This window comes from Streptomyces sp. NPDC091649 (genome assembly GCF_044756785.1).
Taxonomy (GTDB): Bacteria; Actinomycetota; Actinomycetes; order Streptomycetales; family Streptomycetaceae; genus Streptomyces.
Window position 1 is genome coordinate 160588 of record NZ_JBIVTR010000003.1, and the last position, 57392, is coordinate 217979.

47 protein-coding genes and 2 pseudogenes (1 of these 49 running past the window's edge) are annotated in these 57392 nt (G+C 72.1%); 35 read left to right on the forward strand and 14 right to left on the reverse strand.

Going from position 1 to position 57392, the window contains the following annotated elements:
• Positions 1-441: 441 nt before the first annotated feature.
• From ACIQMU_RS08195 to ACIQMU_RS08265, 15 genes are all read left to right on the forward strand, one after another.
• A complete protein-coding gene (locus ACIQMU_RS08195; RefSeq protein ID WP_352238865.1) occupies positions 442-1929 on the forward strand; it encodes a DUF6801 domain-containing protein in 1488 nt (495 codons plus the stop codon).
• A gap of 572 nt (positions 1930-2501) precedes the next feature.
• Positions 2502-3488, forward strand: a complete 987-nt coding sequence (locus ACIQMU_RS08200) for an ATP-binding cassette domain-containing protein (RefSeq protein WP_352238864.1) — start codon at positions 2502-2504, stop codon at positions 3486-3488.
• Complete coding sequence (locus ACIQMU_RS08205) at positions 3485-4348, forward strand: MlaE family ABC transporter permease (RefSeq protein WP_402688476.1); 864 nt, start codon at positions 3485-3487, stop codon at positions 4346-4348. Before ACIQMU_RS08200 ends, ACIQMU_RS08205 begins: the two co-directional genes overlap by 4 nt.
• A gap of 3 nt (positions 4349-4351) precedes the next feature.
• Positions 4352-5155 carry an ABC transporter permease gene (locus ACIQMU_RS08210; RefSeq protein WP_352238862.1) on the forward strand — a complete coding sequence of 268 codons (804 nt, stop codon included), beginning with the start codon at positions 4352-4354 and terminating at the stop codon, positions 5153-5155.
• Positions 5155-6444 carry an MCE family protein gene (locus ACIQMU_RS08215; RefSeq protein WP_402688477.1) on the forward strand — a complete coding sequence of 430 codons (1290 nt, stop codon included), beginning with the start codon at positions 5155-5157 and terminating at the stop codon, positions 6442-6444. The genes ACIQMU_RS08210 and ACIQMU_RS08215 overlap by 1 nt, the downstream gene beginning before the upstream one ends.
• Positions 6441-7472 (forward strand): MCE family protein, encoded by a 1032-nt coding sequence (locus ACIQMU_RS08220; RefSeq protein ID WP_402688478.1) that lies wholly within the window; start codon positions 6441-6443, stop codon positions 7470-7472. The genes ACIQMU_RS08215 and ACIQMU_RS08220 overlap by 4 nt, the downstream gene beginning before the upstream one ends.
• Positions 7469-8488 carry an MCE family protein gene (locus ACIQMU_RS08225; protein ID WP_352238859.1) on the forward strand — a complete coding sequence of 340 codons (1020 nt, stop codon included), beginning with the start codon at positions 7469-7471 and terminating at the stop codon, positions 8486-8488. Before ACIQMU_RS08220 ends, ACIQMU_RS08225 begins: the two co-directional genes overlap by 4 nt.
• A 1-nt stretch (position 8489) precedes the next feature.
• Positions 8490-9683, forward strand: a complete 1194-nt coding sequence (locus ACIQMU_RS08230) for an MCE family protein (RefSeq protein WP_402688479.1) — start codon at positions 8490-8492, stop codon at positions 9681-9683.
• Complete coding sequence (locus ACIQMU_RS08235; protein WP_402688480.1) at positions 9680-10900, forward strand: MCE family protein; 1221 nt, start codon at positions 9680-9682, stop codon at positions 10898-10900. Before ACIQMU_RS08230 ends, ACIQMU_RS08235 begins: the two co-directional genes overlap by 4 nt.
• Positions 10897-12132 carry an MlaD family protein gene (locus tag ACIQMU_RS08240; RefSeq protein WP_352238856.1) on the forward strand — a complete coding sequence of 412 codons (1236 nt, stop codon included), beginning with the start codon at positions 10897-10899 and terminating at the stop codon, positions 12130-12132. The genes ACIQMU_RS08235 and ACIQMU_RS08240 overlap by 4 nt, the downstream gene beginning before the upstream one ends.
• A complete protein-coding gene (locus ACIQMU_RS08245) occupies positions 12129-12650 on the forward strand; it encodes a hypothetical protein (RefSeq protein WP_352238855.1) in 522 nt (173 codons plus the stop codon). Before ACIQMU_RS08240 ends, ACIQMU_RS08245 begins: the two co-directional genes overlap by 4 nt.
• A 23-nt stretch (positions 12651-12673) precedes the next feature.
• Positions 12674-13387, forward strand: a complete 714-nt coding sequence (locus ACIQMU_RS08250; RefSeq protein ID WP_402688481.1) for a hypothetical protein — start codon at positions 12674-12676, stop codon at positions 13385-13387.
• Positions 13388-13581: 194 nt separating this feature from the next.
• Positions 13582-14079, forward strand: coding sequence for a hypothetical protein (locus ACIQMU_RS08255; protein ID WP_402688582.1), 498 nt, complete (start codon positions 13582-13584; stop codon positions 14077-14079).
• A gap of 56 nt (positions 14080-14135) precedes the next feature.
• Positions 14136-14960, forward strand: coding sequence for a hypothetical protein (locus ACIQMU_RS08260; RefSeq protein WP_402688482.1), 825 nt, complete (start codon positions 14136-14138; stop codon positions 14958-14960).
• A 65-nt stretch (positions 14961-15025) separates the two neighbouring features.
• Positions 15026-16420: a lytic murein transglycosylase gene (locus ACIQMU_RS08265; RefSeq protein WP_402688483.1), complete on the forward strand. Its 1395-nt coding sequence runs from the start codon at positions 15026-15028 to the stop codon at positions 16418-16420.
• Here ACIQMU_RS08265 and ACIQMU_RS08270 read toward each other — a convergent pair.
• On the reverse strand, positions 16409-17470 hold the full coding sequence (locus ACIQMU_RS08270) for an ATP-dependent DNA ligase (protein WP_352238852.1): 1062 nt from the start codon (positions 17468-17470) through the stop codon (positions 16409-16411). The genes ACIQMU_RS08265 and ACIQMU_RS08270 overlap by 12 nt on opposite strands.
• A gap of 76 nt (positions 17471-17546) precedes the next feature.
• On the opposite strand from ACIQMU_RS08270, the gene ligD reads away from it, so the two are divergent.
• The gene (gene ligD / locus ACIQMU_RS08275) at positions 17547-18572 is read left to right on the forward strand and encodes a non-homologous end-joining DNA ligase (protein ID WP_352238851.1); all 1026 of its coding nucleotides are present in this window, start codon (positions 17547-17549) and stop codon (positions 18570-18572) included.
• Positions 18569-19636, forward strand: a complete 1068-nt coding sequence (locus ACIQMU_RS08280; protein ID WP_402688484.1) for an ABC transporter permease — start codon at positions 18569-18571, stop codon at positions 19634-19636. The genes ligD and ACIQMU_RS08280 overlap by 4 nt, the downstream gene beginning before the upstream one ends.
• A gap of 18 nt (positions 19637-19654) precedes the next feature.
• Here ACIQMU_RS08280 and ACIQMU_RS08285 read toward each other — a convergent pair whose 3' ends face one another.
• A complete protein-coding gene (locus ACIQMU_RS08285; RefSeq protein ID WP_402688485.1) occupies positions 19655-21892 on the reverse strand; it encodes an OmpL47-type beta-barrel domain-containing protein in 2238 nt (745 codons plus the stop codon).
• The gene (locus ACIQMU_RS08290; RefSeq protein ID WP_402688486.1) at positions 21889-24393 is read right to left on the reverse strand and encodes a ThuA domain-containing protein; all 2505 of its coding nucleotides are present in this window, start codon (positions 24391-24393) and stop codon (positions 21889-21891) included. The genes ACIQMU_RS08285 and ACIQMU_RS08290 overlap by 4 nt, the downstream gene beginning before the upstream one ends.
• Positions 24394-24751: 358 nt before the next feature.
• On the opposite strand from ACIQMU_RS08290, the gene ACIQMU_RS08295 reads away from it, so the two are divergent.
• The 3 genes from ACIQMU_RS08295 (at position 24752) to ACIQMU_RS08305 (ending at position 27366) form a co-directional block, all read left to right on the forward strand.
• A complete protein-coding gene (locus ACIQMU_RS08295) occupies positions 24752-25822 on the forward strand; it encodes a multicopper oxidase domain-containing protein (protein WP_352238848.1) in 1071 nt (356 codons plus the stop codon).
• Between the two features lie 435 nt (positions 25823-26257).
• Entirely contained in the window at positions 26258-27052 is a 795-nt protein-coding gene (locus tag ACIQMU_RS08300) for a VOC family protein (protein ID WP_402688487.1), read from the forward strand.
• 59 nt (positions 27053-27111) lie between these two features.
• A complete protein-coding gene (locus ACIQMU_RS08305; protein WP_352238846.1) occupies positions 27112-27366 on the forward strand; it encodes a WhiB family transcriptional regulator in 255 nt (84 codons plus the stop codon).
• A 187-nt stretch (positions 27367-27553) separates the two neighbouring features.
• Here the strand turns inward: ACIQMU_RS08305 and ACIQMU_RS08310 are convergent, their stop codons facing one another.
• Both ACIQMU_RS08310 and ACIQMU_RS08315 read right to left on the reverse strand, forming a co-directional pair.
• Entirely contained in the window at positions 27554-28528 is a 975-nt protein-coding gene (locus tag ACIQMU_RS08310; protein ID WP_352238845.1) for an acyl-ACP desaturase, read from the reverse strand.
• Between the two features lie 178 nt (positions 28529-28706).
• A complete protein-coding gene (locus tag ACIQMU_RS08315; protein ID WP_402688488.1) occupies positions 28707-31034 on the reverse strand; it encodes an ATP-binding cassette domain-containing protein in 2328 nt (775 codons plus the stop codon).
• Between the two features lie 259 nt (positions 31035-31293).
• Here ACIQMU_RS08315 and ACIQMU_RS08320 point away from each other — a divergent pair, with 259 nt between their 5' ends.
• Together ACIQMU_RS08320 and ACIQMU_RS08325 are read left to right on the forward strand one after the other, a co-directional pair.
• The gene (locus ACIQMU_RS08320) at positions 31294-32370 is read left to right on the forward strand and encodes a polyprenyl synthetase family protein (RefSeq protein WP_402688489.1); all 1077 of its coding nucleotides are present in this window, start codon (positions 31294-31296) and stop codon (positions 32368-32370) included.
• Positions 32371-32555: 185 nt separating this feature from the next.
• Positions 32556-33629, forward strand: a complete 1074-nt coding sequence (locus ACIQMU_RS08325; RefSeq protein ID WP_352238842.1) for a polyprenyl synthetase family protein — start codon at positions 32556-32558, stop codon at positions 33627-33629.
• A 118-nt stretch (positions 33630-33747) separates the two neighbouring features.
• Here the strand turns inward: ACIQMU_RS08325 and ACIQMU_RS08330 are convergent, their stop codons facing one another.
• Both ACIQMU_RS08330 and ACIQMU_RS08335 read right to left on the reverse strand, forming a co-directional pair.
• Entirely contained in the window at positions 33748-34479 is a 732-nt protein-coding gene (locus ACIQMU_RS08330; protein WP_402688490.1) for a hypothetical protein, read from the reverse strand.
• Between the two features lie 147 nt (positions 34480-34626).
• Positions 34627-35046: an SsgA family sporulation/cell division regulator gene (locus tag ACIQMU_RS08335; protein ID WP_352238840.1), complete on the reverse strand. Its 420-nt coding sequence runs from the start codon at positions 35044-35046 to the stop codon at positions 34627-34629.
• A gap of 206 nt (positions 35047-35252) precedes the next feature.
• Between ACIQMU_RS08335 and ACIQMU_RS08340 the strand changes: the two genes are divergently transcribed.
• Complete coding sequence (locus ACIQMU_RS08340; protein WP_402688491.1) at positions 35253-36440, forward strand: WD40/YVTN/BNR-like repeat-containing protein; 1188 nt, start codon at positions 35253-35255, stop codon at positions 36438-36440.
• A 38-nt stretch (positions 36441-36478) separates the two neighbouring features.
• Here ACIQMU_RS08340 and ACIQMU_RS08345 read toward each other — a convergent pair whose 3' ends face one another.
• Positions 36479-37348 carry an alpha/beta hydrolase gene (locus ACIQMU_RS08345; RefSeq protein ID WP_352238838.1) on the reverse strand — a complete coding sequence of 290 codons (870 nt, stop codon included), beginning with the start codon at positions 37346-37348 and terminating at the stop codon, positions 36479-36481.
• 56 nt (positions 37349-37404) lie between these two features.
• Positions 37405-37701 (reverse strand): YciI family protein, encoded by a 297-nt coding sequence (locus tag ACIQMU_RS08350; protein ID WP_352238837.1) that lies wholly within the window; start codon positions 37699-37701, stop codon positions 37405-37407.
• Positions 37702-37785: 84 nt separating this feature from the next.
• On the opposite strand from ACIQMU_RS08350, the gene ACIQMU_RS08355 reads away from it, so the two are divergent.
• From ACIQMU_RS08355 to mmpA, 3 genes are all read left to right on the forward strand, one after another.
• Positions 37786-38478 (forward strand): endonuclease V, encoded by a 693-nt coding sequence (locus tag ACIQMU_RS08355; protein WP_352238836.1) that lies wholly within the window; start codon positions 37786-37788, stop codon positions 38476-38478.
• Positions 38479-38551: 73 nt separating this feature from the next.
• Complete coding sequence (locus ACIQMU_RS08360) at positions 38552-38989, forward strand: glutaredoxin domain-containing protein (protein WP_352238835.1); 438 nt, start codon at positions 38552-38554, stop codon at positions 38987-38989.
• Between the two features lie 81 nt (positions 38990-39070).
• Entirely contained in the window at positions 39071-39214 is a 144-nt protein-coding gene (mmpA, locus tag ACIQMU_RS08365; RefSeq protein ID WP_352238834.1) for a morphogenic membrane protein MmpA, read from the forward strand.
• Positions 39215-39269: 55 nt separating this feature from the next.
• Here the strand turns inward: mmpA and ACIQMU_RS08370 are convergent, their stop codons facing one another.
• Entirely contained in the window at positions 39270-40460 is a 1191-nt protein-coding gene (locus ACIQMU_RS08370) for a saccharopine dehydrogenase NADP-binding domain-containing protein (protein WP_352238833.1), read from the reverse strand.
• Between the two features lie 207 nt (positions 40461-40667).
• Between ACIQMU_RS08370 and ACIQMU_RS08375 the strand changes: the two genes are divergently transcribed.
• Genes ACIQMU_RS08375 through ACIQMU_RS08390 form a run of 4 tightly spaced genes read left to right on the forward strand, consistent with a single transcriptional unit; the run spans position 40668 to position 46437 of the window.
• Positions 40668-41813 carry a CaiB/BaiF CoA transferase family protein gene (locus ACIQMU_RS08375; RefSeq protein ID WP_402688492.1) on the forward strand — a complete coding sequence of 382 codons (1146 nt, stop codon included), beginning with the start codon at positions 40668-40670 and terminating at the stop codon, positions 41811-41813.
• An 8-nt stretch (positions 41814-41821) separates the two neighbouring features.
• A complete protein-coding gene (locus tag ACIQMU_RS08380) occupies positions 41822-42964 on the forward strand; it encodes an acyl-CoA dehydrogenase family protein (protein ID WP_352238831.1) in 1143 nt (380 codons plus the stop codon).
• 43 nt (positions 42965-43007) lie between these two features.
• Entirely contained in the window at positions 43008-44222 is a 1215-nt protein-coding gene (locus ACIQMU_RS08385; RefSeq protein ID WP_352238830.1) for an acetyl-CoA C-acetyltransferase, read from the forward strand.
• A 43-nt stretch (positions 44223-44265) separates the two neighbouring features.
• Positions 44266-46437, forward strand: a complete 2172-nt coding sequence (locus ACIQMU_RS08390) for a 3-hydroxyacyl-CoA dehydrogenase NAD-binding domain-containing protein (protein ID WP_352238829.1) — start codon at positions 44266-44268, stop codon at positions 46435-46437.
• A 24-nt stretch (positions 46438-46461) separates the two neighbouring features.
• Here ACIQMU_RS08390 and ACIQMU_RS08395 read toward each other — a convergent pair whose 3' ends face one another.
• The gene (locus tag ACIQMU_RS08395; RefSeq protein ID WP_352238828.1) at positions 46462-47193 is read right to left on the reverse strand and encodes a MerR family transcriptional regulator; all 732 of its coding nucleotides are present in this window, start codon (positions 47191-47193) and stop codon (positions 46462-46464) included.
• A 130-nt stretch (positions 47194-47323) separates the two neighbouring features.
• Here ACIQMU_RS08395 and ACIQMU_RS08400 point away from each other — a divergent pair.
• From ACIQMU_RS08400 to ACIQMU_RS08415, 4 genes and pseudogenes are all read left to right on the forward strand, one after another.
• A pseudogene (locus tag ACIQMU_RS08400) lies at positions 47324-47590 on the forward strand (Appr-1-p processing protein); the annotation flags it as partial.
• Positions 47591-47709: 119 nt separating this feature from the next.
• On the forward strand, positions 47710-48672 hold the full coding sequence (locus ACIQMU_RS08405) for an oxygenase MpaB family protein (protein ID WP_402688493.1): 963 nt from the start codon (positions 47710-47712) through the stop codon (positions 48670-48672).
• A 265-nt stretch (positions 48673-48937) separates the two neighbouring features.
• Positions 48938-50323: a M14 family zinc carboxypeptidase gene (locus ACIQMU_RS08410; protein ID WP_402688494.1), complete on the forward strand. Its 1386-nt coding sequence runs from the start codon at positions 48938-48940 to the stop codon at positions 50321-50323.
• Between the two features lie 73 nt (positions 50324-50396).
• The gene (locus ACIQMU_RS08415; protein WP_352238825.1) at positions 50397-52163 is read left to right on the forward strand and encodes a BCCT family transporter; all 1767 of its coding nucleotides are present in this window, start codon (positions 50397-50399) and stop codon (positions 52161-52163) included.
• Between the two features lie 254 nt (positions 52164-52417).
• Here the strand turns inward: ACIQMU_RS08415 and ACIQMU_RS08420 are convergent, their stop codons facing one another.
• Positions 52418-53359, reverse strand: coding sequence for an FAD-dependent oxidoreductase (locus tag ACIQMU_RS08420; protein WP_402688495.1), 942 nt, complete (start codon positions 53357-53359; stop codon positions 52418-52420).
• Between the two features lie 171 nt (positions 53360-53530).
• Positions 53531-53662 (reverse strand): annotated as a pseudogene (locus ACIQMU_RS08425) (alpha/beta hydrolase); the annotation flags it as partial.
• 163 nt (positions 53663-53825) lie between these two features.
• Between ACIQMU_RS08425 and ACIQMU_RS08430 the strand changes: the two are divergent.
• The gene (locus ACIQMU_RS08430; protein WP_352238824.1) at positions 53826-55463 is read left to right on the forward strand and encodes an ABC-F family ATP-binding cassette domain-containing protein; all 1638 of its coding nucleotides are present in this window, start codon (positions 53826-53828) and stop codon (positions 55461-55463) included.
• A 54-nt stretch (positions 55464-55517) separates the two neighbouring features.
• Here ACIQMU_RS08430 and ACIQMU_RS08435 read toward each other — a convergent pair whose 3' ends face one another.
• Positions 55518-57392, reverse strand: partial view of a Tex family protein gene (locus ACIQMU_RS08435; RefSeq protein ID WP_352238823.1) — the 3' portion only. The gene runs 564 nt beyond the window's last position; 1875 of the gene's 2439 nt are visible here — the last part of the coding sequence; the start codon falls outside the window, past its right edge; its stop codon occupies positions 55518-55520.

The following is a 57392-nucleotide window of genomic DNA, read 5'->3' on the forward strand; positions in this document are numbered from 1 at the left end:
CGCGTCGTGCCCGGCCGTGCGTACCCGACGGCCGGGCACGACGACGAGCGGAACGCTCCCGGGCTCCGGCCGAAGCCCGGGGGCGGCCACGCGCGGCCCCGACCCGGCCGCCGCCGTGCGGGCCCCTTTCGCGCACCCGACGACAAGCGGACGGCCGCCGGTTGTCACCGTCTGCCAAAGACCGGGCGCCGGTGATCCGTTCGGCGACGGGACCCTTCCCAGGCGTCGTCGGCGTGCGTACCGTACCCGTCGGTAGGGGGTGTGCCCTCCCTCCCGGCCGACGTACGGCCGAGCCCGGCGCGAGCGCGGCCGGGGCACCGCCCGGCGTACGGCCGCAGCACGCCCGACGTCCGTGCGCGGCTCGCGCGGGACCACCGCCGAGAAGCGGACCCAAGGTCCGCAGCCACCCATCCTCCAGGGGCGCCGGAAGGACACATCCGTATGACCGTCGATGCACGCGCCGCGGCGAGACGACCGATCCACTGGGCCGTGGGCGGGGCGCTCGTCGTCGCCACCGCACTCGTCCCCAGCGCCGAATCGGCCGCCGCGGAACAGACCTCACAGGTCGCCCTGCGCTACGCCTGCCCGTTCCCCTCCGGCCCCGAGGACGTGGACGTCGCCGTCTCGGCGGTGCTCCCCACCTCGGCCCGTACGGGAGAGGAGGTCCGCCCCGGCCAGGTCTCCGTCGAGGTGAAGCTGCAACCCACGGCGCTCGCCCGGTTCGCCGGCCTGGACGCCGCCACCCTGTCGGCCCTCGCGCGGCTCACCGTCCGCAACACCGTCGGCGACCGGTCCGCCGACGCCTCCTGGCAGGACCTGACCGCACCCGCCGTCGCGCTGCCCGACGAGGGCGACCTGACCCTGACCGCGACCGGGGAGGTGCCGACGGTCTCCTTCGGCAGCCCCGGACGCGCCACCCTGGCCCCCGCCGCGCTCGCCCTCTCGCTGACCTCGCTCACCGAGGCCGGCGAGGCGACCACGCCCCCCGGGCTCGACATCGCCTGCGAACCCGTTCCCGGACAGGAGACGGAACTGGCCGCGATCACCGTCCGCGGCGACACGGACCCCACCGCTCCCGCGCCCCGGCCGGGAGAAAGCGAGCCCGCACCGGCGCCGGCCCCCACCCGTCCGGCCGAGGGACTGCCGCCCACCGCGCGGGAGAAGATCGACGCCCTCGCCGGCGAACGGCGCGAAGCCCTCGACGACGCCCCGGGCAGCTGCCCGATCGAGATCCCGCCCGAGTGGGTGATGACCACCGCCGAAACCTACGCGGCCGGCTACGCCAATGCCGCCAAGCTGGACGGTGCGGCGGCGCTGGGGCCGGCGTTCATGAAGGTGGTGCTGAACAAGCGCTACATCAACGACTCCTGCGCCTCGACCGTCGACGTCACCTCGGAGGTGAACTTCGAACACGAGGGGCGACGGCAACTCCCCCCGACGAAGGCCACGTTCCTCAGCTTCGGGTTCATGCCGACGACCGCCACCATGACGCTGGAGCAGGTGGGCCCGCCGGCCGCGATCCACACCCACACGGTCACCAACACTCCGACGTACCCGGAGGAGACGACCGTCAGGGCCCAGCTCGTCATGCGGCTCTCCGACGTCGAGGTGAACGGGGTCCCGCTGGACGTGGGGCCCGACTGCCGCACGGAGCGGCCCTTCGAGCAGGTGCTGAGGGGCTACGGCCAGAGCTATCCGCCGGCCGGCTACCTCGTGGCGTTCGGCGGAACCCTGACCGGATACGCCCACATCCCGCCGTTCGAGGGATGCGGTGTGGGCGAGGACCTCGACCCGGTCTTCACCTCGGCCATCTCCAGTCCGGGCGAGAAGGCCGACAACTACACCAAGATGACCCAGGCGCCGCTGTGCGTGGCCACGAACCCGGAAGGGCCGGACTGCCCGCCGAGGGTGCCCGACCCCGAGCGGTGAGTCCCCGCGGCCACGGGCCGTCCCGCGACACGTGACCAGCCCCAGAGCCCTCTCGGTCCCCCGGGACCGAAAGGGCTCTTTTCCTGCCTGCCGGAACGGGCCACCGGCGGCGCGCCTCCTCATCATTCGACAGGTTTGGGAAGCGGATTACTCATCAGCTGATAATCCCCCGCAGCACGTGAATTCTCGCCGAGGAAAATCTGTACCCAGTATTGCGAAGTCAGGTTACCGGCCCGTAGCGTCCCAGACGTGCCGATCGAAAACGGCTGCGCACCAGCTCGCCGGGCACGCTCGGTCCGGGTGCGCTCCGCTCCGGCCCCGGGTCGCCCCGGGCCGACGTACGGATGCTTGCGCAGATTTCGACAAGGACGGGAACCGGCCTTGTCACCGAATGACAACTGATCCGATCTCGGTTTCTCGTTCGCCGATCTCCGCTGTTCAACGGCTTGCCCCGCGGTTTCGGCGGACATAACGTGCGCCCCCTGGTGCATGTGTGACGAGCCGCCATCGCCTTTCTCAGAGCCGGAGCGCCTAACGATGAACACGTTCACCGCCACATCGAGGGAGGGTCGATGGGAATCGAGGTAGTCGTCGAGGGCCTGACGAAGTCCTTCGGCAAGCAGAACATCTGGCAGGACGTCAGCCTCACCCTGCCCGCCGGTGAAGTGAGCGTCATGCTCGGCCCTTCCGGCACCGGAAAGACCGTCTTCCTGAAATCCATCATCGGACTCCTGAAGCCCGAGCAGGGGCGCGTCCTCATCAACGGCGTCGACATGGTGAACAGCTCCGAGCGCGACATCATGGAGACCCGGAAGCTCTTCGGCCTCATGTTCCAGGACGGGGCCCTCTTCGGCTCGATGTCGCTCTTCGACAACATCGCCTTCCCGTTGCGCGAGCACACCCGCAAGAAGGAATCCGAGATCCGCCGCATCGTCATGGAGCGCATCGACATCGTCGGGCTCCTCGGCGCCGAGGGAAAACTGCCGGGCGAGATATCCGGCGGTATGCGCAAGCGGGCCGGCCTCGCCCGGGCCCTGGTCCTGGACCCGCAGATCATCCTCTGCGACGAGCCGGACTCCGGGCTCGACCCGGTCCGCACCGCCTACCTCTCGCAGCTCCTCATCGACCTGAACGCACAGATCGACGCGACGATGCTCATCGTCACCCACAACCTCGACATCGCGGCGACCGTCCCCGACAACATGGGCATGCTGTTCTGCCGCAACCTCGTCACCTTCGGCCCGCGCGAGGTACTGCTCACCAGCGACACCCCGGTCGTCTCCCAGTTCCTCGCCGGACGCCGCGAAGGGCCCATCGGCATGTCCGAGGAGAAGGACGCCGCCACCCTCGCCGCCGAGCAGCGGGACGACACCGCCCCGTGGTTCACCGGACCCCGCACCGTCGTCCCCCAGTTGGAGCCCTCGCCCGGGATGCCCGTGCGCCAGGGCGCGCTGCGTCGCCGGGAGCGGGTCATGTCGATGATGGGGCAGTTGCCGGAGGCCGCCCGCACGGCGATCCTCACCAGCTACGCCCCGGCCGCGGGGGGTGCGCGCGCGTGACCGCTCCGATGCCGGTGCGGCCGCCCGAGCCGCCCGAACCGCCCGGGAAGGCCGGCCCCGAGGCCCCTGCCGCGCCCGAGCAGCGCCGGCCCTCCCGGCTGCTGGCCCCGCTCCGCGAGACCGGGCAACTCTTCGCCCTCGCCGTCGCGGTCGCCCGGGCCGTCTTCCGCCGCCCCTTCCAGGTGCGCGAGTTCATCGAGCAGTTCTGGTTCGTCGCGAGCGTCACGATCCTGCCCGCCGCCCTCGTCTCCATCCCGTTCGGCGCGGTCATCGCCCTCCAGGTCGGCTCCCTCACCCAGCAGCTCGGCGCCCAGTCCTTCACCGGCGGCGCCAGCGTGCTGGCCGTGATCCAGCAGGCGAGCCCGCTCATCGTGGCGCTGCTGATCTCCGGGGCCGCCGGATCCGCGATCTGCGCCGACCTGGGATCGCGCAAGATCCGCGAGGAACTCGACGCGATGGAGGTCATGGGCGTCTCACCCATCCAGCGCCTCGTCGTGCCCCGGGTGCTCGCCACCATGCTCGTCGCCGTCCTGCTCAACGGCCTGATCTCCGTGGTCGGCACGCTCGGCGGCTACTTCTTCAACGTGATCATGCAGGACGGCACCCCGGGCGCGTACCTCGCCAGCTTCTCCGCCCTCGCCCAGCTGCCGGACCTCTACATCAGCGAGTTCAAGGCCCTGATCTTCGGCTTCATCGCGGGCATCGTCGCCGCCTACCGAGGGCTCAACCCGCGCGGCGGCCCCAAGGGCGTCGGCGACGCGGTCAACCAGTCCGTCGTCATCACCTTCATGCTGCTGTTCTTCGTGAACATGGTCCTCACGGCGATCTATCTGCAGATCGTCCCCGCGAAGGGGAGCTGACCGATGGCGATGCTCAGCTGGCTCGACCGATCGGGCGACCAACTCACCTTCTACGTCAAGGCACTCGTCTGGATACCGCGCACCCTGCGCCGCTATCTGCGTGAGGTGCAGCGGCTGCTGGCCGAAGTCACCTTCGGCAGCGGCGGCCTCGGCGTCATCGGCGGCACCATCGGCGTGATGATCGCCATGACCCTCTTCACCGGCACCGTCGTCGGGCTCCAGGGTTACGCGGCCCTCAACCAGATCGGCACCTCGGCCTTCACCGGGTTCATCTCCGCCTACTTCAACACCCGGGAGATCGCCCCCCTGGTCGCCGGACTGGCCCTCTCGGCCACCGTCGGCGCGGGCTTCACCGCCCAGCTCGGCGCGATGCGGATCAACGAGGAGGTCGACGCCCTGGAGGCGATGGGCGTCCGGTCCATGCCCTACCTCGTCACCACCCGGATCATCGCCGGAGTCGTCGCGATCATCCCGCTGTACGCGATCGGGCTGCTCTCCTCGTACGTCGCCTCCCGCTACATCACCATCCTGTTCAACGGACAGTCGGCCGGGACGTACGACCACTACTTCAACCTCTTCCTCTCCCCGCAGGACGTGCTGCTGTCGGTGCTCAAGGTGCTGATCTTCAGCGTGCTGGTCATCCTCGCCCACTGCTACTACGGCTTCCATGCCACCGGCGGACCGGCCGGCGTGGGCGTGGCGGTCGGCCGGTCGGTGCGCAACGCCATCGTCATCATCAGCGTCACCGACTTCTTCCTCTCGCTCGCCATCTGGGGCGCCACGACGACGGTGAAGGTGGCAGGCTGATGGGCAGATCCAGTACACGCACGGTCCGCCGGAGACTGGCCGGAGTCGCCTTCCTCCTGGTGCCCGCCGTCCTGGTGTGGGTGTCGGTATCCGTGTACGAGAAGGACTTCACCGACGACGCCACCGTCACCGTCCGCACCGGCTCGGTCGGCAACGAGATGCACGACAACGCCGATGTGAAGCTGCGCGGCGTCGTCATCGGCCAGGTCCGCTCCATCGCCACCGACGGCGACGGCGCCAGCCTCACCCTGGCCATCGACCGGGACAAGCTCGAACAGGTCCCCGCCGACGTCACCGCGCAGATGCTCCCCACCACACTCTTCGGCGCACGGTTCGTCGCACTCGTCCCACCGCGCATCCCGACGGGCTCGACCCTGCGGGCCGGGGCGGTCATCCCGCAGGACCGCTCCAGCAACGCCATCGAGCTGGAACAGGTCCTGGACAACGTCCTGCCGCTGCTGACCGCCGTGAAGCCCGAGAAGCTCTCCGCCACCTTGAACGCGGTGTCCCAGGCCCTGGAGGGGCGGGGGGAACGCCTCGGCGAGACGCTGACCACCCTCGACGGCCACCTGAAGAAGTTCAACCCCCAACTCCCCACCCTCAACGCCGACATCAAGGAACTCGTCAAGGTGAGCACGCTGTACGCGGACGCCGCCCCGGACGTCCTCGACGCTCTGACCGACGCCACGGTCACCAGCTCCACCCTCGCCGACCAGGAGGCGCGGCTCGCCGGGCTCTACGGCGCCACCACGGCCGCCGCGCAGGACACGACCTCCTTCCTCCGGGAGAACAAGGACAACCTCATCCGGCTCTCCGCCGCCGGCCGGCCCTCCCTCGAACTCCTCGCCGAATACGCCGAGTCGTTCCCCTGCACCCTGCGCACCATGGCCGGCTTCGTTCCGGCCATGGACAAGGCCCTCGGCAAGGGCACCGACGAACCGGGGCTGCACGTGTCGATCAAGGCCGTCCCCTCCAAGGGCAAGTACGTCCCCGGGAAGGACACGCCGGTGTACGGGGCCGGCGGCGGACCGCACTGCTACTCGGTGCCGTACGTCGGCAAGCACGCCCCGACCGCCGACACCCGCCGGGCCGCCGACGTCACCGCACCCCCGGCAGACCGGGGCGACGACGCGGACACCGCGCTCGGACTGCCCAACTCCCCTCAGGAATCCCGGCTCGTCAACGAACTGGTCGCACCCTCGCTGAAGGTCCGGCCCGGGTCCCTGCCCGACTGGAGCAGCGTGCTCATCGGCCCGGCCTTCCGCGGTGCGGAGGTGAAGCTCAAGTGAAACGCCGCTCGCTCGCTGGACCGATCGCCAAGTCCCTCGTCTTCATCGTCGTGACCGTGCTGGCCACCACCGTCCTCGGGCTCTCCATCGCCAACACGGGCGTCGGGGACACCACCGCCTACAAGGCGCGGTTCACCGACGCCACCGGGCTCATCCCCGGCGACAGCGTCCGGATAGCCGGGGTGAAGGTCGGCCAGGTCGAGTCCGTGAAGGTCGCCGACCGACGGGTCGCCGAGGTCGCCTTCGCCGTACGCAAGGGGCGCGCCCTCCCCGCCTCGGTGACGGCGTCCATCAAATACCTCAACATGGTCGGCCAGCGGTACGTCGACCTCGACCGGGGCCCGGGACCCGTCGGCCGGGCCTTCGCGCCGGGCGACACCATCCCGCTCTCCCGCACCACCCCGGCGCTCGACCTCACCCAGCTCTTCAACGGCTTCCAGCCCCTCTTCGAAGGGCTGTCCCCGCCCGACGTCAACCAACTCGCCGGCTCCATCGTCCAGGTCCTCCAGGGCGAGGGCGGCACCGTCGACAGCATCCTGCGGCACGTCGGCTCGCTCACCACCACCGTCGCCGCGAAGGACAAGGTGATCGGCGAGGTGATCAAGAACCTCAACACCGTCCTGAAGACGGTCAACGACCGGGAGGCGGGCTTCGACGACCTCGTGGTCACCCTCCAGAAGCTGGTCACCGGCTTCTCCGGCGACCGCAAGCCGCTCGGCGAGGCCGTCACGGCGATGGGCGCGCTCACCACCGTCACCGCCGACCTCTTCCAGGACGGCCGGAAGCCGCTCAAGGACGACATCCGCCAACTCGGTCGACTCAGTGGTCAGTTGGAGAAGGACACGCCTCAGATCGAGAACTTCCTCCAGAAGACCCCGGCCAAGATGGCGGCCATCAGCCGGCTGACGTCCTACGGATCGTGGCTCAACCTCTACCTCTGCGAAGCGAAGGTCAGCGGCGTCACCCACGACGACGGCAGCAAGCCGCCGGGCGGTATCGCGATCACCCAACCGAGGTGCCTGGCATGAGAATCACCCCCATCCGGGAACGCAACCCGGTCGCCGTCGCCATCGCCGGGCTCCTCGTCCTGGCCCTGGTCGGCCTCGCCGGCTGGCGCGCCGACTCACTGCCCTTCGTCCAGGGAGGCACCTCCTACAGCGCTGACTTCACCGAGTCCGCCGGCCTCGCCGACGGGGACGAGGTCCGGATCGCCGGAGTGAAGGTCGGCGAGGTCACCGGCGTCTCCCTCGACGGAGCGAAGGTCCGGGTCGACTTCCGGGTGAAGGACGCCTGGATCGGCGACTCCTCCACCGTGGGCATCGCCATCAAGACCCTCCTCGGCGAGAAGTACCTCGCCGTCGACCCGCTGGGCGACGCCCCGCAGGACCCCGGCTCCCGTATCACCGCGAGCCGCACCACGTCCCCGTACGACGTCACCCAGGCGTTCAACGGACTCGGGGAGACCATCGGGGAGATCGACACCGAACAGCTCGCGAAGAGCTTCGAGACGATCTCCGCCACCTTCAAGGACTCCCCGCCCCACGTCCGCAGCGCCGCGGACGGGCTCTCCGCCCTCTCCCGTACGGTCTCCGAACGCGACGCCCAGCTCGCCACCCTGCTCCGCAGCAGCAAACAGCTCACCGAGACCCTCGCCGGGAAGAAGAGCAGCTTCGAAACCCTCCTGGAGGACGGAAACCTGCTCCTCGGCGAGATCCAGGCCCGCCGCGACTCCATCCACCTGCTGCTCACCGGCACCCGGAAGCTGGGCACCCAGCTCACCGGACTCGTCGAGGACAACGACAAGCAGCTCGGGCCGACCCTCCAGTCCCTCGGCCGGGTCACCGCCGTGCTCGTGAAGAACCGCAAGAGCCTGGACAAGGTCCTCGCCATGACCGGCTCCTACAGCCGGCTCGTCGGCAACACCCTGGGCAGCGGGCGCTGGTTCGACAACTACGTCTGCGGCGTCGTGCCCAAGAGCTACCTCCCCGCCGGCACACCCCCGGCGACCGGATGCATGCCACCGCGGCAGGAAGGGGGCCGCTGACATGAGACGCACCCGCATCACCGGCATCGCCGCCGGACTCGCCCTCGTCGCCGTCGCGGCCGCCACCGGAGTGAGCGCCCTGGAGGAGGACGGGAAGACCACCGTCACCGCCTACTTCGAGCGCGCCACCGGTGTCTACGCCGGATCCGACCTGCGGATCCTCGGCGTCAAGGTCGGCACCGTCGACTCCGTCGAGCCCCGCGGCAAGGAGGTGAAGGTCGTCCTGCGCCTGGACCGGGGCATCGACGTCCCCAAGGACGCACACGCCGTGGTCGTCGCCCCCAGCCTGGTCGCCGACCGCTACGTCCAGCTCGCCCCGGCCTACGCCGGCGGCCCCCGGCTCGCCGACGACGCGGTCCTGCCCGCGGCCCGCAACGCCACCCCCGTCGAGGTCGACGAGCTGTACGCCTCCATCACCGAACTCTCCACCGCGCTGGGTCCGAACGGAGCCAACTCCGACGGGGCGCTCGCCCGGCTCCTGGACACCGGGGCGAAGAACCTCGACGGCAACGGAAAGGCCATCGGAGACTCCATCGAGCAGTTCGGCAAGGCCACCAAGACCCTCGACAAGAGCAGCGGCGACCTGTTCGACACCCTGGCCCACCTCCAGACTTTCACCACCATGCTCAAGAAGAACGACGGCAACGTCCGCAGTGCCGAACAGCAGCTGAACACGGTCACCTCCTTCCTCGCCGACGACAAGAAGAACCTCAGCGCGGCCCTCAAGGAACTCGGCACCGCCCTCGGCCAGGTCAAGGCGTTCATCGCCAAGAACCGCGGCGCGCTCAAGAAGAACGTCGAGGCCCTGGTGCCCGTCACCCAGGCGCTCGTCGACCAGCGGGCCTCGCTCGCCGAGGCGATGGACACCCTGCCGCTCGCCGCGGGCAACGTCCTCAACGCCTACGACCCGGCCAACCGCACCCTCAACGGGCGGACCAACCTCAACGAACTGTCCATGGGCGGACCGCTCGTCGACCCCGGGGCGGCCTCCGCCGCCGGCCGGCTCACCGGCCTCGCCCCCGTCGACGCGACCCGCCGCAAGGACCTTCCCGTCCTGCCGCTGCCGGAGGTCGGAACGGTCTACGGCACACCCGGGAAGCAGTCGGGCAAGCAATCCGGAGACGGGTCCGGAGACGGGTCCGGAGACGGGTCCGGAGACCGGGAAGCGGCCACGAAGAAGGGGGCGGAACGATGAACGGCGACGACCGGCGCAGACCCGTCGTACGGGCCGCCGTCGGAGGTGTGGCCCTGCTCGCCACCGGAGCGCTGATCGCCCTGGTCGCGGTCCGCGCCGACGTTCCCTCCTTCACCGGCATCGAACAGATCCCCCTGCCGGGCGGAGCGGATCTCGGCGACCGCCCGTACGAGGTGACCGCCGAGTTCGGCGACGTCCTCAGCCTCGCCCCGCAGTCCTCGGTCAAGGTCAACGACGTGTCCGTGGGGCGCGTCACGAAGATCGCCCTCGCCCCGGACGGCTGGCGGGCCCGGGTCACCATGCGGGTCAACGGGGAGATCCAACTCCCCGCGAACGCCTACGCCCGACTGGAACAGTCCAGCCTGCTCGGCGAGAAGTTCATTCAGCTCGCCCCGCCCCCGAAGGGCACCGCACGAGGATCGCTCGCCGCCGGCGGCCGCATACCGCACTCCCGCACCAACCGGAACCCGGAGGTCGAAGAGGTCTTCGGCGCCCTGTCCATGCTCCTCAACGGGGGTGGCGTCAACCAGCTCAAGACCATCACCACCGAACTCAACAAGGCGCTCTCCGGGCAGGAACCGCAGATCCGCTCCATGCTCAACCGGGTCGACACGCTCGTGACCAACCTGGACGAGAACAAGGGCGACATCACCAAGGCCCTGGACGGCGTCAACCGGCTCGCGGCCACCCTGGCCACCCGCAAACAGGACGTCGGCACGGTCCTGACCGGGCTCAGCCCCGGACTGAAGGTCCTGGAGAAGCAGCGCGGCTCCCTGCTGACCATGCTGCGTTCCCTGGACACGCTCTCCACCGTGGCCGTCGACACGATCAACCGGAGCAAAGCCGACATGATCGCCGACCTCAAGGCGCTCGCCCCGACCCTCAGGGCGCTCGCCGACTCGGGCCAGGACCTCCCCGACTCGCTGCAGGTGCTGCTCACCTACCCCTTCACGGACGAGGTCCTGCGCGGTGTCAAGGGCGACTACCTCAACGTCTACCTGGACGTGACGGCCGTGCCCGGTACGCAGATCATCCCGGCCCTCACGCCGGACGCCCCCGGAATCCCGCTGCCGCCGGCCGAGGGCGAGGGGGCGGCAGCCAGGGCGCTGCCGCTGCCGCTGCCCGCCGTGTCGGGCACACCGAAGACCGCCGCGCCCGGGGCGCCGAAGCCGGCCGTGTCCGGGACACCGAAGCCCGCGAAGGAGGCGACGCCGTGATCACCCTCGCCATCCGGCTGAAGAACCTCGCCTTCCTCGTCATCGCCGTCCTCGTCCTCGGCTACCTGGGCGTGCGGTACGCCGATCTCGGCCATTACGTGGGACTGCGCAGCTACTACACCGTCACGGTGCAACTCCCGCAGACGGGCGGCCTGTACACCCACTCCAACGTCACCTACCGGGGTGTCTCCGTGGGTCGTGTCGGCCCCATCGACCTGACCGACGAAGGCGTCGAGGCCCAGCTGCGGATCGAGAAGGACGCCCCGCCGATCCCGGACAGCCTCACCGCCGTCGTGGCGAACCTCTCCGCGGTCGGCGAGCAGTACGTCGATCTGCGGCCCACCCGTGCGGACGGGCCCTACCTGGGCAACGGCTCCGTCATCGACGAGGCCGACACCACCATCCCGGCACCCCCCACCGACGTCCTCACCAGCGTCGACAGCCTGGCGAGCTCGGTGGACCTGGAGAGCCTGCGGACCGTGGTCGAGGAGTTCGGCGCCGCCTTCGAAGGGCGCGGCGACGACCTCCAGGTCCTGCTGGACACCGGGGGCGACTTCGTCGAGGCAGCCGACAAGGCCCTGCCGGTCACCACCCGGCTGATGGCCGACGGCGAGCGAGTCCTGCGCACCCAGGCCGAACAGGGGCAGGCGCTCAAGGGCTTCGCCTCCGGAGCCAAGGAACTGGCCGCCGAACTCAAGGGTTCCGACGCCGACCTGCGCCGCCTCATCGCGACCACTCCGGACGCCGCCACCCAGATCAGCGGACTGCTGCGCGATGTCGATCCCGCCTTCGGCGTCGTCGTCGCCAACCTCCTCACCACTTCGGAGGTCGCCGTGACCCGTCAGCGCGGTCTGGAGGAACTCCTCGTGAAGCTGCCCGCCGTCGCCGCCGCCGGAGCGAGCGCGGTCGACGAGGACGGCGCCCGGTTCGGGATGTCCGTCACCTTCTTCGAACCGCTGCCCTGCACCGCGGGTTACGGAGGCACGGTCTACCGCAACGGCCTCGACACCTCGGACGGGCCCGCCGTGAACACGGCCGCCCGCTGTACGTCCGCGCCCGGCACCGGCGTCAACGTCCGGGGCAGCGCCAACGCCCCCAAGGGCGGCCCGGTGCCGAAACCGGCCGTACCGGGATCGATGAAGCTGCCCGGGGCCGTGGGCGGCGATGCGACGACCGCTCGGCCGCCGGCCGAGGGCATGGCCGGGCTGCTCGGCCTGGGAGGCGGCTCATGACTCCCCGCACCCGACGCCCGGTGGGCTGGGCCGTGCTGCTCGTCGCCGCCCTGGTCTGCGGCCTGGGGGCCTGGTCGTACGGGCAGGCGCGCGGCGACCGCTCCCTGTCGTACGCGAAGGCGCGCGACACGGCGCTGGCCGAGGGCAAACGCCATCTGGCGACGCTGAACAGCCTGGACGGCGAGAACGCGAAGCGGGTGGAAGCGGGCCTGCGGGCCTGGCTGGACTCCTCCACGGGGCCGCTGCACGACGAACTGAAGCGGACCCGGAACGCGGACGCGAAGTCGCTGACGGCCGCGGGAGACACGGCACGCGGCAAGGTCACGTCGGCCGCGCTGACCGCATTGGACGAGCGCACGGGCACGGCGGAGCTGATCGCCACCGTGGACGTCGAGGTCACCCCGCGCACCGGTGCGGCCGGCACCCAGCGCAAGCGGTTCGGGGCGACCCTCGCCCGTACGGCCGACGGCTGGAAGGTCAAGGCGCTCACGGCGATCGGGACGGGCGGCGGCCGATGAGACCACGGGGAGGGGCGACGACCGTGAACAGCACGACGACGGACACGCCGTACACGACGACGGACACGCCGGACACGAAGGCGGCGGACGCGCCCCTCGGCACGGACGCGGGCCCCGGCCCGGAGGAGGGCCGCCCCGACCCCGCCCCTGGAAACCAGGACACGGCGGGGGACGTGGCGGACGCGGAGGACACGGCGACGGCGGAGGGGGGCCCGGAGGGCGCCGTGGAGGTTTCGCGGCGCCGCTGGCCCCGCGTTCTCGGCGCACTCCTGGCGGTCGCGATGATCGCCACGGGGGGCGCCCTGTACGTCGAGGGCCGCCACCTGCGTGACACCCCGGCCACCACGAACCTCGCGCTCACCGACGCGGAGGCGACCACCCGCGTCACCGGCGACGTCAGCAGCGCGCTCGGGAAGATCTTCTCGTACGGTCCCGGAGCCACCGCCGTCACCAGGGCGGCGGCGAAGGACGTCCTGGCCGGCAAGGCGCTCCAGCAGTACGCGGCACTGTTCGGCCAGGTCGAACGGCAGTCCGCCGACCAGAAGCTGACGCTCACCACCGAGGTCGTCCGGGCCGGGGTGACCCGGCTGACCGGCAGCAGCGCCCACCTCCTGGTCTTCCTCGACCAGGTCTACGAACGGCGGGGCCGCACCCCGACCACCGCCTCCGCTCAGCTCACGGTGACCGCCGAACTGCGTGACGGGCGCTGGTGGATCGTCGAGATCGGCACCACATGACGGCGGGCCGGAGGCGATGGCGCACCGGTCCGGTTGGGCAGGCAGGGGAGAGGCAGCACATGGCACGGCAGTGGACGGCACGCCAGGGCAGGGCACAAGAGAGCACGGCCGGCGAGGGCACGGCACAAGAGGGCACGGCACACGAGGGCACGGCGCGGGAAGGCACGACACGGGCGGGGACGAGGAATCCGCTGGTGATCGCCACGCTCGCCCTGGCGGTCTGCGCGGCCGGAGCGGCGGGCTGGGGCGGCTGGCTGCGCTACGAGGCCGCGCACGACGACGCGGCGTCCTTCGCACAGGTGCGGGACGACGCGCTGGCGGCGGGCGAACAGGCGGTGCAGAACATGAACACCCTGGACCACCGGTCGCTGGAGAAGGGGCTCGACAGCTGGGAGCAGTCCACCACCGGCGACCTGCATGCCCAACTCATCGACGGACGCGACGCGTTCGCCGAGCAGATCGGCAAGGCGAAGACGGTGAGCACGGCCGAGGTCCTCTCCGGCGCGGTGACCGAACTGGACGAACGTGCGGGCCGTGCCGGGGTGATGGTGGCGCTGCGGGTCACCGTGACCGCGCCGGAGGGCGAACCCGCGGTGAAGGAGAGCCGGTTGCTCGGAAGCCTGACCCGGACGTCCGAGGGATGGAAACTCAGCGCGCTGGGTCAGGCGCCCGTCGGCGGCACGGCCGGCTGACCTCGACTCCGCACCCGCCCCGCCCCGCCCCGCACATCCCGGAGAGGACCTCGCCCATGTCGACGACCCGCCACCTCGTCAACCGCCGCCGTCGGCTGGCCACGGCGCCACCGCGTACGGCGGAGGCCGGGACGGAACCGGAATCCGGGATGACCTCCGCCCCGGAAGCCGCCACCGCCACCGACATCGGACCGCAGGGCGCAACGCGCACGGCCACCGGCACCGAAACCGTCGGCGACCCCGGCCGTACCCACGACGCCGGGGCCGACGCCGACTCCACCACCGGCCCCGACGCCGATGCCACTCCCGGCACCGCTCCCGACGCCTCCCGTGACGCGGCACCACGCCTCCGCGGTACGGCATCCCGCCTCCGCGTCGGGCTGCCCGTCGTCCTGTGCGCCCTCACCGTGCTGCTGGGGTCCTTCGCCGCCTGGGCCTTCGCCTCGGCCGACGATCTGCGCGACGAACCGGCCCGGCAGAACACCGCTCTCACCGACATCGGCAGGACGAGCGAGGTGAAGGGCCGGATCAGTGAGGCGGTCGGCGCGGTGTTCTCGTACGACTACGCCTCGCCCGCCCGGTCCGACCGTGCGGCGAGCACCTACCTGACCGGCCGGGCCGTGCAACAGCACAAGGACATGCTCGCCGACGTACGGGAGCAGGCTCCGCGGCAGAAGCTCGTCCTGACCACCACCGTGACCGGGAGCGGGGTCGAGTTCCTCGACGGCGACCGTGCCCGGCTGCTGATCTTCGCCGACCAGAGCAACACCCGTACCGGCAAGGACGAGGAGACGACGTACGCGGCGGCCATGTTCGCCGTGGACGCGGTCCGCCGCGGGGACAGCTGGCTGATCGCCGCCATCGACACGTTCACCCGCTGAGACCGGAGCCCGGATACCCGGGCCCCGGGAGAGAACCCCGGACGCCGGGGAAGAGGGGAGCCCAGATGAGCTTCAACCGCACCGTGCGCCGCCGGCTCAGCACCACGGCCACGGCCGTCGTCGCGATGACCGCGCTCACCGCGTCCCAGGCCCCGGGGTTCGCGCCGCCCGAGACCCGGCAGGAGAACGCGGCGGCGTCGGACGACGTCGTGTGGAGCGACGTGCCGGGCGACGACGTGTACCACACCGAGTTGCCGCCGCTGCGGTCCCCGAAGCCTCCCGCGCCCCTGAAGCCCGGCACGAAACCCGATCCCGTCGTGGCCCGTGCCTGGTCCGAGGCGGGCATTCCGGCCACCGTGCTGGCCGCCTACCGCCGGGCCGAGCGCGCGGTGGGCCGCAGCGACCCGGGGTGCGGGCTGCCGTGGCAACTGCTCGCGGCGATCGGCAAGGTCGAGTCCGGCCAGGCGTCCGGCGGACGGGTGGACGCGCGCGGGACGACGCTCACCCCGATCCTCGGCCCCGCGCTCGACGGGAGGGGCTTCGCCCTGATCAGGGACACCGATGACGGGGCGTACGACGGGGACCGCTCCTACGACCGGGCGGTCGGGCCCATGCAGTTCATCCCCTCCACCTGGGCGGCCTGGGGCGCGGACGGGAACGGAGACGGCCGCCGGGACCCGAACAACATCCATGACGCGGCGCTGGCCGCCGGGCACTACCTCTGCGCGGGCTCCCGTGATCTGACCCGCCGCGCCGACCTGGACCGGGCCATCCTCAGCTACAACCGCTCCGACACCTATCTGCGGACGGTGCTGTCCTGGCTGGAGTTCTACCGCAAGGGCAGCCACCCGGTCGCCGACGGCCGGGGCGTCATCCCGGCCAGCCCGGGCCCGGGCGGGAAGACCCCGCCGAAGGCCCCGGTCGGCGGCCCCGGCGCGCCGGAACGTCCCGGCAAGGGGGACGGAGGCGTCGTCATCGGACCGCAGCCCACCCGGCCGCCGAGCAAGCCCCCCACGCCGCCCCCCACCGACCCCGGTTCGCCGGACCCGAGCCCCGACCCGACGGGCCCCGGCCCCACTGCCGACCCGACGGACCCCGGCCCCACCGACCCCGGACCCACTCCCGACCCGACGGACCCCGGCCCCACCGACCCCGGACCCACTCCCGACCCGACCGACCCGGGCCCCACCGGCCCCGGTCCCACCGACCCGGGCCCCACCGGCCCCGGTCCCACCGACCCGGGCCCCACCGACCCCGCTCCCACCGACCCGGGCCCCACCGACCCCGGTCCCACCGAGCCGGGCCCGAGCCCCACCCCCGACCCGACCGTGCCCACCACAGCGCCCGACCCCGGCGAGACCGGCCCCGGCTGCACCGACGGCCCCCCGCCCCCGGCCGGCGACGCGGATCCGGACGGGCCGTGCGCCCCGCCGGCCGGCGGGCAGGAGTCAGCCGCCTGACAGCACCTCGGACAGGTCGTAGGAGACGACCTCCTCCAACTGCGCGTACGTACAGCCGGCCGGGGACCGGTCCGGCCGCCATCGACGGAACTGCGTGGTGTGCCGGAACCGGTCGCCCTCCATGTGGTCGTACGCCACCTCGCACACCCGCTCCGGACGCAGCGGCACCCACGACTGGTCCTTCTTGCCCGACCAGCGGTTCTGCGTCCCCGGCAGCCGGGACTGCTCGTGTGCCGCCGCGTCCGCCCAGGCGCCCCACGGGTGCTCGGCGAACGCGCAGCGCAGTGAAGCCAGTTCCTCGGCGAGGGCGGCGCGCCGTTTCATCGGGAAGGCCGCGCAGACACCGACGTGCTGGAGCACGCCGTCGGCGTCGTACAGGCCGAGCAGCAGCGAGCCGACGACCGGGCCGCTCTTGTGCTCGCGGTAGCCCGCCACCACGACGTCGGCGGTCCGCTCGTGCTTGATCTTGTACATCACCCGGGCGTCGGGCCGGTAGGGGAGATCGAGCGGCTTCGCCACGATCCCGTCGAGCCCGGCCCCCTCGAACCGCTCGAACCACCCCCGGGCGACCTCGATGTCCGTGGTGGACGGGGCGAGGAGAACAGGCGCGGACGCGTCCGAGAGCGCCGTTCTCAGCACCTCCCGCCGGTCCGCCTGCCGGGCGGAGAGAAGCGAGGCGTCGTCCACCGCCAGGACGTCGAAGGCGATCAGGCTCGCGGGGGTCTGCTCGGCGAGCATCCGCACCCGGGAGTCGGCCGGATGAATGCGCTCGCTGAGCCGCTCGAAGTCGAGCCGCCCCTCGTGGGCGATGACGATCTCCCCGTCGATCACACAGCGCGGCGGGAGGTTCTCCCGTACGGAGGTGACCAGGTCGGGGAAGTAGCGGGTCAGCGATTTCCCGGTACGGCTGCCGATCTCCACCTCGTCACCGTCCCGGTACACGATCGCCCGGAAGCCGTCCCACTTCGCCTCGTAGCTCATGCCCGGCGGGATCGCGGACACCGACTTGGCGAGCATCGGCTTCACGGGCGGCATCACCGGCAGATCCATGGCCCGATTCTGGCCCGGGCGCCCGCGAATGTCTCCCGATGTGCGGCATATGTGCGACCGGCCTACGGTGGCCGTCATGGGAGCAGCGGTGGAGCTGGACGCGGGCGGACGGGCCGTGAGGCTGTCCAACCCGGACAAGGTGTACTTCCCGGAGAAGGGCTACACCAAGAGAGACGTGGCCGAGTACTTCCTGGCCGTGGGGCCGGGGATCACGCGGGCCCTCAACCACCGGCCGACCACGCTCCAGCGCTTCGTCGACGGGGTCGAGGGCGACTTCTTCTACCAGAAGCGCGCCCCGAAGAACCTCCCCGAGTGGGTCCCCACCGCCCGCGTCGCGTTCCCGAGCGGCCGTCCCGCCGACGAGATCTGCCCGACCGAGGTCGCCGCCGTGATCTGGGCCGCCAACCTCGGCACCCTCACCTTCCACCCCTGGCCGGTCCGCGGCGGGGACACCGACCACCCGGACGAACTGCGCATCGACCTGGACCCGCAGCCGGGCACCGACTACGCCGACGCCGTCGTCACCGCCCACGAGTTGCGCACCGTCCTGGAGGACCACGGGGTACGTGGCTGGCCCAAGACCTCCGGTGGCCGGGGCATCCACGTCTTCATCCCCATCGAGCCCGCCTGGACCTTCACCGAGGTGCGGCGTGCCGCCATCGCCGCCGGACGCGAGCTGGAGCGGCGGATGCCCGAGCGGGTCACGACCGCCTGGTGGAAGGAGGAGCGCGGCGAACGGATCTTCGTCGACTTCAACCAGACCGCCCGCGACCGGACCATCGCCTCCGCCTACTCCGTACGCCCCTTCCCGCACGCCCCGGTCTCCGCGCCGCTGCGCTGGGAGGAGATCGACGACGCCGAACCGCGCGACTTCGACATCCGGACCCTCCCGAGGCGCTACGCCGAACTCGGCGACGTGCACGCCGACATGGACCAGGAGGCGTTCCGGCTCGACGGACTGCTGGAGCTGGCCGACCGGGACGAGAAGGAGCGGGGGCTCGGCGACATGCCCTATCCGCCGGAGTACCCGAAGATGCCCGGCGAGCCCAAGCGCGTCCAGCCCAGCCGCGCCCGCCACGACGACGACGGGGGGACGGCGTGAGCGAGGACGGGGTCCGGCACGGCGCGCACGGGCGGACCTCGACGCTCCGCGAGCGCTGGGAGGCGTACAAGCACGGCCCGTTCCTCCCCGCCACCGTGCTGGTCCTGATCGTCGCCGCCGCGGCCGGTCTGTTCGCCGGCTCCTACACCTACGCGATGGCCGACCCGACCCCGCACCACATCCCCGCCGCCCTGGTCACCCGGCCGGAGGCGGAGCGCGGGGAGACGTTCGTCGCGGGGATGGAGAAGGCGCTCGACGCCTCCCTCGAACTGCGCGACTACCCGGACGTCGCCGACGCCCGCCGTGCCCTGAACGAGCAGAAGGTGTTCGCCATCGTGCGCGCGACCGACGGCGGGGTGGCGCTCGACGTGGCCGGTGCCTCCGGGGCGTCCGTCGCCCAACTGCTGGGCGAGGCGGGGCTGAAGGCGGGCGACGCCACCGGGGTCGAGGTCACGGTCCGCGACGTCAAGCCGCTCCAGAGAGGCGACCCGCGCGGGCTGGCGCTGTTCTACATCTCGCTGGCCGCCGTGATCATGGGCTTCCTCGGCGCGATCCAGCTCAGCGTGCACGCCCGCGGCCTGAACCCGGCCGAGCGGATCGCCTTCACCGCCGCCTACGCCCTGCTCGGCGGCTTCGCCATCGCGGCGGCCGTGGACTGGTGGCTCGGGGCGGTGGACCTGCCGTTCGTCCAGTCGTGGCTGATCCTGGCGTTCACGATGTTCACCTCCGGCATGGTCTTCACCATGTTCAACACCCTGATGGGCCGCTGGGCGATGATCCCCACCTGGGGCGTCATGGTGCTGCTGGGCAACCCCTCCTCCGGCGGGGCGGTGTCCTGGCCGCTCCTGCCCTCGGTGCTCGGGCACATCGGCCGCTGGCTGCCGCCGGGCGCGTCCGTCAACGCCCAGCACACCGCCGTCTATTACCAGGGCCACCAGTTCGTCTTCCCGTACCTGGTCCTCGGCGCCTGGGCGCTGGTGTCCTGCACGGTGTTCTGGGTGTGGCGGCACCGGCACCCGGGCGGCCGCGCCCGCACGCCGGAGCATGCGGCCGCGGCCACCTGAGCGGAAGAACCGGGGGCCCTACAGCTCCTGGATCCGGATGTCGCGGTACGAGATGACGTCCGAGACCCCGTGCACCTGGAGCCCGATGTAGCCGGAGGCGAACCGCCGGCCGTCGGTGCCCGGGTCGTCGCCCCGCGGCGGCTCGAAGAGCTGGCCGCGGGTGTTGTCGAACTCGTTGATCAGGACACCGTTGCGGTAGATCTCGTAGTGCTGGTCCACCACCCTGATCTCGTAGTCGTTCCAGGTGCCCTTGGGAGTGACCCCGGCGCCGCCGAGACCCACCCGGTCGAAGCCGTACACCGAGCCGGTCTTGTACATGTCGCCGTCCGGCCGGTCGTTGACCTGGATCTCATGGCCGTACTTGATGGCGACCCACTCCGGACGGGACTCCTCCGGGTGGTCGTGGACCTGCGGGAAGCGGACGAAGACCCCGCCGTTGGCGTTGCCCGTGCCCGGGGCGTCGTCCCGCCACTGGAGCTTCAGCGAGAAGTCCTCGTACGCGCGGGCCGGGAACCACAGCATCCCCATGCCGTCCACCGTGGTGGAGCTGGTGATCGAGCCCTCCTCCTCGTTCAGCCCGAACGCCCCGCCGCCCACCTGCCGCCACTTGGCGAGCGAGGCCGCCGTGCCGTCGAACAGCTTGGTGTAGCCCTCGACCTGGCCCGGCTTCCCGATGCCCGACTCCTTGGCGGCCCGGTTGATCGCCCTGCGCTCACGCAGGTCGATGACGCCGTCGGTCTTCAGCCGGTCGAGCACCGACGTCACGTGCTTGAGGAACAGCGCGTGGGAGGACCAGTCCTTCTCGTCCTCGATCAGCTCGTTGATCGTGCAGCGGTTGCGGGTGATCCGGTTGGGGACGCCCGTGTCGACCGTGCCGACGAAGACGGTGTGCCGCTCGTCGAACTCCGCGCAGTTCGGCGCGGGAACCCCGCCGCCCTGGGCGACGGTGAACGACACCTTCCTCGCCTCGGAGGTGTTGCCCGCCTTGTCCGTCGCCCGGTGGGCGATGGAGTGGTATCCGACCCGGTCGACGATCACGGGCGTGGTGTACGCCAGGTAGGGGCCGCCGTCGAGGGAGTACTCGACCTTGTCCACGCCCGAGTCGTCGTCGGTCGCGGAGACGGTGGCCTTGGCGCTGGTGATGAACGCCCCGTCGGAGTTCTTGTCGCCCTCCACCTCGACCGAGGTCTCCGGAGCCGTCTGGTCCTGGGACGGCGGCTCGACCACGGTGAAGTCGACGGACTTCTCGCCGGCCACGTTGCCCGACCGGTCGGTGGCCCGGTAGCGGACCGTGTGCTCGCCCACCTCGTGGACCATCACCGGTGCGGTGTAGGGCTGCCACGCGCCGTCCGCGCCGAGCGCGTACTCGATGGTGTTGACGCCCGACCCGGTGTCGGAGGCGGTCACGGTGACCGTGGCCATCCCCAGGTACGCGCCCGCGCCGTCCTTCTCGCCCGAGACGGTCGCCGAGGTCTCCGGCGGGGTCTCGTCGTCGGTCGGCGGGGCGGCGACGGCGAAGTCGACGGACTTCTCCGCCGCGGCGTTGCCGGCCTTGTCGGTGGCCCGGTAGCGGACCGTGTGGTCGCCGACCTCGTTCACCACGACGGGCGCGGTGTAGGGCTGCCACTCGCCGTCCGCCCCGAGGGCGAACTCGACGGTGTCGACGCCGGAGCCCTCGTCGGCGGCTTCGACGCTGACCGTGGCCTGGCCGATGTACGCGCCGTCACCGTTCCTGTCGCCGTCGACCTTCGCCGAGGTCGCGGGGGCCTCGGTGTCCTCGCCGCCGCCCTCGGTGACGGTCAGGATGCCCTGCATCTGCCCGTGGCCGGGGATCGTGCAGTGGTAGAAGTACCGGCCGGGCGACAGCGTGACCTCCACGCTGTGCTTGCCGCCCTCGGCGTCGCCCGGGTTGGCCAGGATGTTCAGCTGGACGTCGTTGTTGAACTCCGGGTCCGACACGCCGAACGTCAGGGTGTGCGGCATGCTCGTCGTGTTGCCGGTGGCCGTGCTGTTCTCGAAGACGATGGTCGCCCGGCCGGCCACCGCCGTCTTCGGCGCGGACAGGTAGCGGTCGATCGGGTCGCCCGCGGTCCAGGTCAGCACCTGGTCGGCGGCGGCCGCCGGGGGAGCGTCGTCCCCCTTGCCGTACGCGGCCGTCGAGGTCAGCCCGAGGACCATCAGGAGGGAGGCCAGCAGGGCCACCCAGAAGCTGGGCGGACGGTGCCGCCCGCGTGCGGGGTGCGGATGGTGTCTCACTTCGCTGCCGCCTTTCCGACGAGGTCACCGGCGGCCGGGGTCGCGCCGCCGCCCTGGTACGTCACACGCCACAGCGCGGACTTGGAGTCGGAGGTGAAGAAGCCGCGCCCGTAGTCCAGGACGTACAGCGAACCGTCCGGCGCGAACTTCCAGTCCATCAGATTGCGGATGCCGTCCGCCCCGACCGGGATGATCTCCTTCAACGACTCGGCGTGCGTGGGCAGTCCGCCCTTGCCGGCCGTCCTCGGGTCGGTGAGCACGGCGTGCCGGGGCTGGGTCGCGTCGTAGAAGTCGCCGACGAACCACTTGCCGTCCCAGTAGGCCGGCCACTTGGCGGTCGACTCGCTCTGCGCGTCGTAGCGGTAGACCGGGCCGTTCATCGTGGCCTGCCCGCCGCCCTTGAGCCAGGGCAGGAGCTCCTTGCCCTCCTCCGACTTGTAGCTCGGCACGCCGTTCTCGTCGCGCGGGTAGTCGACCCCGCCGCCCTGCGGCGAGTACCAGATGGTGTTCGGGGTCACCGGCGGCAGCTTGACCAGGCCGTCGTTGTTCGGCGACTCGTTCCTCGGGGCGTCGCAGTCGTACCAGCCCAGCGGCTTGGCCGGGTCCGGCAGATTGCGGTCCCGGTAGGGCTGGTTGTTGCCCATGCAGTACGGCCAGCCGTGGTTGCCCGCCTTGGTGATCGCGGCGAACGTGTCGTACTTCGCCGGGCCCCAGGTGGTGGACGGGGAGCCCGCGTCGGGGCCGACCCAGCCCGCGTACAGCGTGTCCGTCGCGGGGTCGACCGAGATCCGGGCCGGGTTGCGCACGCCCATCACATAGATCTCGCCCCGGGTCTTCCCGCCGCCCTCGTCCGGTTCCTCGCCGGTGAAGAGGTTGCCCTCGGGCAGGGTGTACGTGCCGTCGTCCTCCGGGTGGATTCGCAGGATCTTCCCGTTGAGGTTGTTCGTGTTGCCCGCGGTGCGCCGCGCGTCGGCGAAGGAGATGCCCTTGTAGTTCGGCTGCGGGTTGTTGCCGGAGTAACCGCCGCTGAATCCGCTGGAGTTGTTGTCACCGGTCGCGATGTACAGGTTGTCCTGCGAGTCCCAGGCCATGCCGCCGCCCGCGTGGCAGCAGCTGTGGATCTGCACCGGCCAGCCGAGCAGCACCTTCTCCGAGGCCAGGTCCAGCTTGCCGGTCGCGGAGTCGAAGGTGAAGCGGGAGACCTGCCGGGTCGCCATGCGCCTGTCGCGGTCGATCTTCGCGTGCGGGGTGTAGTGCAGGTAGACCCACCCGTTGGACGCGAAGTCCGGGTCCAGCTCGATGCCGAGCAGGCCCTCCTCGACCTTGACCAGTTCGTCGCCGCCGCCCTTGTTGCCGAAGACGTCCAGCGCACCCGCCAGGGTGACCTTCCCCGTCTTCGGGTCGTAGACGTGGATCTCGCCCCGGCCCTTGCCGATGTCCGGGTCGCTCCAGTCGGTGACGACCGGGACGGAACTGTCGGCGCCGCCGCGCCCGATGTAGAAGACCCGCCCGTCCGGCGAGGTCACCAGACCGTGCGGTTCACCGATCTGGTCGTTCTGCCCGGGCTGGTTGGGCTGGGTGACGCGCTCGGCGGTGTAGTTGGAGGTGATGGTCGCCTTGCAGTCGGCCTGCGAGGTCCGGTTCGTCCAGGCGAGCGCGCCGCGCAGATGGTCGCGGAAGTCGGTCTCCGCGAAGCTGTTCGCCGTACCGCCCATCGCCGTGTAGAAGGACCGGCCGCCGTCGTAGTCGCGGCACCAGGAGACCGGGTGGTCCCAGCCGTTGGCACTCGCGCCCGGCTTGTACGTCAACTCCCTCACCCGCGCCACGGTGTGCACGTCACCGGACGGGTTCTCCGTCCAGTTCAGCCACTTGTCGGGGCGCTTCCACTCCAGCGGCAGGTTCTTGGTGGCCGGGTGGACCCGGTCCCCGATCTCGACGGTCGCCCGCTGCACGGAAGCCGGGCTGTCCGCCGCCGGACGGGCTCCGACCAGGCCGGTGAACCAGTCCGAGTACGGCTCGGTGCGCGCCGCGTCGTGGATGCCGAGGAAGCCGCCGCCGGCCTCCATGTACGCCTCCAGGCCCGCTTCCTGCTCCGGGTCGAGGACATCGCCGCCGCCGGTGAGGAAGACGACCGCGTGGAAGGAGCCGAGCCGCTTGCCGTTGGTGAAGACCCGGGGGTCGGCCGTGGCCACGGTGGCGAATTGCGCGGACTCCGGGCCGCTCAGCCCGATCTTCTCGATCGCCGCGATGCCGGCGTTCGTGTACGGAGCCTCGTCGCCCGCCGAGGCGTGGAAGACGAGCACCTTCACCTGCCTCGCGGAGCCCGGCGGCGACGGCAGGGACAACGTTGTCGCCATCTTCTCGACCAGCGCCCGGTCCGGCGACGGGTCCGCGTTGGCCGGGCCGCCGCCGCCCAGCATGGACACGGTCAGTGCGCCGGCCGCCACGGCCGCCGCGAGGCCGCGTCGTGATCTGGACCGGTGATGTGATGCACGCTGCATGTGGTCACCCACCCCTCTGTGGTCACTGCACCTCTCGGTGACTGTGGCTTGCTCACTCTTCGTCAGTACCTCTTGATTCACTGTGACAGCGCACGAAGCTAGACCTCTTTTCGTGGTCCGCCAATAGGTATGGCGGCAATCGCACGAACTTTGTCCTGGGTGTGGATAAACGAGGAGGCCCCGGCTACGGTATGGCCCGTTCCGGGGAAGCTCTGATGTCGTCCGCTCCTTCCGAAGCCCCGAGTCCCGCGGTCCCTCACGTTCCGCAGTCCTCACGTTCCGCAGTCCCGTCCGTTCCGCAGTAGTCCCGTTCGTTCCGCCGTTTCGTCAGATCGCTCATCGCAGTGGGGAGTTCGCCATGGACCGAAGGACCTTCAGCCGACGGATGCTGGCCGGGGGCGCGGCGGCGGCCGCGACCGGGGTGACATCGTTGTCGCTCGGGGTGGTGGAGGCAAGCTCCGCCGAGCTCCCGCCGCGTACGGCCCCGGCCGGCGGCGTGGTGCGCCGACTGAAGATGTACGCCGAGAAGACGGCGGACGGCTCGCTCGGCTACGGCTTCGCGAAGGGCAGGGCATCGGTCCCCGGCCCCCTCATCGAGATCAATGAGGGCGACACGCTGCACATCGAGTTCGAGAACCTCACCGACGTCGACGCGAGTCTCCACGTCCACGGCGTCGACTACGACATCGCCAGCGACGGAACCCGGATGAACAGGAGCCACGTCGAGCCCGGCGGCACCCGGACGTACACCTGGCGCACCCACGCCCCGGGCCGCCGCAAGGACGGCACCTGGGAGGCGGGAAGCGCCGGCTACTGGCACTACCACGACCACGTCGTCGGCACGGACCACGGCACGGGAGGCATCCGCCAGGGGCTCTACGGGCCGGTCATCGTGCGCCGCAAGGGCGACATCCTGCCGGACAAGACCCTCACGATCGTCTTCAACGACATGACGATCAACAACAGGCCGGCCCACGAGAGCCCGGACTTCGAGGCCACGGTGGGGGACCGGCTCGAAGTCGTGATGATCACGCACGGCGAGTACTACCACACCTTCCACATCCACGGTCACCGCTGGGCCGACAACCGGACCGGCCTGCTGACCGGGCCGGAGGACCCCAGCCGGGTCATCGACAACAAGATCTGCGGGCCCGCCGACTCCTTCGGCTTCCAGTTCATCGCGGGCGAACGGGTGGGCGCGGGCGCGTGGATGTACCACTGCCATGTCCAGAGCCACTCCGACATGGGGATGGCGGGGCTCCTGCTGATCAAGAAGCCGGACGGCACGATCCCGGGCTACGAACCCCACCACGTGGCGGGCGGCGCGGAGCGGAAGTCCGAGGAGAAGAGCACCGGGAGCGGGAACGCCGGGGAGAAGGGCGCGGAGCAGGACGAGGTGGCGAAGGGGCCGACCGGGCACCAGCACTGATCCGTCGTGAGCCGGGCCCGCCGACGGAGGCCGGGCCCCGGCCACGGGTCACGGGGTGCCGTCGGCCGGCGCCTGGTCGGCGGTGCGCGCACCGACGCCGGGGAGCTGCCGGAGTTCGTGGCGGTGCGCGTTGGGGACCTGTCCGACCGTGCCGAACCCGCCTGTTCCAGCGCCCCGAGGCGCCCCGCCCCCGCCCCCGCCCGGCCGCCCCGCCCCCCGACGGCCGACGCGACGCGCCGGGCCAACGCTTCGCCCCGGCGCGCACACGCTGCCTACCCTGGGCCGCACGGCCGGCGTGCTCCACCGGCCGGCGGGCCGCCCCGGCCGGCCTCGCGCGCACTGCGGTGCTCGGGGCCCGGTGCCAGACTCGGAACGAGAGGAATGAAACCGGCAGCACGAGCAGCGCGACCATCCGGACCGACTGAGGAGCACGCCATGATCAGCCCGACCTTCCTCGACGGAGCGCCCAACTGGGTCGATCTCGGCACCCCCGACCTGGACGGGGCCACCGCCTTCTACCAGGGCCTGTTCGGATGGGGTCTGGTCCCCGGCGGCCCCGAGGTCGGCGGTTACGGGATGCTCACCCTGGACGGCCGGTACGTCGGCGGGATGATGACGGTGTCGGGGGCGGAAGCGCCGAGCGCCTGGTCGGTCTCCTTTCAGTCGTCCGACGTCGCCGCCACCGCGGCGGCGGTGGAGCGGGCGGGCGGCACCGCCGCGTTCGAGCCGATGGACGTCCTGGACTTCGGCAGCATGGGCGGCTTCAGGGACCCGGCCGGAGCGTACTTCGGTGTCTGGCAGCCGAAGGAGCACCCCGGCTTCGGCGTCGTCCAGGAACCCGGCTCGTTCCTCTGGGCCGAGCTGTACACCCCCGACGTCCCGGAGGCGGCGGCGTTCTTCCGCAGCGTCTTCGGCTGGGGAACCGACCAGCTGGAGGTGGAGGGCACCGACTACACCTACACCACGGTCCACCCGGCCGGCGCCGGTTCGGAGGCGTCGTTCGGCGGCCTGGTCCGGATGGGCGACGTGCCGTCCGAGGCCACCCGCGGCCCCCACTGGCTGCCGTATTTCACGGTGGCCGACGTCGACGCCACCGTGGCCGGGGCGACGCGGCTCGGCGGCACGGAGACCCTGACGGCCATGGAGGTGCCCGGGGTCGGCAAGATGGCCAACGTCGCCGATCCCTACGGTGCGGTCTTCGCGATCATGACGCCCGAGCCGAGGCAGTAGACGCGGGGATTGATGAATCGTTGATCGGTCGTTTATCGCCACCGGGCACCGTGGGGCCCATGCTGATCAACACCGTGACCGACGACGCACTCGCCTGGCAGGAGACCGCGTTGTGCGCGCAGGCCGGGCCCGAGTTCTTCTTTCCCGCCCCGGGCAGTTCGACCCGCGAGGCCAAGCAGTTGTGCAACGCCTGCGAGGGGCGTGTGGCCTGCCTGGAGTACGCACTCGCCAACGACGAGCGCTTCGGCGTCTGGGGCGGGCTGTCCGAAAAGGAGCGCGACCGGCTGCGCAGAGAAGGAGGCGGCCGGGGCTGAACGCCTCCGGACGCACCCACGCACCGCGACACCGCTGAGGCGATCGGCCCGGCGGCAGGATGACGAGCCGCGACAGGCGGTGCGCCCCGCCGCGGCCCGCCCGCGGAGGCGGCCGGCTCCCTCGCCGGCTCCGGGCACGCGACGTGGCGCACGCCGAGGCCGGCGTCGAGGAGCGGCGGCCCGGGGATCAGGCGCGGCCGCGCGCCGCCATGCGGGCCCTGCGGGCGGCCAGCTTCTCGTCGAACTTCGACGCCTCGCTGTCCAGCCCGCCCATGTACAGGCCGAGCTCCTCCTGGGCCTTCGCACCCTCCGGGCCGAGCCCGTCGATGTCCATGACCTTCAGGTAGCGCAGCACGGGCTGGATCACGTCGTCGTGGTGGATGCGCATGTTGTAGATCTCGCCGATCGCCATCTGCGCGGCGGCGCGCTCGAAGCCGGGCATGCCGTGTCCGGGCATCCGGAAGTTGACGACGACGTCGCGCACGGCCTGCATGGTCAGGTCCGGGGCCAGCTCGAAGGCGGCGCCCAGGAGGTTGCGGTAGAAGACCATGTGGAGGTTCTCGTCGGTCGCGATCCGGGCCAGCATCCGGTCGCAGACCGGGTCGCCGGACTGGTGGCCGGTGTTGCGGTGCGAGACGCGGGTGGCCAGTTCCTGGAAGGCCACGTACGCGACGGAGTGCAGCATCGAGTGCCGGTTGTCGGATTCGAAGCCCTCCGCCATGTGGGCCATGCGGAACTGCTCCAGTTTGTCCGGGTCCACGGCGCGCGAGGTGAGCAGGTAGTCGCGCATGACGATGCCGTGGCGGCCCTCCTCGGCGGTCCAGCGGTGCACCCAGGTGCCCCACGCGCCGTCGCGGCCGAAGAGGGAGGCGATCTCGTGGTGGTAGCTGGGGAGGTTGTCCTCGGTCAGCAGGTTCACCACGAGGGCGATCTTGCCGATGTCGGTGACCTTGGACTGGTCCGGCGACCAGGCGTCGCCGTCCTCGAAGATCCCGGGGAAGTTGCGCCCGTCGGAGAACGGCACGTACTCGTGCGGCATCCAGTCCTTGGCGACCTTGAGATGGCGGTTGAGTTCCTTCTCCACCACCTCTTCCAGCGCGTACAGCAGTTGGGCGTCGGTCCACGCCTTCGAACTGCCGAGGTGGGGAGAGGTGATCGTCACGGGGAGCTCCTGGGGACGGGAGAAATACCTACGGACTCGTAGGTTACGTGACCGTAGGTTAAGGCGACCGTAAGGCCAAATCCAAGCCCGTCCCGGCGAATGCTCGGTCACACAGGGTCATCCCCCCAGCTGGGGCGGTCCGCGAGGGCCTCCCCCGGGGCCCTCGCGGGGCCTCGTGTCACCCCGTGGAGACGAGGGGCCGCACCCCTGGATCCCGGCGCAGATACCGGGCGGTGACGGACGTCGGGTGCGCGAGCAGGCCGGTGGGCGTCCCCTCGAAGACCAGCTCCCCGCCTCCCTTGCCGCCGTCCGGGCCGAGGTCGATCACCCAGTCGGCCCTCTTGACCACCTCCAGGTTGTGCTCCACGCAGATCACCGTGTTCCCCGCGTCGACCAGCCGGTCCAGCAGCTCCACCAGCGTGCCCGTGTCCGCGAGGTGCAGTCCGGTCGTCGGCTCGTCCAGCACGTACACGCTGGAGGTGCGGTGCAGCTGTGTCGCGAGCTTGATCCGCTGACGCTCGCCGCCCGAGAGCGAGGAGAGCGACTGTCCCAGCGTGAGGTAGGTGAGGCCGACCGCGTCGAGGGTCCGCAGCCGCCGCAGCAGAACCGGGTCCTCGAACAGCCGCGATGCCTCCGCCGCGGTCATGTCCAGGACGTCCACGATCGACCGGCCGCCGACCCGGTGCTTCAGTACGTCGTCATGGAAGCGGCGGCCCTCGCACTCCGGGCAGGTCGTGGTCACCGGATCCATGAAGGCCAGGTCCGTCGAGATCGCCCCCCGCCCCGAGCAAATCGCACACGCCCCCGCGGAGTTGAAGCTGAAAAGCCCCGCGGCCACGCCGTTCTCCCGGGCGAACACCCTGCGGATGGCGTCCAGCGCGCCGATGTACGAGGCAGGGGTGGAGCGCGACGAGGCCGTGATCGCGCTCTGGTCGATCACCACCGCCTCCGGATACGCGTCCGTGAACACCCGTGACAAGAGGGTCGACTTCCCGGAGCCCGCCACCCCCGTCACCGCGGTCAGCACCCCGGCGGGAAACGACACGTCCAGGCCCTTGAGGTTGTGCAGCTCGGCTCCGTACACCGGGAGCCGGCCGGTGGGGGTGCGGACGGCCTCCTTGAGCGGGGCGCGCCGGCGCAGAGACCGGCCGGTGAGGGTGTCCGCCTCGCGCAGACGCTCGAAGGACCCCTCGAAGACGATGTGACCGCCGTCGGAACCGGCCCCCGGTCCCATGTCGACCACGTGGTCGGCGACGGCCATCACATCCGGGTCGTGCTCGACGACCAGCACCGTGTTGCCCTTGTCCCGGAGCCGCACCAACAGATCGCCCAGCCGTCCCACGTCGCGCGGGTGCAGGCCGACGCTCGGCTCGTCGAAGACGAAGGTCAGTCCGGTGAGGGAGCTGCCCAGGTGCCGCACCATCTTGAGCCGCTGGCCCTCGCCGCCCGACAGGGTCGAGGTCTCCCGGTCCAGGCTCAGGTAGCCGAGCCCGATGCCGACCAGCCGCTCCAGCCGCTCCCGGGCGGCGGCCGCGACGGGCCCGCCCACGGGATCACCGATTCGTTCCAGGACGCCGACGAGGTCGGCGACCTCCATCCGCCCGTAGTCGGCGGGCGAGAGGCCGTCGATCCGGGTGGCGAGCGCCGCCGCGTTCAGCCGCGCCCCGCCGCAGGCGCCGCACACCCGTTCCACGGTGAACCGGGCGGCGGCCTCACGCCGCTTCTCGGAGAGCGAGGTGGTGTCGCGCTTGAGGTACAGCCGCTCGAAGCGGGTCACGACCCCCTCGAACTTCATGTCGGCCGAGGCCGTCCGCATGTCGACGCGGACGGTGAACCCCGAACCGTGCAGCAGCAGTCGGCGCTCCTGTTCGCCGAATTCGGCCAGCGGCAGGTCGTTGTCGAACCGCCCCGACCCGCCGTAGAGATTCCACTCCCAACTGCCGACCGACAGGCCGGGCAGCAGCAGCGCCCCCTCGTTCAGCGACTTCGACCAGTCGATCGCCCGGTCGAGATCCAGGTGGACCGTGCGCCCCACCCCGTCGCACTCCGGGCACATCCCGGCGGGATCGTTGAACGAATAGGCGGTCGCCCCGCCCGCACTCGGGGTCCCGCACCGGGAGAAGAGCACGCGGAGCACCGACCAGATGTCGGTCGCCGTGCCCACCGTGGAGCGGATGTTCCCGCCCAGCGGCTTCTGGTCGATCACGATGGCCACCGACAGGTCCTCGACGGACTCGACGTGCGGCCGCTCGTGCTTGGGCAGCCGGTTGCGGAGGAACGCGGTGAAGGTCTCGTGCAGCTGCCGCTGCGACTCCACGGCGATGGTGTCGAAGACGACCGAGGACTTGCCGGAACCGGATACACCGGTGAAGACGGTGATCCGGCCCTTGGGGATCCGGAGGGAGACGTCGCGCAGATTGTTCTCGCGCGCGCCGGTGATGACGATGTCGCGGTGCGTGGAGCCGGGGGCGTCCGGCTCCGCGCCGTACTCGGAGAAGCGATCCATGAGGGCGACGCTAGGCGGAATAGCAGACAGCTCCTGTCGCCTTTTCCCCGCGATGTCGAAGAAGCGGTTCGGCGGTGCCGATGTGCGTGCTCTTCAGCGGAGTGGATCGTTGGATCGGTCATGCGGAACACCTGGGTGACCCGGCCGGTCAGCGGCGCTCGTCGTCATCGATGCCCTGTCCCGGCGCGCGGCCGCAGCGCTCACCTCGTCGCTCCCGCCTCCCCGGGCCGGCGCCCGCGCGGGGAGGGGTGGTGAGCCGGTGACGTCGAGTGTGGTCGACGCGCAAGCGGTCGACCTGGGCGTGGTGCGGCAGCAGGTCGACGCGGTGCTGGAGGACTTCCTGGCGGAGAAGGACCGGGCGGCGGCCGTCCGGGGGCACCCGCCGGAGGTGGTGCGGACCGTGCGCGACTTTCTGGCGGCGGGCGGGAAGCGGATCCGGGCCCTGCTGTGCGTGGTGGGCTGGCACGCCGCCGGCGGTCGCGGGGACCCGGCGTCGGCGGTGCGGGTGGCGGCGTCGCTGGAACTGTTCGTGGCGTTCGCTCTCATCCACGACGACATCATGGACGACTCGGTCAGCCGCCGCGGCCGGCCCGCGGTCCACCGGGTGATGCGTGCCCGGCTCGGGGAGGGCGTGCGGGCCGAGCGGCTCGGCGCGGGCGGCGCGCTGCTGGTGGGGAACCTCGCGTTGATGTGGGCCCAGGAGCTGTTGCACACCGCCCGGCTGGAACCGGGGCGGGAGCGGTCGGTGCACGGACTGTACGACGCGATGCTGGAGGAGGTGATGTACGGGCAGTACCTGGACGTCATGGGGACCGGCCGGGGCGCTGACGACATCGAGGCGGCCCTGCGGATCGTCCGCTACAAGACCGCCACCGCGACGATCGAGCGGCCTCTGCAGCTGGGGGCCGCCGTGGCCGGAGCCGGTGAGGCGGTGATGGACGCCTTCAGCAGGCTGGGGCTGCCGCTGGGAGAGGCGTTTCAGCTGCGGGACGACCTGCTGGACGTCTTCGGCAGCCCGGACGGATCCGGCGCGCCGGGCCTGGGCGACCTGCGAGAGGGCAAGCGGACCGTCCTGCTGGCACTGGGGCTGCGATCGGCCGACCCGCGCCGGCGGGAACGGCTCGGCCACCTCGTGGGCCGTGCCGACCTGGGGGAGTGCGGAGCGGCGGAGATCCGGGACATTCTGCGGGCGACGGGGGCGCGGGAGGAGACCGAACGGATGATCACGGACCGCTACACGCACGTGCTGCGCGTCCTGGACGAAGCCGGTTTCCCGCCGGCCGCGGACCGTGCTCTTCGGGGCCTGGCGGCCAAGGCCACCCGGTACACCTGCTGACAGCGGCAGCGAGGGCGAGTCAGACCCGAGAGCGAGTCCGGATCCGGCTCCGAGCGTGCGTCCGGCTCCGGCCGGGGGCCCGGCCCCGCCCGCGAGCCGGACCCCGAGCGCGGACCTCGGGAACCGGCCGTTATCGTCGCACCTCTACCCGGCGCCGCCCGATCCCCGAGCAGGAAGCAGGTGTCATGACCCAGCAGCAGTTCCTTGAGCGTGTCGACGGATACGAGCGTTGGTTCAACACGCTGTTCGAGGAGTACTTCGCCACGGTGGGCACCGCTCTCGACATGCCGTCCTTCAGCCGTTTCACCCCCGAGTGCCTCGGCCTGCTGCGGGAGTTGTCCCTGCGGGGCGGGAAGCGGATGCGCGTCGTGCTGCTGCACGAAGCGGCGCGGCTGGTGACGGACCGCCCCCTCGCGGGGCTGGACGCCGCCGCGCTGAGTATCGAGCTGCTCCAGACCCACGGCCTCGTGCACGACGACCTCATCGACGACAGCCCCGTCCGGCGCGGGGGCCCGTCCACCTACTACGCCTACCGGCACCGGTTCCCCGGCCATCCGCGCGCGGCCATGGGGCTGACCGTACTCGCGGGAGACCTGGCCCTGGCCCTGTCGTTGCGGGTGCTGCTGGACGCGAAGGTGCCGACCGGGGTCCGGCAGTCCATGATCGAGGTGCAGACCCGGGCGGCGGCCGACACCTTCGTGGGCCAGATCATCGATCTGGAACGCGACTTCGCCGACGCGCCGGACGAGGAGGTCCTGCACAGCGTGGCCGACCACAAGTCCGCCCGCTACTCGATCCTCGCCCCCCTGCAGCTCGGCCTGCTGGCAGCCGGCGAGCAGCCGCGGCTCTTCGAGAAGGAACTGCGGGAGTACGCCCGGCTGGTGGGGATCTGCGGGCAGCTGCGCGATGACTATCTGGACCTGTTCGGGGACGCGGACACCATGGGCAAGCCGACCGGCACCGACCTCCGCGACGGCAAGCACACCTACACCGTCCGGGCCCTCCTCGCGGCCGTCGACGACGCCGAGCGGCGCGTGGTGGACGCCGCCCTCGGCGACGCCTCCTGCACACCGGAGACGATCGCCGCCGTCCGCGAGATCGGCGAACGCCGCGGCGTGGCGGACCACCTGCGGGCGGACATGCACCGCTACGCGCGGCAGGCGTCCGCGGTGGCCGCCGGCTGGCGTCCGCGCTGGCGGGAGGAGGCGGTCGGCTTCTTCGAGCAGCTGCCGCTGTGGAGCGTCGAGCGGTCCAGGTGACCGGCGACCGCTGTCAGCGCCGGGGCCGGCGGCACCGACGCGGACGCACACGCTGATCGTGCCGCCGCCGGCCGCGGGGCGATAGCGGGATCCGGGCCGGCGAGCCGCTCCGTCCGGCTCACCCCAGGAGCGCGTACCCGGGTGCGCCGACCGCCGCGCCGATCAGCATGCCGACGACGACCTGGCCGACGGTGTGGCAGCGCAGCCGGACGCGCGACCAGCCGATCAGCGCCGTCAGGGGCGCCAGTACGAGGGTCCAGGGGCCGAAGACCGTCACGAGGACGACGAGGGCCGCCGAGGCGACAGCCGAGTGCACCGACACCTTCCAGAAGAAGGTGACAGCCAGCAGGACCAGCAGGACGCAGACCATCGCCGTCACCAGCGCCGTCACGGCCGCCGGAGCGTCACCCACGTACAGCAGCGCGGTGCCCGTGAGGACGCAGGCCATCACCCAGGGGGCCGCCGCCAGGCGGTCCTGCCTGCGCCGCACACGCCGGTCGCCCCAGTAGCGGCGCCGTTCACCGAAGCGGAGGAACAGTGTGGGCAGTACCGCCGTGAACAACGCGGCCGATGCTCCCCAGGCGAGGCCGGGCCGGCCGTCGGCGTGCCGGCCCAGCAGCGGGGCCAGCACGAGCATCCAGTTGCGGGGTTCGCCCGCGTCGCTGAGCAGCCACGCCCAGCGCGCCTGACCGCGCGGCACCGGCTCCGGGCCGTCCTGCTCCCGGCTGTCCGGCTCCCGGACATCGCGCTCCCGGCCGTCCGGTTTCTCCGTGTCCGGCCGGGCGGGTCCGCCGGCGGAGGAGGACGTGACGTCAGGTGGAGCGGGAGACGCCTGTTCGGACTGCGACATCGGTCCCGCCCTTCCGCGTGGGGTCGTCGCCGTGCGCGGCGCCGGCAGGCGAACGACGGGCTCGCCCGGCGGGTCACGGCACGACCGGCGGACCCGCGCGGTGGACGGTTCCCGCGCCGCCGCCCGGACGGGAGGAAGAGCACGGGGCTACGGCCGGGGACCGCCGAGCAGATCGCTCAGACTCCGGTCCAGGTCCAGGTACCGGTGCTCGTCGCCCACCGGAACCAGCTCCTGCGCCCGCTGGAGGAAGTGCCGCAGCTCCTCCGTACGCACATGGACCATGGCGATGCCCTCGGGGGCGTGGAACTCCAGGACGGTCCGCTCGTATCCGAACGGCCGTACGCGCACGTCCCCCTGCCCGGCGGGGGACTCCACTCCGGCGGTCAGCAGCTCGCGGGAGAACTCCCAGGACACCTCGGTGCCTTCGAGGGTCGCCGGGGCCGGGAACGCCATGCGTACGGCGAAGGGGCACTGGCGGTCGTACTGAAGGGTGGCGGGCAGGGTTTCCATCCGCGGTGCGGACGCGACCATGCGGGCCTGCACGGACTGCTCGATGACGCTGGACAAGACCTGCTCCCTCTCGCGGCTGGGTGAACGGCTCCCGGCACTGGAGTAGACGACGGAAATCCTCGTTTCGTGCACCGGCGCGCGGAGTGAGCTGCGTCACCGGCTTCCGCCGGCCCCGTCCGACCCTCCGCGCCCCCCGCACTCCTGCCCGCTTCGCGGCGACGCACCCTGGACGGGCGCGAACGCGTGGGCTAGCTTCCAGCGCCATGAAGGCCATGGGGAACACGAGACGGCTGATCGCACTGATGACCGGCGGCGCGGCCCTGGCCGCCGCTCTGGTCGCACCGGGCGCACACGCGTCGCCGACGGAAGCCCCGGCCGGGACGCCGGACGGGGACGGTGTGTCCCGCGAGGCGGGAGCCCGCGCACTCCTGCCCGGCTGGAAGCTCACCACGACCGGCGCCGACGCCCGCTTCCGGGGGCTCGCCGCGGTCAGCCGCAGCACCGCCTGGGTCGCCGGGTCGAAGGGCACGGTCCTGCGCACCGGCGACGGCGGCCGCTCCTGGCGCGACGTTTCACCGCCGGGCGCCGCCGGACTGGAACTGCGGGACATCGAGGCGTTCGACGGCCGCCGGGCCGTCGCCCTGGCCATCGGCGAGGGCGAGGCGTCCCGGGTCCTGCGCACCGACGACGGCGGAGCGACCTGGACCGAGTCCTTCCGCAACACCGATCCCCGCGCCTTCTACAACTGCCTGACCTTCTTCGACAGCCGGCACGGCCTGGCGGCGGGCGATCCGGTGGACGGGAAGTTCCGGGTCCTGTCCACGGCGGACGGCGGCCGTTCCTGGCGGGTCCTGCCCGATACCGGGATGCCCGCCGCCCAGCCGGGCGAGGCCGGCTTCGCGGCGAGCGGCCAGTGCCTGGTCAGCTCCGGCCCCGAGGACGTCTGGCTCACCACGGGGGGAGCGGCGACCGCTCGCGTCCTGCGCTCCCGCGACCGCGGCCTGACCTGGACGGCGAGCGCGTCGACGATTCCGGCGGGCGACCCGGCCCGCGGGGTCTTCGCCGTCGCCTTCCGCGACCGGGGACACGGCATCGCCGTCGGCGGCGACTACCGGCCCGGCCAGGTCTCCCCGGAGGCCGCCGCCGTCACCGGGGACGGCGGCCGGACCTGGCGGGCGTCCGCCACCCCGCCGCCCGCCTACCGCTCCGGCGTCACCTGGCTGCCCCACAGCCGCTCCGCCGCCCTGGCCGTCGGCCCGACGGGCACCGACCTCACCCTGGACGGCGGACGCACCTGGCGGACCGTCGACTCCGGTTCGTACGACACCGTCGACTGCACGCCCGATCTGAGCTGCTGGGCGGCGGGCGAGAAGGGGCGGGTGGCCCGGCTGGGGCTCCGCGGGGGGCCCATGGCGGCCTCCGGGGAACCCTCCGGCGTGCGGGCGCGGTAGCGGCGGCCGGGCACCACCGCCACCGTACGGGGCGTGACCTACGCGGCGCCGTCGAGTACTTCCCGCAGCCGGTGTCCGAACGCGTCCGGCTCTCCCGGATAGCCGAACTCACCGTCGAGGAAGCCGCCGTGATGGCTCGGGAAGACGGACACCCGCTGCCCGAGCAGTTCGGCGGTCGCGACGGACGTCCGACCGGTCTGCACGCTCCGGGACTCCTCGCCCACGGCGATCACCACACGGGTGGCGGCGGCGGCGAGGGCGTCGACGTCCGGCCGGTAGTCGCTGATCGCCCATGACCGGTCGGACAGCAGCGGGTCGCCGCGCGTCCCGTCGTCCTCGGTGGGCATGCCGAACGCGGCGGGATCGGGCTCGGGCTGTGCGAAGTACGCGTCGGTGAACTCGCCCTCCCACGAGGTCATGGCGACGAACGCGGCCATCCCGGCCCCCCACCCCCGCTTCTCGTAAGCGTCCCGGACCCGGGCCCGCGCCCGGACGGCCGCCGGGCCGTCCGGGGTGAGCGTGATGAGCGGCGGCTCGTGCGCGACGAGGGTGGTCACATCACCGGGGTGGCGCGCCACGAGGGCGAGAGCGGTGACCGCTCCGCCACTGCTCGCGAACATCTCGACCGGCCCGGCCCCGAGCGCCTCGATGACGGCGTGCACGTCATCGGCCTGGGTCTCCGGCGTGTGATCCACCCGCCCGTCCGTACGGGTGCTGCGGCCGAGACCGCGCGGGTCGTAGGTGATGACGGTCCGTTCGGGGAAGCGCGCCGAGAGCGCGGCGAACCCGGTGGCGTCCATGGGCTGTCCGATCATGAACAGCGGGGGGCGGCCGTCAGCGGTGGGCAGGGGGCCGCGGACATCGTGGACGAGGTCGGCGCCGGCCGTCTTGAGTGTGTACGTCTTCATACCCGTGCAGACCGGCCCCGCCCCGAAAAGTCATCGGTCCTGCGAGTATCCGCCCGTCATGGCGAGCGCTGCCGGTACGGAGCCAGTGCGGGCGCCGTCCTGGTGGCGATGAACTCCGTGATCCGGTAGGCGCAGACACCGTGCGTGGCGAAGGGATCGGCTGCCGCGATCCCCTCGATGGCCGCCCGGTCCTCCCCGACGGCCAGGATCACCCCGCCGTCCCGGGGGTTCTTGCGGCCCGAGGCGATGAAGACGCCCGCCGCGTACTGCTCGTCGAGCCAGGCGATGTGTTCCGCCATCAGCGCGTCGGCGCGCTCCACCGGAGCCGTGTAGGTCAATTCGAGTACGAACATGATCGTCAGGCTACGGGAGGGCCCTTGGGCCGCGCCGCACACCGCGTGACGGGCGCGGGCCCGTCACGGCATAAGCTTCCCGACATGACGAGCTCCTCCACCCCCGCCCACGAGACCCCCGCCGACGAAGCCGAGGGCCGGGCGATCCAGGACCGGCTGCGGGACCGGGTGATCCTGGACGAGGCGGGGCCGGAGCCCGGAACGGGGCTGGTCACCGGGGTGGACGTGGCCTACGACGAGGAGAAGGACGTCGTCGTCGCCGCGGTGGTCGTGCTGGACGCCGTGACGCTGGAGACCGTCGACGAGGCCACCGCCGTCGGAGGGATCACCTTCCCGTACGTCCCCGGACTGCTGGCGTTCCGGGAGATGCCGACGGTGCTGGAGGCCCTGGAGGGGCTGACGGTCGACCCCGGCCTCCTCGTGTGCGACGGCTACGGGCTGGCGCACCCGCGCCGCTTCGGACTCGCCAGCCACCTGGGTGTGCTCACCGGGCTGCCGTCGATCGGCGTCGGCAAGAACCCGTTCACGTTCACCTACGAGGCGCCCGGCCCCCGGCGCGGTGACTTCTCCCCGCTGCTGGACGGCGACGAGGTGGTGGGCCGGGCGCTGCGCACCCAGGAGAACACCAACCCGGTGTTCGTCTCGGTGGGCCACCGCGTCGGCCTGGACAACGCCTGCGCCCACACGCTCCGCCTCGCCGGCCGCTACCGGCAGCCGGAGAGCACCCGCCGGGCGGACGCCCTGTGCCGACAGACCCTGCGGGAAGCGACCGCCTGACGCGGGCCGTACCGGCTCCGGGCGGGCCGGCCCCCCCGATCGGCGGGCCCGCGCGACGATAGCGTGCGTCGTCATGACACGTGTGTGGATGCTGCCGGCCCTGTTGGTGCTCAGCGGTGCGGTCCTCGCGACGGGGTCGGCCCTCAGGGGCGCCCCCGTCATGGCGGCCGTGACCCTGCTGCCGTTCGTGCTGTTCGCCGGCCTGAACTCGCCCCTGGTCTTTCCGCGTCCGGTCTCCGCCGCCGAGGCCCGCCGCCGCAGCGCGGCCGACGGCCGCCCCGTCGTCTACTGGCGGCCGGGCTGCACCTTCTGCCTGCGGCTCCGCCTCCGCCTGGGCCGCGACGCCTCCCGCCTGCACTGGGTCGACATCTGGCGCGATCCGGCGGGAGCGGCCGTGGTGAGGGCGGCCAACGGCGGCGACGAGACCGTGCCGACCGTCGTCGTGGCGGACCGGCCCCACGTCAATCCGGACCCCGCGTGGGTGCGCGGACAACTGCCGCCGCCCGCCTGACGGGGAGGGGCGTGGAACAGTCCTGCAACTGAGTACGCGTACGGATGGCGTAAATCTGCCCGGCTGGGCAGGCTGAAACGTATGAACACCTCTCGCACAGTCATCCGCACAGCGCCCCTCGATCCCGCTCAGCGCCGTGCGGTGCTGGGCGCCCTCCTCGGCGGCGGCGTCGGACTCGTCTGGCTGGGAGCGATGCTCTACACGCTGGTGAACTGGGCGCTCTAGGCTCATCGCCGCAACCGCGGCCAGGCCGGCGCGGGGCCCCGGCCCCGGAGGTGCGCTACCGCACCGCCGCCACCCGGAACCGCAGCCCGGCCGCAGTCAGCCGTTCCAGGAGCGCGTCACCCATGGCCACCGCCGTGGTCACCTGCCCGGAGGTCTCCGGCAGCTCGTCCAGGGCCAGGCACAGCGCCGACTCGGCGAGGATCTTCGCCGTCTCGCCGTAACCCGGGTCGCCTCCGGACACCTCGGTGAAGACCCGCCGCCCGCCTCCCTCGCCGACGAAGCGGACGGTGAACCAGCTCCGCGCGCGGCGTGCCTCGTCCGGCCCCCGCCCCGCCTCGTAACGCCTCATCAGCCACTCCCGTACGCCCTCCACCTGCGCGGCGGCCACCAGCGCGCCGACCGCCACCGGAGCGCCGAGGGCCATCGGCAGGGTCGTGACCGAGGCGAAGTGCCGGTAGCGGAAGTCGGGGCCGTACCGCTCCAGTGCTCGTGCGGAGCGGCCCACGATCGTCGGGTCCACCGTCGGCAGCGGCAGCGCCCACGCGCCGGTGGAACCGCTGAAGTGCGGGGGCCCGGCCGGGACGCGGACGCGCCGGCCGACCAGGCGCGGCTCGTGCAGCCGGCGTTCCCGTGCGGCGGCCAGCATCTGCCGACCCCGGCCCATCGCGGTCAGCGCCGAGGCCAACGTACCGCCGGAGAGGGTCGCGTCGGTGCGGACGAAGCCGTCGACGGCCAGCGGCACATCGGCGGGCAGCTGCTTGACGGTGAAGTACGCCCCCAGGTCGTGCGGCACGGAGTCGAAGCCGCAGGCGTGCACGAGGCGCGCCCCCGTCTCGCGGGCCCGTGCGTCGTGCTCCAGGTACGTCCGGTCGATGAACTCCGCCTCCCCGGTGAGGTCGGCGTAGTCCGTCCCGGCCTCGGCGCACGCGGCGACGAGCTTGTCGCCGTACCGGGTGTACGGCCCCACCGTCGTGGCCACCACCCGGGCGGAGGCGGCGAGTGGGGCCAGCGCCCCGGGATCGTCCGCGTCGGTCTCCAGCAGCGGCAGTTCCGCGCAGTGCGGTGTGATCGCGGTGAGCCCCTCCCGCAGTTTCTCCAGCTTGGCCCGGTTGCGTCCGGCCACCGCCCAGCGGAGGCCGGCGGGTGCGTGGGCCGCCAGGTACTCGGCCGTGAGCGCTCCCACGAAGCCGGTGGCGCCGAAGAGGACGAGGTCCCAGGGGCGTGTCGCGTCGTTCTGCCTGTTCACGAGTACCTCCGCTGGGAGCCGGTGCCGACGTGGCAGGCAGAGGGTAGCGGAGGGCGCGGTGGGGGCGTGCGGCCGGGCGGGGCGGATGCGAGAGGATCGGAGCGAAGAACTAAGCGCTTGCTCGGCCCAAGGGGTTGTGCGGAGCCGGACACCTTCTTAGCATCACTGATGTTACATCGGTTGTGTCACATACTTGGGGGCTCACAGATGGCGCATGGTCCAACGCCCGGCCACGGTCCGCTGACCGGTGTCCGGGTCGTCGAACTGGCGGGCATCGGCCCCGGACCGTTCGCCGCGATGCTGCTGGCGGACCTCGGGGCCGACGTCGTACGCGTCGACCGGCCCGGCGGCGCCGGACTGGGCATCGACCCCGCGTACGACCTCACCAACCGCAACAAGCGCTCCGTTCTTCTGGACCTCAAGAGCGACGAGGGGCCCGCCCGCGTCCTGGACCTCGTCCAGCGCGCCGACATCCTCGTCGAGGGCTACCGCCCCGGCGTCGCCGAACGCCTCGGCGTCGGGCCCGACGCCTGCCTCGCCCGCAACCCGGCCCTCGTCTACGGCCGGATGACCGGCTGGGGCCAGGACGGGCCGCTCGCCGACCGCGCCGGGCACGACCTCTCCTACATCGCCCTCGCCGGCACCCTGTCCATGATCGGCAAGCCCGACGAACCGCCCACCGTCCCCGCCAACCTGGTCGGTGACTACGCGGGCGGCTCGCTCTACCTCGTCGTCGGCGTCCTCGCCGCCCTCCAGCACGCCCGCGCCCACGGCGAGGGCCAGGTCGTCGACGCCGCCATCGTGGACGGCGCCGCCCACCTCGCCACGATGATCCACGGCATGCTGGCCGCCGGGAGCTGGCAGGACCGGCGCGGCGCGAACCTGCTGGACGGCGGCTGTCCGTTCTACGGCGCCTACGCCACGTCCGACGGCGGCCACATGGCGGTCGGCCCGCTGGAGCCCCAGTTCTACGCGGAGTTCGTCGCCCTCCTCGGCATCGCGGACGCCTTCCCCGACCGCTGGGACCTCGCCCGCTGGGACGAGCTGCGCGCCGCCGTCACCGAGCGCTTCCTGACCCGTACGCGCGCCGAGTGGACCGAGGTGTTCGACGGCACCGACGCCTGCGTGGCCCCCGTGCTCTCGCTCCGCGAGGCGCCGCACCACCCGCACCTCGCCGCCCGCTCCACCTTCGTCGAGCACGGCGGCCTCACCCAGCCCGCCCCCGCCCCGCGCTTCTCGGCCACCCCCGTCTCCGTGCGCGGCGGGCCCGCGCTGCCCGGCGCCGACACGGCCGCCGTCGCCGCCGACTGGGACGTACCGGGGCTCCGGCGCGACTCATCCGACACCCCCTAGGAGACCCCGTGCAGCGGCAGATCTTCACCGAGGAGCACGAAGCGTTCCGCGAGACCGTCCGGGCCTTCCTGGCCAAGGAGGTCCTTCCGTACTACGAGCAGTGGGAGCAGGACGGCATCGTCGCGCGCGAGGCATGGCTCGCCGCCGGGCGCGCCGGGCTGCTGGGCCTCGCCGTCCCGGAGGAGTACGGAGGCGGCGGCAGCGACGACTTCCGCTACAGCGCCGTCCTCGCCGAGGAGTTCACCCGGGCCGGGGCCCCCGGACTCGCGATCGGCCTGCACAACGACATCATCGGCCCCTACCTCACCGGTCTGTCCACCGACGAGCAGAAGCGGCGCTGGCTCCCCGGCTTCTGCTCCGGCGAGACCATCACCGCGATTGCGATGACCGAGCCGGGCGCGGGCTCCGACCTCCAGGGCATCCGCACCACCGCCGAGGACAAGGGCGACCACTGGCTGCTCAACGGCTCCAAGACCTTCATCTCCAACGGCATCCTCGCCGATCTGGTCGTCGTCGTCGCGAAGACCACTCCCGGGGGCGGGGCCAAGGGCCTGTCGCTGATCGTCGTCGAACGCGGGGCGGAGGGCTTCGAGCGCGGCCGCAACCTCGACAAGATCGGCCAGAAGTCCCAGGACACCGCCGAGCTGTTCTTCAACGACGTCCGCGTCCCCAAGGAGAACCTCCTCGGCGAACTCGACGGCGCGTTCATCCACCTCATGACCAATCTGGCCCAGGAGCGCATGGGCATAGCGGTCGCCGGAATCGCCGCCGCCGAACACCTGCTGGAGATCACCACCCGGTACGTCAAGGAGCGGGAGGCATTCGGACGCCCCCTCTCCAAGCTCCAGCACATCCGCTTCGAGATCGCCGAGATGGCCACCGAATGCGCCGTCACCCGAGCCTTCCTCGACCGGTGCATCGTTGACCACTCCGACGGCGTCCTGGACGCCGTCCACGCCTCCATGGCCAAGTGGTGGGCCACCGAACTGCAAAAGCGCGTCGCCGACCGCTGCCTCCAGCTCCACGGAGGCTACGGCTACATGAACGAGTACAAGGTCGCCAAGGCGTTCACCGACGGCCGCATCCAGACCATCTACGGCGGCACGACCGAGATCATGAAGGAGATCATCGGCCGCTCGCTGCTCGCCTGAGCCCCCGTACCGGGCCGACAACCACCCTCGAAAGGCAGCTGTCTTGAGTACCGAAGCATTCGTCTACGACGCGATCCGCACCCCCCGCGGCCGCGGCAAGGCCAACGGCGCCCTGCACGGCACCAAGCCGATCGACCTGGTCGTCGGCCTCATCCACGAAATGCGGGGCCGCTTCCCGGACCTCGACCCGGCCGCCATCGACGACATCGTCCTCGGCGTGGTCAGCCCCCTCGGCGACCAGGGCTCCGACATCGCCCGCATCGCCGCCATCGCGGCGGGCCTGCCCGACTCCGTCGCCGGGGTCCAGGAGAACCGCTTCTGTGCCTCCGGCCTGGAGGCGGTCAACCTGGCCGCCGCCAAGGTCCGGTCGGGCTGGGAGGACCTCGTCCTGGCCGGCGGCGTCGAGTCGATGTCCCGGGTGCCGATGGGCTCCGACGGCGGCGCCTGGGCGATGGACCCGATGACCAGCTTCGAGACCGGCTTCGCCCCGCAGGGCATCGGCGCCGACCTCATCGCCACCATCGAGGGCTTCAGCCGCCGCGACGTCGACGAGTACGCCGCCCTCTCCCAGGAACGCGCCGCCGCGGCCTGGAAGGAAGGCCGCTTCGCCCGCTCGGTCGTCCCGGTCAAGGACCGCAACGGCCTCCTCGTCCTCGACCACGACGAGCACCCCCGCCCCGGCACCACCGCCGACTCCCTCGCCGCGCTCAAGCCCTCCTTCGCGGGCATCGGCGAGATGGGCGGCTTCGACGCGGTGGCGCTCCAGAAGTACCACTGGGTCGAGAGGATCGACCACGTCCACCACGCGGGCAACTCCTCCGGCATCGTGGACGGCGCGGCCCTCGTCGCCATCGGCTCGAAGGAGGTCGGCGAGCGCTACGGCCTCACCCCTCGCGCCCGCATCGTCTCCGCCGCCGTCTCCGGCTCCGAGCCCACCATCATGCTCACCGGCCCCGCGCCCGCCACCCGCAAGGCGCTCGCCAAGGCCGGACTCACCATCGACGACATCGACCTGGTCGAGATCAACGAAGCCTTCGCCGGAGTCGTCCTGCGCTTCGTCAAGGACATGGGGATCTCCCTGGACAAGGTCAACGTCAACGGCGGCGCCATCGCGCTCGGCCACCCCCTCGGCGCGACCGGCGCGATGATCCTGGGCACGGTCATCGACGAACTGGAGCGCCGCGACCAGCGGTTCGGCCTGGTCACCCTCTGCGTCGGCGGCGGCATGGGCGTCGCCACCGTCGTCGAACGCATCTGACCGTCCCGCCCCGGCCACCTCTGCCTACGGAGAAGACACCGACATGACCGAGAGCACGACCATCCGCTGGGAACAGGACGAGACCGGCGTCGTCACCCTCGTCCTCGACGACCCCGACCAGTCGGCCAACACGATGAACCAGGCGTTCAAGGACTCCATCGCGGCCGTCGCGGACCGCGCCGAGGCCGAGAAGGACTCGATCCGCGGCATCATCTACACCTCCGCCAAGAAGACCTTCTTCGCGGGCGGCGACCTCAAGGACATGATCAAGGTCGGCCCCGGGAACGCCCGGGACGCCTTCGACGCCGGCAACGCGATCAAACACTCGCTGCGCCGCATCGAGACCCTCGGCAAGCCCGTCGTCGCCGCCATCAACGGCGCGGCCCTCGGCGGCGGTTACGAGATCGCGCTCGCCTCCCACCACCGCGTCGCCCTCGACGCGCCCGGCTCCCGCATCGGCCTGCCGGAGGTCACCCTCGGCCTGCTCCCGGCCGGCGGAGGCGTCACCCGGACCGTACGCCTCATGGGCATCGCCGACGCCCTGCTCAAGGTGCTCCTCCAGGGCACCCAGTACACCCCGTCGCGCGCCCTGGAGAACGGCCTCGTCCACGAAGTCGCCGCCACCCGCGAGGAGATGATCGACAAGGCCCGCGCCTTCATCGACGCCCACCCCGAGTCCCAGCAGCCCTGGGACGTCAAGGGCTACAAGATCCCCGGCGGCACCCCCTCCAGCCCGCGCTTCGCCGCCAACCTGCCCGCCTTCCCGGCCAACCTGAGGAAGCAGCTCGGGGGCGCGCCGATGCCCGCGCCGCGCAACATCCTCGCGGCGGCCGTCGAGGGCTCCCAGGTCGACTTCGAGACCGCCCTGACCATCGAGGCCCGGTACTTCACCGAGCTGGTCACCGGCCAGGTCTCCAAGAACATGATCCAGGCGTTCTTCTTCGACCTCCAGGCCGTCAACTCCGGCGCCAACCGGCCCAAGGGCGTCCCCGAACGCCCCGTCCGCAAGGTCGCGGTCCTCGGTGCCGGGATGATGGGCGCCGGCATCGCCTACTCCTGCGCCAAGGCCGGGATCGAGGTCGTCCTCAAGGACGTCTCCGCCGAGGCGGCCGCCAAGGGCAAGGCGTACAGCGAGAAGCTGCTCGCCAAGGCCCTCTCCCGGGGCCGCACGACCGAGGCGAAGCGCGACGAACTGCTGGCCCGGATCACCCCCACCGGCGAGGCGGCCGATCTGGCGGGCTGCGACGCGGTGATCGAGGCCGTCTTCGAGGACACCGCCCTCAAGCACAAGGTGTTCCAGGAGATCCAGGACGTCATCGAGCCGGACGCGCTGCTCTGCTCCAACACCTCCACCCTCCCGATCACGGTCCTGGCCGAAGGCGTCTCGCGCCCCGTCGACTTCATCGGGCTGCACTTCTTCTCACCCGTCGACAAGATGCCGCTCGTCGAGATCATCAAGGGCGAACGGACCGGCGACGAGGCGCTCGCCCGCGCCTTCGACCTGGTGCGCCGCATCAAGAAGACGCCGATCGTCGTCAACGACTCGCGCGGCTTCTTCACCTCGCGCGTCATCGGCCAGTTCATCAACGAGGGCGTCGCCATGGTCGGCGAGGGGGTCGAGCCCGCTTCCATCGAGCAGGCCGCCGCCCAGTCCGGCTACCCGGCCAAGGTGCTCTCCCTGATGGACGAGCTGACCCTGACGCTGCCGCGCAGGATCCGCGACGAGACGAAGCGCGCGGTTCAGGAGGCCGGCGGCGCCTGGCCCGGCCACCCCTCCGACGAGGTCATCGACCGCATGGTCGACGAGTTCGGCCGCCCTGGACGCAGCGGCGGCGCGGGCTTCTACGACTACGACGAGGACGGCAAGCGGGCCCGCCTGTGGCCCGGGCTGCGCGAGCACTTCACGAAGCCCGACGCCGACGTGCCCTTCGAGGACATGAAGGAGCGGATGCTCTTCTCCGAGGCCCTGGACAGCGTCCGCTGCCTGGAGGAGAACGTCCTCATCTCCGTCGCCGACGCGAACATCGGCTCCATCATGGGCATCGGCTTCCCGCCGTGGACCGGCGGCGTCCTCCAGTACATCAACGGGTACGAGGGCGGCCTGCCCGGCTTCGTGGCCCGCGCCCGGGAACTCGCCGAGCGCTACGGCGACCGCTTCCTGCCGCCCGCGCTGCTGGTGGAGAAGGCGGAGAAGGGCGAGACCTTCCACGACTGACGCTCCCGTGCGCCGCGTTCACCGTCACTCGGCGGTGAACGCGGCCCGCAGCTCCTCCTTCAGCGACCGCTGGAACGCCGTCACCAGGGCCTGCACCACGATCGGCTGCATATCGGCGGACAGCGACTTCATCGCCGCCACATGCTCCGGATCGCCCTCGCGCTCCCGGTAGGGATTCCACACCTCGTCCCGGAACAGCCGGGTCATCTCCTGCGCGGCCGAGCGGGTGTGTTCCAGCAGAACGGTCCGCGCCGCCAGGATCGTCTCGTGCGCGATCGGCACGTCCAGCAGCTCCACCCCGAGCCGCAGCAGCCCCGGATCCACCCGGTGCTCCCCACCGGGGTCCTCCGGCCGCACCAGCACCCCCATCGCGGCCAGCCGCTCGACATCCGCCTCCGACAGCGCCCGCCCGGCCCGCCGCTCAAGCTCGGCCCGGGAGAGGTCCTCGGCCCCGTCCGGAGCCCAGGACGCGACGAGGGCCCGGTGGATCGCCAGGTCGTGGGCGCTCAGGTCGGGCGGCAACTGTTCCAGATAGCGTTCGATCGCGGCCAGCGTCATGCCCTGCCGCTGGAGCTCCTCGATCAGCGCCAGCCGGGAGAGGTGGTCCGGACCGTAGTGCCCGACCCGGCGGGGCCCGATGACCGGGGGCGGCAGCAGACCCCGGGTGCTGTAGAACCGCACGGTGCGCACGGTGACCCCGGCGCGCGCCGCCAGCTCGTCCACCGTCAGCGTCGGCTCGTCGGTACCCGTCGCCATCTCTGCTCCCCGCCGTCGCGTCCCGTGTCGGACAGTGCTGGTGTCTCACCATCGCTGTGAAAGTGTCCGCCACCGGGGCTGCGCCGTCCACCCCGGGCCCGGTGTCAGTGGCGGACCGCACGGTGGGGCCATGTCGGAGATCGTCTGTGTACGGGGGGACGCCACCGCCCCGCAGGGCGAGGGCGCCAAGCTGATCGTCCATGTCCGCAACGACCTGGGCGGCTGGGGCGACGGCTTCGTGCCGGCCCTCTCCCGCCGCTGGCCGGAGCCCGAGGCCGCCTACCGGCGCCGGCGCCGGGAACGCGCGAACAACGACTTCGCCCTGGGCGCGACGCAGTTCGTGCCGGTGGGACCCCGCCTCCGGGTGGCCGACATGATCGGCCAGCGGGGTGTCCGCTGAGCGGCGTCACCGGCGGACCCCGGCCCCGCCCCCACCGCCCGTCCACACGCGAGAGACCATGGAGGGAAGGGGACGGGCAGCGCACGGCAGGCCCGCCGGAAGCGCGGGAGCATCGGATGAGCAGCGCGGAGGACGCCGCGAAGGAGCGCCCTGCGGACGGCACGCGGCAGCGCCCGCCCGGCCGTGCCGGCGAGCCGGCGCCGGACCCCGGCCGCGACCCCGAGCCGCCCGCGCCGGGCGGGGTGCTCTGGAGCCTGTCCGGAGACATCCGCGCCCTGCTGATGCTGCCCGCCGCGCTCACCCTCCAGGTCGCGCACCCGGCCGTCGGGGCGGGCGTCGACGAGCACTCCGTCTTCCGTACGGACCCGTGGGGGCGCGGCGAACGCTCGCTGCGCTCGCTCCAGCTCTGGGTCTACGGCGGCGCGGAGGCCGCCGAGGAGGGCCGCAGGCTGCGCCGCCTGCACCGCACCATCCAGGGCACCGACACCCGGGGCCGCCGCTACCACGCCCTGGCGCCGGCGAACTACGCCTGGGTGCACGCCACCGGCTTCCCCGTCTACCGGCACGCGGCCCGCTATCTGATCCGGCCCATGAGCCCCGCCCAGGAGCGCGCCCTGTACCGCGAGTGGCTCCAGGTCGGCCGGGTCCTGGGCATCCACGACCGGGACATGCCGGGGACCATCGAGGAGTTCTGGCCCTACTACCACCGGATGCTCGCCGAGGAGATCGAGGCGACCGCCGTCGTCCGTGAACTGGTCGCCACCGACCTGCCCGTACCGCCGCCGGACCGGGGGCCGTGGCCGCTCCGTACGCTGCTGCGGGCCGTATGGCCGGTGCTGCTGCCGCCGCTGGCCCGCTTCCGGCGCTTCGTCACCATCGGGCTCATGCCGCCCGACGCCCGTGCCGCCATCGGGCTGCCGTGGAGCGCCGGCCAGGAGAAGCGGCTGCGCCGGATGTGCGCGGTCCTGCGCGTGGTCGTTCCCGCACTCCCGGAGCGGCTGCGCTACCTGCCCCGGGCACGGGCGGCCCGCGCCACCGTGCGGGCCGCACGAAGGCCCGGGGGCGTCCGGCACGGCTGAGCCCGCCGGCCGGTCGTCCCGCGGCTGCCCGGCCCCGGCGAGGACGCTCGCGGGGCCGAGGGCGTGGGACCGCCGGGGAGCGGCGCGGCCGTACTGCTCCGGCGCGTGGGGCATTCCTCCCGCACACCGCCGGTTTCTTATCGCAACCGGCACCGACCGCCCCCTGTTGCACAGGAGTTGACCGGGGTAACGTCCGCCGCACATGGCCGACAGGTCGACGGGCACCACGGTGTCCGCCCCACCGGACCCGGGAGGCAGCCCGCTGATGACCCCTCGCGTCGCTCGCGTGCTCCACCTGCTCAGCCCGCATCCCTGGCTGGCGCCGGTCGCGGGCCGTGCCCGGCCGGAGTCCGGGGCCCGGCACCGTGGAGCGAGGGCGATGCGCGGCACAGCGGTGGCGGCGACGCTCGCCGCGCTGGCCCTCCCGTTCGCCATCGCCCCCGCGGAGGCCGCGCACCGCCCGCCGCGCACCGGGTTCGAGCGAAGCGAGGGAGCCCGCTGGACCGGCGAGGCGGAGGAGCGGTCCTTCCTCGCCGCGGTGGCCCGGGGGAGCGACCGGGTCACGGTGGACCGCGTCGGCACCACCGGGCAGGGCCGCCCCCTCCGGCTCGTACGCGTCGGCCACGAGCGCCCCGGCGCCACCTCCGTCCTGCTGATCTGCAGTCAGCACGGGGACGAACCCGCCGGACGCGAGGCATGTCTGACCGCCGTCCGCGACCTGGCGTTCGCCGAAGACCGTGCGACCCGCGCCTTCCTGGCCCGCACCACCCTGCTGGTACTGCCCACGGCCAATCCCGACGGCCGTGCCGCCGGAACCCGCGCCAACGCCGACGGGATCGACGTCAACCGCGACCACATCGCCCTGGAGACCGCCGAGGCGCGCGCCGTCGCCGCCGTCGTGCGCGACGAACGGCCGCAGGTGATCTACGACCTGCACGAGTACGGGGCGACTCCGCCGTACTACGACAAGGACCTGTTCACCCTGTGGCCCCGGAACCTCAACGTCGACGACCGTGTACACGGCGTCTCACGCGTTCTCTCCGAGCGCTATGTCCGCCGCGCCGCGACGGCGGGCGGCTACAGCAGCGGCCACTACGGCGTCTGGACCGACCCGGCCACCGGGGAACCGGGCGAACAGGTCGCCGGCGACGGCCAGGAACGCATCCTGCGCAACGCCTCCGGTCTCAAGCACGCTGTCGGCCTGCTCGTCGAGTCCCGGGCCGACGCGCTGAGCGCCGCGGAGAAGGCGGACCCGGCGCTCAACCACCGGCGCCGCGTGCACTCCCAGCGGACCGCGCTCCGCGGCCTCCTCTACTTCACCGACGAGCAGCGCGACCGGATCCGGACGGCCACCGCCCTCTCCCGCCTGACCGGCCTCGCCGACCGGGGGCCCGTGTATCTCGGCGGCGCCGACAACGACCCGGCCGATCCCGCCGAGATCCTCGCGGACCCGCCGTGCGGCTACCGGCTGGACGCGGCCCGGTACGCCCGGGTGAGGGACCGGCTGGCCCTGCACGGCGTCCGGTCCCGCGCGGACGGCGACGGTGTGTACGTGCCCTTGCGGCAGCCTGTCCGGAACTTGATCCCTCTTCTCCTCGATCGCCGGGCGGCATATCACCTCACAAAGGGTCAAGCCGATACGGCTTGTTGATCCTTCGAGAACCTGGGTAGGTGTGGTACTGCCTAACCAGAGCGTTTTTCAGACTCGGTGAAAGGTGTCATTCGTGTCCCAGGACGACCAGACAACGGGCGGGCGGGAAGGGCTGTCGGTCACGGCGGACCTCCCTCCCGATCCGGTCAGTACTAGGACCCCCACCACCGACCGAGTGGTGTTCGGATTCACGGCGCTCTTCACGCTCGCCTTCGTCGTGTGGGGGGCGACCGCCACCGACTCCTTGGAGAGCGTGTCCAGCAGTCTCCTCAACGGACTGATCCACAATGGCGGCTGGGCCTTCATACTGGCCGCGTCGACCTTCGTGGTGTTCGCACTGTGGCTGGCCGTCAGCCGGTACGGCAAGATCTGCCTCGGCCAGGAGGGCGAGGAACCGGAGTTCCGGACCATCTCCTGGGTCGCGATGATGTTCAGCGCGGGGATGGGCATCGGGCTGATGTTCTGGGGCGTGAGCGAACCCCTCGCCCACTTCCGGAACCCGCCGCCGGGCACCGACCCCGCCGACTCGGCCGAGGCCATGCAGACGGCGATGGCGACCACGCTCTTCCACTGGACGCTGCACCCCTGGGCCATCTACGCGGTGGTCGGGCTGGCCATCGCCTACAGCGCCTACCGGATGCGCAGGCGGCAGACGATCAGCGCGGTCTTCGAACCGCTGATCGGCAAGCGTCACGCGTACGGCGGGGTCGGCCGGGTCATCGACATCCTGGCCATCTTCGCCACCCTGTTCGGCTCGGCGGCGTCCCTGGGCCTCGGCGCGCTCCAGATCGGCAGCGGCATCCAGGAACTGGACTGGCTGGAGAAGGCCGGCACCGGACTTCTCGTCGCCATCATCGCCGTGCTGACGGGCGCCTTCGTCGCCTCCGCGATCTCCGGCGTCGAGCGGGGCATCCAGTGGCTGTCCAACATCAACATGGTCCTGGCGCTGCTTCTCGTCGTATTCGTCTTCATCGCCGGTCCCACGATCTTCGTGCTGGACCTCGTGCCCACGTCCCTCGGTGCGTACGTGACCGACCTGGGGCAGCTCGCCGGACGCACCGAGGCGACCGGCGGCGGTGACGTGGCCGACTGGCTCGGCAGCTGGACGGTCTTCTACTGGGCCTGGTGGATCTCCTGGACGCCCTTCGTCGGCATGTTCATCGCCCGCATCAGCCGCGGCCGCACGATCCGTCAGTTCGTCGGCGGCGTCATCCTGGTGCCCAGCACGGTCAGCCTCATCTGGTTCGCCGTCTTCGGCGGCTCGGCCATGAAGCTGGACGAGGCCGGGAAGCTCGCCGGGGCCGACACCCCCGAGGCACAGCTGTTCGGCGTCCTTCAGCAGTTTCCGATCGCCACGCTCACGAGCATCCTGGTGATGGTCCTGGTCGGCATCTTCTTCGTCTCCGGAGCCGACGCCGCCTCCATCGTCATGGGCACCCTCTCGCAGAGGGGCGTCCTGGAGCCGGGCAAGTGGGTCGTCATCTTCTGGGGTGTGGTGACCGGGGCCGTCGCCGCGATCATGCTGCTCATCGGTGAGGGCGAGGAGAACGCGCTCCAAGGGCTCCAGAACCTCACCATCCTGGTGGCCGCCCCCTTCACCATCGTGATGATCGGCATGTGCGTGGCCCTGATGCGGGACCTCCGCAAGGACCCGCAGATCGTCCGGCAGGAGTTCGGTGTGGAGGCGGTCGAGTCGGCGGTGATCGAGGGACACGCCAAGTACGCCGGCGACTTCGAGATCCGCATCGGCCCCGGGCCCACGACGACCACGGACGAGAGCGGGAAGCCCGGTCCCACCGGATCGGGCTCCACGGCCACGGAGAAGCGTCCCTCCGACTGACCGGGGGACCGCCGATCCGCTCGGGAGCCCGCGACCCGAACGACCGGTCGCGGGCTCCCGTTCGGCGCCCCGCGCCCGGGGCCGGACGCCCGGGCTCCGTACGCCGGTGTTCCGGACGCTCCGGCTCCGTGCACCGGCGCGGACCCCCACGGCCAGGCCCGTACTACAGGCGGTCCCGCTCCCAGCAGTCCCGCTCTAGCAGGCCCGGTCCGAGCAGGCCCGTCGGCGTGCACCCGTTCCCGCCGGGCCCCCGGTCAGACCACCAGCGCCGCCGCGGCCCGCGCGCACCCCCAGGCCACGGTCACTCCCGCGCCGCCGTGCCCGTAGTTGTGCACCAGCGGACCGCCGCCGGGCAGCGCCTCCGCCTCGATCCGTACCCCGGCCTCCCGCGCCGGCCGCAGCCCCACCCGGTGCCCGAGCACCCGGGCTCCGGCGATCTCCGGCCGGATCCGCGCACACCGCGCCATGATCTCCCGCGCCGTGCCCGGGTCGGGTTCCGTGCGCGGATCGTCCGCCTCGGCCGTACCGCCCAGGACCAGGCGGCCCGGCTGCGGGAAGAAGTACGTCGTCGCGGCCGACGCCGGATCCGCCTCGGTGTACCACTCCTCGATCCCCGGGTTCTCCACCGCGACCAGCTGTCCGCGAACCGGCCGCACCCCGGCGTCGGGCACCAGCTCGCGCGCCCCGAGCCCCGTGCAGTTCACCACCACCGCACCGCCCGCCGCCGCCTCGTCGAACCCCGTCACCACCCGCCGCTCCACCGCGCCGCCCGCCGCCGTGAGCCGCCGCTCCAACCACGCCAGATGGACGGGCATGTCCAGCAGCGGCAGCGTCACCCGCAGCCCCTCGGGCACCTCCAGGGCGCCCTTCAGCCCGGCCGACCAGTCGCCCAGCGCCGCGAGCCGCTCCCCGCCGTGCAGCCCCGCCACCCGCCGTACGCCGGTCTCCTCCGGTACGGCCGAGAGCTCCTCGTAGACCGCCAGCGTCTCCAGCGCCCAGTCGCCCACCCGCCCCGCCGGCTCGATCCGGTACGGCCACCACAGCGCGCCCGCCACCGCCGAGGTCGTCGCCCCGGCCGGGTCGCGCGACCAGACCCGCACCCGCAGCCCGCGCTCCGCCAGCGTCACGGCGGTGGTGAGCCCCACGACCCCGCCGCCCACCACGATCACATCCGCCAGCACGGTCACATCCGCCATCACGGTCACTCCTGTCCGATCGGTACGCGCCCGCCGCCGCACGGACGCCGACGAGATGGTGGGCGAAGCCGGGGGCGCGGCGGGCCGGGCCGCACCCGGTCGGTGCGGACCAGCTCGTGCTTCGGCCCGGCCCCCCGTCCGCGCCTGCCGCCGCGCCGCTCGTGCGGGGCGCTACGGCCGGCCTCGGTCCGCGAGCGCCGCCGCGGCGGCACGGGCGAAGCCCTCCGGATTGTCCAGCATGACGGTGTGCCCGCAGTCCGGGACCGCCACCACGGCCACTCGGGCCGCGGCGAGGGCATCGGCGTGGGTTCCGGGGCGTAGTCGAATCCCGTCGGCCGGTCGCGGGGGCCATGCCGAGCAGGTCGATAACACCGCAAGCCGCCGACCCAGGGCGCAGGGCGCCGAGAGCGGGCCCGGGACACCGAGGACCGGGGGCGGCCCGGAGCCGATTAGGATCGGCATCCTGATGACTGCCACTCTCGTCGCCAAGAACCTCGCCGCCGGACACGGCGACCGCACGCTCTTCGCCGGGCTCGACCTCGTCGTCGCCCCCGGCGACGTGATCGGTCTCGTCGGAGTCAACGGCGCGGGCAAATCCTCCCTGCTCCGCCTGCTCGCCGGTCTCGACCGCCCGGAGGAGGGCGAGCTGAGGCTCTCCCCGCCCACGGCCACCGTCGGCCACCTCCCGCAGGAGCCCGAGCGCCGCGACGGCGAGACGGTGGCCGCGTTCCTGGCCCGCCGCACCGGCGTCGCCGACGCCCAGCGCACCATGGACGAGGCGACCGAGGCCCTGGTCGCCGGGGCCCCGGGCGCGGACGACGCGTACTCCGAGTCCCTGGAGCGCTGGCTCGCCCTCGGCGGCGCGGACCTGGAGGAGCGGGCCGAGCAGGTGGCCGCCGAGCTGGGGCTGACCGTGGGCCTCGACCGCCCCATGACCGCGCTCTCGGGCGGACAGGCGGCCCGCGCGGGACTCGCCTCGCTGCTCCTCTCCCGCTATGACGTCTTCCTGCTGGACGAGCCCACCAACGACCTCGACCTCGACGGACTGGAGCGCCTGGAGCGCTTCGTGTCCGGCCTGCGCGCGGGCACCGTCGTCATCAGCCACGACCGCGAGTTCCTGATGCGCACGGTCACCAAGGTGCTGGAGCTGGATCTCGCCCAGCAGCAGATCACCCTGTACGGCGGAGGCTACGCGGCCTACCTGGAGGAGCGCGAGACAGCCCGCCGGCACGCCCGGGAGGGCTACGAGGAGTACGCCGACAAGAAGGCGTCCCTCGAAGCGCGCGGCCATATGCAGCGCTCCTGGATGGACAAGGGCGTCAAGAACGCGCGCCGCAAGGCCACCGACGGTGACAAGCTCGGACGCAACGCGCGCAGCGAGGCCAGCGAGAAGCAGGCCGCGAAGGCCCGGCAGACCCAGCGCATGATCGAACGCCTCGACGTCGTCGACGAACCGCGCAAGGAATGGGAACTGCGCATGGAGATCGCCTCCGCGCCGCGCTCCGGATCCGTGGTCGCCACGCTGCGCGACGCCCGCGTGGTGCGCGGCGACTTCTCCTTCGGCCCCGCCTCGCTCCAGATCGACTGGGCGGACCGGGTCGCCATCACCGGGGCCAACGGCGCGGGCAAGTCCACCCTGCTGGCCGCCCTGTTGGAGCGGCTGCCGCTGGACTCCGGGAACGCCACGCTCGGTTCGGGCGTCGTCGTCGGGGAAGTGGACCAGGCCCGCAAGCTGTTCCTGGGCGCGCAGTCGCTGCTGGACGCGTTCTGCGCGGCCGTGCCCGACACGGAACCGGCCGAAGTCCGCACCCTGCTCGCCAAGTTCGGTCTCCGCGCCGACCATGTGACGCGTCCCGCGACCAGCCTGTCCCCGGGGGAGCGCACCCGTGCGGCCCTGGCCCTGCTCCAGGGCCGCGGCGTCAACCTCCTGGTGCTCGACGAGCCGACGAACCACCTGGACCTGCCCGCCATCGAGCAGTTGGAGGCGGCCCTGGAGACGTACACGGGCACCCTGCTGCTGGTCACGCACGACCGGCGGATGCTGGAGGCGGTCAGGACCACCCGTCGCATCGAGGTGGCGGACGGCCAGGTCAAGGAAGCCTGAGCACGGCTCGGGGGCGGGCCGCGGCCTGCGGCCCGCCCCCGGAATCCGGTCGGTTCAGCGCCCCCGGCCGCCCTGCTTCGGATCGGTCAGCCCGGCGCGCCGCAACGCGTCCGCCATCGCGCTGTTGGCGGGAGCCGGGGCTCCCTGACCCTGCCGGGACGCGCCGCCGCCGCGCCGGTCCCGGCCGCCGCCCTGACGGCCCTGACCGCCACCGGACGGCCCGCCCTGGTTCTGGCCCTGGCGCTGCTTCGGCGGGCGGGCGCCCCGCTCGCCGCGGCCCTGCTGCCCACCGCCGGAACCGCCGCCCGCGCCGGGCTCGTCGTCCAGCCGCAGCGTCAGTGAGATCCGCTTGCGCGGCACGTCGACGTCCATGACCTTCACCTTCACGATGTCCCCGGGCTTCACGACGTCGCGCGGATCCTTCACGAACGTCTTCGACAGCGCCGAGACGTGCACCAGACCGTCCTGGTGGACGCCGATGTCGACGAACGCGCCGAACGCGGCCACGTTGGTCACGACGCCCTCCAGCACCATGCCGGGCTCCAGGTCCCCGAGCTTCTCGACGCCCTCCTTGAAGGTCGCCGTACGGAACGCCGGACGCGGGTCGCGCCCCGGCTTCTCCAGCTCCTTGAGGATGTCCGTCACGGTCGGCAGCCCGAACATGTCGTCCACGAAGTCCGCCGCGCGCAGCGACCGCAGGGCCTCCGCGTTGCCGATCAGCGAGGCGACCTCGCCGCCCGCGGTCTTCCCCATCCGCCGCACCACCGGGTATGCCTCGGGGTGCACGCTGGAGCCGTCCAGCGGGTCGTCACCGCCCCGGATCCGCAGGAAGCCCGCACACTGCTCGTACGCCTTCGGGCCGAGCCGTGCCACGGCCTTGAGCGCCTTGCGGGACCGGAAGGGGCCGTTGGTGTCCCGGTGCGCGACGATGTTCTCGGCGAGCCCCGAGCTGATCCCCGAGACGCGTGAAAGCAGGGGGGCGGACGCCGTGTTGACGTCCACGCCGACCCCGTTCACACAGTCCTCGACGACCGCGTCCAGCGAACGGGACAGCTTCACCTCGGACAGGTCGTGCTGGTACTGGCCGACACCGATCGACTTGGGGTCGATCTTCACCAGTTCGGCCAACGGGTCCTGGAGCCGCCGTGCGATCGACACCGCGCCGCGCAACGACACGTCCATGTCGGGCAGTTCCTGCGAGGCGAACGCGGAAGCGGAGTACACCGAGGCGCCCGCCTCCGAGACCATGACCTTGGTGAGCTTCAACTCCGGGTGCTTGTCGATCAGTTCACCGGCAAGCTTGTCCGTCTCGCGGGACGCCGTGCCGTTGCCGATCGCGATCAGGTCGACCGCGTGCTCCTTCGCGAGGTGCGCGAGCTTCGCCAGCGCCTGGTCCCACTTGTTCGCCGGCACGTGCGGATGGATCACATCGGTGGCCACCACCTTGCCGGTGGCGTCGACGACCGCGACCTTCACCCCCGTACGGAACCCGGGGTCCAGCCCCAGCGTGGCCCGCGTGCCCGCCGGCGCGGCGAGCAGCAGGTCGCGCAGGTTCGAGGCGAAGACGCGCACCGCCTCGTCCTCCGCCGCCGTGCGCAGCCGCAGCCGCAGGTCGATGCCGAGGTGCACCTGGATCCGGGTCCGCCACGCCCAGCGCACGGTGTCGGCGAGCCACTTGTCCCCGGGGCGGCCTCGGTCGCCGATGCCGAAGCGGCGGGCGACCATGTTCTCGTACGCGGAGGGACCAGGCCGGTCGGCGGCCTCCGGCTCCTCCGGTTCCAGGACCAGGTCGAGCACGTTCTCCTTCTCGCCGCGCAGCATCGCGAGCACCCGGTGCGAGGGCAGCGCGGTGAACGCCTCCGCGAAGTCGAAGTAGTCGGCGAACTTCGCGCCCGCCTCCTCCTGGCCCTCGCGTACCTTCGCCGCCAG

What these genes read in the sequence shown, in the direction of transcription:
- ACIQMU_RS08195 (WP_352238865.1), top strand. Translation starts at nt 442, where the DNA reads ATGACCGTCGATGCACGCGCCGCGGCGAGACGACCGATCCACTGGGCC.
- ACIQMU_RS08200 (WP_352238864.1), top strand. Translation starts at nt 2,502, where the DNA reads ATGGGAATCGAGGTAGTCGTCGAGGGCCTGACGAAGTCCTTCGGCAAG.
- ACIQMU_RS08210 (WP_352238862.1), top strand. Translation starts at nt 4,352, where the DNA reads ATGGCGATGCTCAGCTGGCTCGACCGATCGGGCGACCAACTCACCTTC.
- ACIQMU_RS08215 (WP_402688477.1), top strand. Translation starts at nt 5,155, where the DNA reads ATGGGCAGATCCAGTACACGCACGGTCCGCCGGAGACTGGCCGGAGTC.
- ACIQMU_RS08225 (WP_352238859.1), top strand. Translation starts at nt 7,469, where the DNA reads ATGAGAATCACCCCCATCCGGGAACGCAACCCGGTCGCCGTCGCCATC.
- ACIQMU_RS08230 (WP_402688479.1), top strand. Translation starts at nt 8,490, where the DNA reads ATGAGACGCACCCGCATCACCGGCATCGCCGCCGGACTCGCCCTCGTC.
- ACIQMU_RS08235 (WP_402688480.1), top strand. Translation starts at nt 9,680, where the DNA reads ATGAACGGCGACGACCGGCGCAGACCCGTCGTACGGGCCGCCGTCGGA.
- ACIQMU_RS08245 (WP_352238855.1), top strand. Translation starts at nt 12,129, where the DNA reads ATGACTCCCCGCACCCGACGCCCGGTGGGCTGGGCCGTGCTGCTCGTC.
- ACIQMU_RS08260 (WP_402688482.1), top strand. Translation starts at nt 14,136, where the DNA reads ATGTCGACGACCCGCCACCTCGTCAACCGCCGCCGTCGGCTGGCCACG.
- ACIQMU_RS08265 (WP_402688483.1), top strand. Translation starts at nt 15,026, where the DNA reads ATGAGCTTCAACCGCACCGTGCGCCGCCGGCTCAGCACCACGGCCACG.
- ACIQMU_RS08270 (WP_352238852.1), bottom strand. Translation starts at nt 17,470, where the DNA reads ATGGATCTGCCGGTGATGCCGCCCGTGAAGCCGATGCTCGCCAAGTCG.
- ligD (WP_352238851.1), top strand. Translation starts at nt 17,547, where the DNA reads ATGGGAGCAGCGGTGGAGCTGGACGCGGGCGGACGGGCCGTGAGGCTG.
- ACIQMU_RS08290 (WP_402688486.1), bottom strand. Translation starts at nt 24,393, where the DNA reads ATGCAGCGTGCATCACATCACCGGTCCAGATCACGACGCGGCCTCGCG.
- ACIQMU_RS08295 (WP_352238848.1), top strand. Translation starts at nt 24,752, where the DNA reads ATGGACCGAAGGACCTTCAGCCGACGGATGCTGGCCGGGGGCGCGGCG.
- ACIQMU_RS08300 (WP_402688487.1), top strand. Translation starts at nt 26,258, where the DNA reads ATGATCAGCCCGACCTTCCTCGACGGAGCGCCCAACTGGGTCGATCTC.
- ACIQMU_RS08305 (WP_352238846.1), top strand. Translation starts at nt 27,112, where the DNA reads ATGCTGATCAACACCGTGACCGACGACGCACTCGCCTGGCAGGAGACC.
- ACIQMU_RS08315 (WP_402688488.1), bottom strand. Translation starts at nt 31,034, where the DNA reads ATGGATCGCTTCTCCGAGTACGGCGCGGAGCCGGACGCCCCCGGCTCC.
- ACIQMU_RS08325 (WP_352238842.1), top strand. Translation starts at nt 32,556, where the DNA reads ATGACCCAGCAGCAGTTCCTTGAGCGTGTCGACGGATACGAGCGTTGG.
- ACIQMU_RS08330 (WP_402688490.1), bottom strand. Translation starts at nt 34,479, where the DNA reads ATGTCGCAGTCCGAACAGGCGTCTCCCGCTCCACCTGACGTCACGTCC.
- ACIQMU_RS08340 (WP_402688491.1), top strand. Translation starts at nt 35,253, where the DNA reads ATGAAGGCCATGGGGAACACGAGACGGCTGATCGCACTGATGACCGGC.
- ACIQMU_RS08345 (WP_352238838.1), bottom strand. Translation starts at nt 37,348, where the DNA reads ATGAAGACGTACACACTCAAGACGGCCGGCGCCGACCTCGTCCACGAT.
- ACIQMU_RS08350 (WP_352238837.1), bottom strand. Translation starts at nt 37,701, where the DNA reads ATGTTCGTACTCGAATTGACCTACACGGCTCCGGTGGAGCGCGCCGAC.
- ACIQMU_RS08355 (WP_352238836.1), top strand. Translation starts at nt 37,786, where the DNA reads ATGACGAGCTCCTCCACCCCCGCCCACGAGACCCCCGCCGACGAAGCC.
- ACIQMU_RS08360 (WP_352238835.1), top strand. Translation starts at nt 38,552, where the DNA reads ATGACACGTGTGTGGATGCTGCCGGCCCTGTTGGTGCTCAGCGGTGCG.
- mmpA (WP_352238834.1), top strand. Translation starts at nt 39,071, where the DNA reads ATGAACACCTCTCGCACAGTCATCCGCACAGCGCCCCTCGATCCCGCT.
- ACIQMU_RS08375 (WP_402688492.1), top strand. Translation starts at nt 40,668, where the DNA reads ATGGCGCATGGTCCAACGCCCGGCCACGGTCCGCTGACCGGTGTCCGG.
- ACIQMU_RS08390 (WP_352238829.1), top strand. Translation starts at nt 44,266, where the DNA reads ATGACCGAGAGCACGACCATCCGCTGGGAACAGGACGAGACCGGCGTC.
- ACIQMU_RS08395 (WP_352238828.1), bottom strand. Translation starts at nt 47,193, where the DNA reads ATGGCGACGGGTACCGACGAGCCGACGCTGACGGTGGACGAGCTGGCG.
- ACIQMU_RS08405 (WP_402688493.1), top strand. Translation starts at nt 47,710, where the DNA reads ATGAGCAGCGCGGAGGACGCCGCGAAGGAGCGCCCTGCGGACGGCACG.
- ACIQMU_RS08410 (WP_402688494.1), top strand. Translation starts at nt 48,938, where the DNA reads ATGACCCCTCGCGTCGCTCGCGTGCTCCACCTGCTCAGCCCGCATCCC.
- ACIQMU_RS08420 (WP_402688495.1), bottom strand. Translation starts at nt 53,359, where the DNA reads ATGGCGGATGTGACCGTGCTGGCGGATGTGATCGTGGTGGGCGGCGGG.
- ACIQMU_RS08430 (WP_352238824.1), top strand. Translation starts at nt 53,826, where the DNA reads ATGACTGCCACTCTCGTCGCCAAGAACCTCGCCGCCGGACACGGCGAC.